The organism is Streptomyces sp. NPDC054834 (assembly GCF_053611185.1).
On sequence record NZ_JBSGZV010000003.1, the window covers coordinates 1 to 56,526 of the forward strand.

Annotated in this window: 47 protein-coding genes, 3 pseudogenes and 1 riboswitch (1 of these 51 only partly in view); of the genes and pseudogenes, 19 read left to right on the forward strand and 31 right to left on the reverse strand. The window is 69.7% G+C overall.

Annotated elements, in window-relative coordinates; translation table 11 throughout:
- Positions 1–69 precede the first annotated feature (69 nt).
- The 6 genes from ACWGJM_RS04975 to betA all read right to left on the reverse strand — a co-directional run bounded on the left by ACWGJM_RS04975 (position 70) and on the right by betA (position 8,227).
- Positions 70–1,035, reverse strand: coding sequence for an ABC transporter substrate-binding protein (locus ACWGJM_RS04975; RefSeq protein ID WP_453410265.1), 966 nt, complete (start codon positions 1,033–1,035; stop codon positions 70–72).
- A gap of 14 nt (positions 1,036–1,049) precedes the next feature.
- On the reverse strand, positions 1,050–3,026 hold the full coding sequence (locus ACWGJM_RS04980) for an ABC transporter permease (RefSeq protein ID WP_453410266.1): 1,977 nt from the start codon (positions 3,024–3,026) through the stop codon (positions 1,050–1,052).
- Entirely contained in the window at positions 3,026–4,117 is a 1,092-nt protein-coding gene (locus ACWGJM_RS04985) for a quaternary amine ABC transporter ATP-binding protein (protein WP_453410267.1), read from the reverse strand. Before ACWGJM_RS04985 ends, ACWGJM_RS04980 begins: the two co-directional genes overlap by 1 nt.
- 19 nt (positions 4,118–4,136) lie before the next feature.
- Positions 4,137–5,606, reverse strand: coding sequence for an aldehyde dehydrogenase family protein (locus tag ACWGJM_RS04990; protein ID WP_453410268.1), 1,470 nt, complete (start codon positions 5,604–5,606; stop codon positions 4,137–4,139).
- Positions 5,607–5,716: 110 nt separating this feature from the next.
- Positions 5,717–6,553, reverse strand: a complete 837-nt coding sequence (locus ACWGJM_RS04995; protein WP_453410269.1) for a 5,10-methylenetetrahydrofolate reductase — start codon at positions 6,551–6,553, stop codon at positions 5,717–5,719.
- A 3-nt stretch (positions 6,554–6,556) separates the two neighbouring features.
- The gene (gene betA, locus ACWGJM_RS05000; protein WP_453410270.1) at positions 6,557–8,227 is read right to left on the reverse strand and encodes a choline dehydrogenase; all 1,671 of its coding nucleotides are present in this window, start codon (positions 8,225–8,227) and stop codon (positions 6,557–6,559) included.
- Positions 8,228–8,377: 150 nt separating this feature from the next.
- Between betA and ACWGJM_RS05005 the strand changes: the two genes are divergently transcribed.
- Positions 8,378–9,175, forward strand: coding sequence for an IclR family transcriptional regulator (locus tag ACWGJM_RS05005; RefSeq protein WP_453410271.1), 798 nt, complete (start codon positions 8,378–8,380; stop codon positions 9,173–9,175).
- Positions 9,176–9,251: 76 nt separating this feature from the next.
- Here ACWGJM_RS05005 and ACWGJM_RS05010 read toward each other — a convergent pair whose 3' ends face one another.
- From ACWGJM_RS05010 to ACWGJM_RS05030, 5 genes are all read right to left on the reverse strand, one after another.
- The gene (locus ACWGJM_RS05010) at positions 9,252–10,385 is read right to left on the reverse strand and encodes an aromatic ring-hydroxylating oxygenase subunit alpha (RefSeq protein ID WP_453410272.1); all 1,134 of its coding nucleotides are present in this window, start codon (positions 10,383–10,385) and stop codon (positions 9,252–9,254) included.
- Positions 10,386–10,456: 71 nt separating this feature from the next.
- On the reverse strand, positions 10,457–11,626 hold the full coding sequence (locus ACWGJM_RS05015; RefSeq protein WP_453410273.1) for an NAD(P)/FAD-dependent oxidoreductase: 1,170 nt from the start codon (positions 11,624–11,626) through the stop codon (positions 10,457–10,459).
- Positions 11,623–11,985 carry a bifunctional 3-phenylpropionate/cinnamic acid dioxygenase ferredoxin subunit gene (locus ACWGJM_RS05020; RefSeq protein ID WP_041820391.1) on the reverse strand — a complete coding sequence of 121 codons (363 nt, stop codon included), beginning with the start codon at positions 11,983–11,985 and terminating at the stop codon, positions 11,623–11,625. Before ACWGJM_RS05020 ends, ACWGJM_RS05015 begins: the two co-directional genes overlap by 4 nt.
- A gap of 257 nt (positions 11,986–12,242) precedes the next feature.
- Complete coding sequence (locus ACWGJM_RS05025; RefSeq protein WP_453410274.1) at positions 12,243–12,875, reverse strand: MBL fold metallo-hydrolase; 633 nt, start codon at positions 12,873–12,875, stop codon at positions 12,243–12,245.
- Positions 12,872–13,960 (reverse strand): S-(hydroxymethyl)mycothiol dehydrogenase, encoded by a 1,089-nt coding sequence (locus ACWGJM_RS05030; RefSeq protein ID WP_453410275.1) that lies wholly within the window; start codon positions 13,958–13,960, stop codon positions 12,872–12,874. The genes ACWGJM_RS05025 and ACWGJM_RS05030 overlap by 4 nt, the downstream gene beginning before the upstream one ends.
- 277 nt (positions 13,961–14,237) lie before the next feature.
- Between ACWGJM_RS05030 and ACWGJM_RS05035 the strand changes: the two genes are divergently transcribed.
- Positions 14,238–15,542 carry a serine hydrolase domain-containing protein gene (locus ACWGJM_RS05035; RefSeq protein WP_453410276.1) on the forward strand — a complete coding sequence of 435 codons (1,305 nt, stop codon included), beginning with the start codon at positions 14,238–14,240 and terminating at the stop codon, positions 15,540–15,542.
- Here the strand turns inward: ACWGJM_RS05035 and ACWGJM_RS05040 are convergent.
- Positions 15,519–16,559: a methyltransferase gene (locus tag ACWGJM_RS05040; RefSeq protein WP_453410277.1), complete on the reverse strand. Its 1,041-nt coding sequence runs from the start codon at positions 16,557–16,559 to the stop codon at positions 15,519–15,521. The two genes, ACWGJM_RS05035 and ACWGJM_RS05040, sit on opposite strands and share 24 nt — an antisense overlap.
- Positions 16,560–16,745: 186 nt before the next feature.
- Positions 16,746–17,123: a VOC family protein gene (locus tag ACWGJM_RS05045; protein WP_453410278.1), complete on the reverse strand. Its 378-nt coding sequence runs from the start codon at positions 17,121–17,123 to the stop codon at positions 16,746–16,748.
- Between the two features lie 121 nt (positions 17,124–17,244).
- Between ACWGJM_RS05045 and ACWGJM_RS05050 the strand changes: the two genes are divergently transcribed.
- The 3 genes from ACWGJM_RS05050 to ACWGJM_RS05060 are packed head-to-tail and all read left to right on the forward strand — an operon-like array spanning position 17,245 to position 18,924.
- Positions 17,245–17,727 carry a polyketide cyclase gene (locus ACWGJM_RS05050; RefSeq protein WP_453410279.1) on the forward strand — a complete coding sequence of 161 codons (483 nt, stop codon included), beginning with the start codon at positions 17,245–17,247 and terminating at the stop codon, positions 17,725–17,727.
- Between the two features lie 54 nt (positions 17,728–17,781).
- A complete protein-coding gene (locus ACWGJM_RS05055; protein ID WP_453410280.1) occupies positions 17,782–18,426 on the forward strand; it encodes a dihydrofolate reductase family protein in 645 nt (214 codons plus the stop codon).
- Between the two features lie 6 nt (positions 18,427–18,432).
- Complete coding sequence (locus ACWGJM_RS05060) at positions 18,433–18,924, forward strand: DinB family protein (RefSeq protein ID WP_453410281.1); 492 nt, start codon at positions 18,433–18,435, stop codon at positions 18,922–18,924.
- On the opposite strand, the gene ACWGJM_RS05065 is transcribed toward ACWGJM_RS05060, so the two are convergent.
- Positions 18,921–19,502, reverse strand: a complete 582-nt coding sequence (locus ACWGJM_RS05065) for a dihydrofolate reductase family protein (protein WP_453410282.1) — start codon at positions 19,500–19,502, stop codon at positions 18,921–18,923. The genes ACWGJM_RS05060 and ACWGJM_RS05065 overlap by 4 nt on opposite strands.
- 56 nt (positions 19,503–19,558) lie before the next feature.
- A complete protein-coding gene (locus tag ACWGJM_RS05070) occupies positions 19,559–20,506 on the reverse strand; it encodes a sigma-70 family RNA polymerase sigma factor (protein WP_453410652.1) in 948 nt (315 codons plus the stop codon).
- Positions 20,507–20,712: 206 nt separating this feature from the next.
- Between ACWGJM_RS05070 and ACWGJM_RS05075 the strand changes: the two genes are divergently transcribed.
- The 3 genes and pseudogenes from ACWGJM_RS05075 to ACWGJM_RS05085 all read left to right on the forward strand — a co-directional run.
- Entirely contained in the window at positions 20,713–21,798 is a 1,086-nt protein-coding gene (locus tag ACWGJM_RS05075; protein ID WP_453410283.1) for a LacI family DNA-binding transcriptional regulator, read from the forward strand.
- 341 nt (positions 21,799–22,139) lie between these two features.
- Positions 22,140–24,296, forward strand: coding sequence for a beta-galactosidase (locus tag ACWGJM_RS05080; protein WP_453410284.1), 2,157 nt, complete (start codon positions 22,140–22,142; stop codon positions 24,294–24,296).
- A 98-nt stretch (positions 24,297–24,394) separates the two neighbouring features.
- A pseudogene (locus ACWGJM_RS05085) lies at positions 24,395–24,662 on the forward strand (RICIN domain-containing protein); the annotation flags it as partial.
- A 10-nt stretch (positions 24,663–24,672) separates the two neighbouring features.
- Here ACWGJM_RS05085 and ACWGJM_RS05090 read toward each other — a convergent pair.
- Positions 24,673–25,959, reverse strand: coding sequence for an MFS transporter (locus tag ACWGJM_RS05090; protein ID WP_453410285.1), 1,287 nt, complete (start codon positions 25,957–25,959; stop codon positions 24,673–24,675).
- Positions 25,960–26,157: 198 nt separating this feature from the next.
- Between ACWGJM_RS05090 and ACWGJM_RS05095 the strand changes: the two genes are divergently transcribed.
- The gene (locus tag ACWGJM_RS05095; protein WP_453410286.1) at positions 26,158–27,576 is read left to right on the forward strand and encodes an SMI1/KNR4 family protein; all 1,419 of its coding nucleotides are present in this window, start codon (positions 26,158–26,160) and stop codon (positions 27,574–27,576) included.
- Here ACWGJM_RS05095 and ACWGJM_RS05100 read toward each other — a convergent pair.
- Entirely contained in the window at positions 27,566–28,483 is a 918-nt protein-coding gene (locus tag ACWGJM_RS05100; RefSeq protein WP_453410287.1) for an AraC family transcriptional regulator, read from the reverse strand. The two genes, ACWGJM_RS05095 and ACWGJM_RS05100, sit on opposite strands and share 11 nt — an antisense overlap.
- A gap of 73 nt (positions 28,484–28,556) precedes the next feature.
- Between ACWGJM_RS05100 and ACWGJM_RS05105 the strand changes: the two genes are divergently transcribed.
- Positions 28,557–29,561 carry an oxidoreductase gene (locus ACWGJM_RS05105; RefSeq protein WP_453410288.1) on the forward strand — a complete coding sequence of 335 codons (1,005 nt, stop codon included), beginning with the start codon at positions 28,557–28,559 and terminating at the stop codon, positions 29,559–29,561.
- A 43-nt stretch (positions 29,562–29,604) separates the two neighbouring features.
- On the opposite strand, the gene htpG is transcribed toward ACWGJM_RS05105, so the two are convergent.
- Complete coding sequence (htpG, locus tag ACWGJM_RS05110) at positions 29,605–31,515, reverse strand: molecular chaperone HtpG (RefSeq protein WP_453410289.1); 1,911 nt, start codon at positions 31,513–31,515, stop codon at positions 29,605–29,607.
- Between the two features lie 192 nt (positions 31,516–31,707).
- Between htpG and polX the strand changes: the two genes are divergently transcribed.
- Entirely contained in the window at positions 31,708–33,435 is a 1,728-nt protein-coding gene (polX, locus tag ACWGJM_RS05115; protein ID WP_453410290.1) for a DNA polymerase/3'-5' exonuclease PolX, read from the forward strand.
- 19 nt (positions 33,436–33,454) lie between these two features.
- Here the strand turns inward: polX and ACWGJM_RS05120 are convergent, their stop codons facing one another.
- Complete coding sequence (locus tag ACWGJM_RS05120) at positions 33,455–35,533, reverse strand: SpoIIE family protein phosphatase (protein WP_453410291.1); 2,079 nt, start codon at positions 35,531–35,533, stop codon at positions 33,455–33,457.
- Between the two features lie 156 nt (positions 35,534–35,689).
- On the opposite strand from ACWGJM_RS05120, the gene ACWGJM_RS05125 reads away from it, so the two are divergent.
- From ACWGJM_RS05125 to ACWGJM_RS05140, 4 genes are all read left to right on the forward strand, one after another.
- Complete coding sequence (locus ACWGJM_RS05125; protein WP_453410292.1) at positions 35,690–36,784, forward strand: carboxylate-amine ligase; 1,095 nt, start codon at positions 35,690–35,692, stop codon at positions 36,782–36,784.
- Positions 36,785–36,816: 32 nt separating this feature from the next.
- Positions 36,817–37,389, forward strand: coding sequence for a hypothetical protein (locus tag ACWGJM_RS05130; protein WP_453410653.1), 573 nt, complete (start codon positions 36,817–36,819; stop codon positions 37,387–37,389).
- A gap of 166 nt (positions 37,390–37,555) precedes the next feature.
- On the forward strand, positions 37,556–39,277 hold the full coding sequence (gene ctaD / locus ACWGJM_RS05135) for an aa3-type cytochrome oxidase subunit I (RefSeq protein ID WP_453410293.1): 1,722 nt from the start codon (positions 37,556–37,558) through the stop codon (positions 39,275–39,277).
- Positions 39,274–39,624: a cytochrome C oxidase subunit I gene (locus ACWGJM_RS05140; RefSeq protein WP_453410654.1), complete on the forward strand. Its 351-nt coding sequence runs from the start codon at positions 39,274–39,276 to the stop codon at positions 39,622–39,624. Before ctaD ends, ACWGJM_RS05140 begins: the two co-directional genes overlap by 4 nt.
- 120 nt (positions 39,625–39,744) lie before the next feature.
- On the opposite strand, the pseudogene ACWGJM_RS05145 reads toward ACWGJM_RS05140, so the two are convergent.
- Positions 39,745–40,083: pseudogene (locus tag ACWGJM_RS05145) on the reverse strand (histidine kinase); the annotation flags it as partial.
- A pseudogene (locus tag ACWGJM_RS05150) lies at positions 40,060–40,575 on the reverse strand (alpha/beta fold hydrolase); the annotation flags it as partial. The pseudogenes ACWGJM_RS05145 and ACWGJM_RS05150, both read right to left, overlap by 24 nt.
- Before the next feature lie 121 nt (positions 40,576–40,696).
- Between ACWGJM_RS05150 and ACWGJM_RS05155 the strand changes: the two are divergent.
- Positions 40,697–40,981 carry a hypothetical protein gene (locus ACWGJM_RS05155; RefSeq protein ID WP_453410294.1) on the forward strand — a complete coding sequence of 95 codons (285 nt, stop codon included), beginning with the start codon at positions 40,697–40,699 and terminating at the stop codon, positions 40,979–40,981.
- Here ACWGJM_RS05155 and ACWGJM_RS05160 read toward each other — a convergent pair.
- Positions 40,950–41,573 carry a muconolactone Delta-isomerase family protein gene (locus tag ACWGJM_RS05160; RefSeq protein WP_453410295.1) on the reverse strand — a complete coding sequence of 208 codons (624 nt, stop codon included), beginning with the start codon at positions 41,571–41,573 and terminating at the stop codon, positions 40,950–40,952. The genes ACWGJM_RS05155 and ACWGJM_RS05160 overlap by 32 nt on opposite strands.
- 488 nt (positions 41,574–42,061) lie before the next feature.
- On the opposite strand from ACWGJM_RS05160, the gene ACWGJM_RS05165 reads away from it, so the two are divergent.
- Positions 42,062–42,652: a histidine phosphatase family protein gene (locus tag ACWGJM_RS05165; protein ID WP_453410296.1), complete on the forward strand. Its 591-nt coding sequence runs from the start codon at positions 42,062–42,064 to the stop codon at positions 42,650–42,652.
- A 34-nt stretch (positions 42,653–42,686) separates the two neighbouring features.
- On the opposite strand, the gene ACWGJM_RS05170 is transcribed toward ACWGJM_RS05165, so the two are convergent.
- From ACWGJM_RS05170 to ACWGJM_RS05180, 3 genes are all read right to left on the reverse strand, one after another.
- Positions 42,687–43,439 (reverse strand): CbtA family protein, encoded by a 753-nt coding sequence (locus ACWGJM_RS05170; protein ID WP_453410297.1) that lies wholly within the window; start codon positions 43,437–43,439, stop codon positions 42,687–42,689.
- A gap of 21 nt (positions 43,440–43,460) precedes the next feature.
- A complete protein-coding gene (locus ACWGJM_RS05175; RefSeq protein WP_453410298.1) occupies positions 43,461–43,682 on the reverse strand; it encodes a CbtB domain-containing protein in 222 nt (73 codons plus the stop codon).
- A 35-nt stretch (positions 43,683–43,717) separates the two neighbouring features.
- Positions 43,718–43,863: riboswitch (cobalamin riboswitch) on the reverse strand.
- Positions 43,864–43,936: 73 nt separating this feature from the next.
- A complete protein-coding gene (locus ACWGJM_RS05180) occupies positions 43,937–45,085 on the reverse strand; it encodes an acyltransferase family protein (protein ID WP_453410299.1) in 1,149 nt (382 codons plus the stop codon).
- A 272-nt stretch (positions 45,086–45,357) separates the two neighbouring features.
- Here ACWGJM_RS05180 and ACWGJM_RS05185 point away from each other — a divergent pair, with 272 nt between their 5' ends.
- Positions 45,358–46,335: a quinone oxidoreductase family protein gene (locus ACWGJM_RS05185; RefSeq protein ID WP_453410300.1), complete on the forward strand. Its 978-nt coding sequence runs from the start codon at positions 45,358–45,360 to the stop codon at positions 46,333–46,335.
- 34 nt (positions 46,336–46,369) lie between these two features.
- On the opposite strand, the gene ACWGJM_RS05190 is transcribed toward ACWGJM_RS05185, so the two are convergent.
- The 5 genes from ACWGJM_RS05190 to ACWGJM_RS05210 all read right to left on the reverse strand — a co-directional run bounded on the left by ACWGJM_RS05190 (position 46,370) and on the right by ACWGJM_RS05210 (position 52,380).
- Entirely contained in the window at positions 46,370–48,100 is a 1,731-nt protein-coding gene (locus tag ACWGJM_RS05190) for an amylo-alpha-1,6-glucosidase (RefSeq protein WP_453410301.1), read from the reverse strand.
- Between the two features lie 50 nt (positions 48,101–48,150).
- Positions 48,151–48,999 carry a carbohydrate ABC transporter permease gene (locus ACWGJM_RS05195; protein WP_453410302.1) on the reverse strand — a complete coding sequence of 283 codons (849 nt, stop codon included), beginning with the start codon at positions 48,997–48,999 and terminating at the stop codon, positions 48,151–48,153.
- The gene (locus tag ACWGJM_RS05200; protein ID WP_453410303.1) at positions 48,996–49,967 is read right to left on the reverse strand and encodes a carbohydrate ABC transporter permease; all 972 of its coding nucleotides are present in this window, start codon (positions 49,965–49,967) and stop codon (positions 48,996–48,998) included. Before ACWGJM_RS05200 ends, ACWGJM_RS05195 begins: the two co-directional genes overlap by 4 nt.
- Positions 49,968–49,978: 11 nt before the next feature.
- Entirely contained in the window at positions 49,979–51,220 is a 1,242-nt protein-coding gene (locus ACWGJM_RS05205; protein WP_453410304.1) for a sugar ABC transporter substrate-binding protein, read from the reverse strand.
- Between the two features lie 119 nt (positions 51,221–51,339).
- Entirely contained in the window at positions 51,340–52,380 is a 1,041-nt protein-coding gene (locus tag ACWGJM_RS05210; RefSeq protein WP_453410305.1) for a LacI family DNA-binding transcriptional regulator, read from the reverse strand.
- Positions 52,381–52,616: 236 nt separating this feature from the next.
- Here ACWGJM_RS05210 and ACWGJM_RS05215 point away from each other — a divergent pair, with 236 nt between their 5' ends.
- Entirely contained in the window at positions 52,617–54,500 is a 1,884-nt protein-coding gene (locus ACWGJM_RS05215; protein WP_453410306.1) for an RICIN domain-containing protein, read from the forward strand.
- A gap of 61 nt (positions 54,501–54,561) precedes the next feature.
- Here ACWGJM_RS05215 and ACWGJM_RS05220 read toward each other — a convergent pair whose 3' ends face one another.
- A protein-coding gene (locus tag ACWGJM_RS05220; RefSeq protein WP_453410307.1) for an alkaline phosphatase family protein crosses the window boundary here: on the reverse strand, positions 54,562–56,526 show its 3' portion. Its footprint extends 789 nt past the window's final position; 1,965 of the gene's 2,754 nt are visible here — the last part of the coding sequence; the start codon falls outside the window, past its right edge — the gene reads right to left on this strand; its stop codon occupies positions 54,562–54,564.

The window sequence follows — 56,526 nt, forward strand, 5'->3', positions numbered from 1 at the left end:
GTGCGCACAGGTGCGCACCGCCCGCCGGGCATGTTCGGCCGGCCTTCTCCGGGGCCTCGCGGCACCCCGCTACTTGAGCCAGGCGTCGACCTTGGCGCGGTTGGCGTCCACCCACTTCTTGGCCGCCGCCTCGTCCGACATCTTGTCCACCGCGATGTACTTGGCCACGGTGTTCTGGTCGTCGTTGGTCCAGTTGAACTGCTTCACCAGGTCGTAGGCCGGGCTGCCGGACTTGGCGAACTTCGCGCTGACGATCTTGTCCAGGTTGTAGACGGGATAGTCGCAGGCGACCTTCGCGGCGTCGGCGTCGCAACCCGTCGTGTACTTGGGCAGGTTGACCTTCACCAGCGGCACCTCCGACAGGAACCACTGCGGCTCGTAGAAGTAGCCGATGGCCCACTGCTTCTTCTTCTCGGCCGTGCGGAAGGACTGGATGAGCGCGGTCTCGCTGCCCGCGTACACCACCTTGAAGTTCAGCTTCAGGTTCTTCACCAGCGCCGCGTCGTTCGTGACGTACGACGGGTCGCCGTCCAGCAGCTGGCCCTTGCCGCCCGACTCGGAGGTCTTGAACCGGTCGGCGTACTTGTCGAGGTTCTTCCAGTCGGTGATGTCCGGGTGCGCCTTCGCCAGCCACGGCGGCACGAACCAGCCGATGATCCCCTTGTTGCCGGTCTGGCCGGCCTCCACGGCGGTCTTCTGCTGGGTGATGTACTTCTTCTTCAGGTCGTCGTGGCCCCAGTTCTCCAGGACGGCGTCGATCTCGCCGGTGCCGAAGCCCTGCCAGGCGATCTCTTCCTTCAGGTCCTTCTTGTTGACCGTACAGTGAAGGTCGTGCTCCGCGACGTACGCGACGACCGCAGCGTCCGCCTCGTAGCCCACCCAGGGGTTGACGGCCAGGTTGAACGTGCCGCATTTGCCCGAACTGCCCGAGCCGCCCGCGGAGGAGGTGTCGCCGACCTTCGCCCCGCCGCAGGCGGTGAGGGTGAGGCCGAGGACGGCCAGGCCGGCCGCGCCGATCCGCCAGTGTCTTGCCATCGTGTCGTGCTCCTTTATGCCCTGGTGCGTCGAGCCGCAGCCTGAGTGATCCGGTCGAACATGACTCCGAGCAGTACGATGGCGAGTCCTGCCGCCAGCCCCTTGCCGTACAGCTCTCCCTGAGAGAAGCCGGCCACGACGTCGTAGCCGAGGGCGCCGGCACCCACCAGGCCGCCCACAACAACCATCGACAGCACGTAGATCAGACCCTGGTTGGTCGCGAGCGTCAGGGCGCTGCGTGCCATCGGCAGTTGAACCTTGGTGATGATCTGCCAGGTGTTGCACCCGGCGGACGTGGCCGCCTCCACGGTGGTCTCGGGCACGTTCCGCACACCGTCCGCGATGATCTTGGTGGCGACGGGCGCCCCGTACACCACGGCCGCCACGATGGCGGTGAAGCGGGTGGCGCCGAAGAGCGCGAGGAACGGCACGAGGTAGACGAACGGCGGCATGACCTGCGCGGCGTCCAGGGTGGGCCGGATCAGCCGGTCCACCAGCGCGCTGCGGCCCATCCACACGCCGAAGACGACTCCGAGCAGCATCACCAGTGCCGTCGCCACGACGGTGGAGGCCAGGGTCGTCATGGCGTCCGACCACACCCCCGTACCGACGAGCAGCCCGACGCACACGCCGGCGATCACCGCGGCACGCCAGCCGCCGAGCGCCGCGCCGAGCCCGGCCAGGACCGCGCCGACCAGCCACCACGGGGAGTCGGTGAGCAGTGTCTGGAACGGGTTGAGCAGACCGTAGCTGATCGCGTTCCGGAAGGCGTTGGTCAGGCCGGACAGATGGTCCTGCAACCAGGTGGTCGTGGTGTCGGCGGCGCTCGCGATGTGGCTGCCCACCGTGCCCTGGCCGGGGAACTCGGCCGCCCAGACGTAGGTGTGCGACAGGTACACCAGGACCGCCGCGGCGACTCCGCCCGCGATCAGCAGCGGTCGCCGCCAGGCGGTGAAGCGGTGGCCCGCACGCCGGGCCGCTTCCTCCCGCACGCTCGCGGCCGTGGTGACCCGGTCCAGCACGATGGCCATGACGACGATCGCGAGACCGGCGTTGAAGGCCGTGCCGACGTCGAGCGACTGAAGCGCCTGCACGACGGTCTTGCCGAGGCCGGGCGCGTCGATCAGGGCGGCGATGGTCACCATGGCCAGGGCGGCCATGATGGTCTGGTTGACGCCCATGACCACGGTCCGCTTCGACATCGGCAGCAGCACCTTCAGCAGCTGCTGCGACCTTGTCGTGCCCATCGAGTCAGCCGCCTCGACGGTGGTCGCAGGCACGGAACGGATGGCGTGCGCGGTGATACGGATCGCCGGCGGCGCCGCGTAGATCACTGTGGTGATGACCGCGGAGGCCCCCCCGATGAGGAAGATCAGCGTCAGCGGGGCGAGGTAGACGAAGGTCGGCATCGTCTGCATGAAGTCGAGGAACGGCGTCATGATCCGGTTGAACCGGTCGGAGAGGCCGGCCCACACGCCGAGAGGGATGCCGATGAGCAGGGCCACGATGACCGCCGACAGGGTCAGCGCCAGCGTGTCCATGCTCTCCTGCCACAGACCCTGCAACCCGAAGAAGGTGAAGCCCGCCACGGCCAGCAGAGCCACCCGCCAGTTGCCCACGGCCCACGACACATAGCCGGTGAGCCCGACGACGCCGAGCCAGCCGATCTGCGGGACCGGGCGGCCGTCGGAGGGCTGCGAGACCAAGGACTGGACGAAGGTCACCAGGTTGTCGATGACCAGACGGATCTCGTTGAAGCCGTACACGAAGAGCGGGTTGGAGTTGCGGCTGGCGCCGATGGAGTCGTTGACGTCGTTCAGCCGGCGGTGCAGACCGGTCAGGTCGGCGGCCGCGAGGGTCAGGGTCTGCCGGCCACGCAGCACGGCGAACAGCACCAGCCAGCCGACCAGGATCGCCGCGACCAGCACGGGACGGCTGATCCTCCTGCGCAGGGGCGCGACCACCGTGGTCGCGTCGGCCACGGCCGCCATCAGGCACCGCCGTCCTGACCGGCGACGACGGAGAGGATCTCCTCGTCACCGACGATGCCCAGCAGCTTGCCGTTCTCGACCACCTTGACCGGCTTCTCCGCGACGAGCACCGCCCGGGTGGCCTCGCGCACCACGACGTCCGGGCCGAACTCGGGTCCGTCGAGGGCGTCGTCGGGCTGCGCGGGGCGCATGATCCACCGCAGGGTGAGTACGTCACCGCGGGGCACGTCCTTGACGAAGTCCCGTACGTAGTCGTCTGCGGGGGCGCCGACCAGTTCGTCGCCGGTGCCGCACTGGACCGTCTTGCCGTCGCGCATGATCAGGATGCGGTCGCCCAGCTTCAGCGCCTCGGAGAGATCGTGGGTGATGAACACCATGGTCTTGCCGACCTCGTGGTGCAGGCGGATGACCTCGCTCTGCATGTCACGGCGGATCAGCGGGTCGAGCGCGGAGAACGGCTCGTCGAAGAAGAGGATGTCGGGATCGCCGGCGAGGGCGCGGGCGAGACCGACGCGCTGCTGCATGCCGCCGGAGAGCTGGTCGGGGTAGGAGTTCTCGTAGCCGGCCAGGCCCACCAGCTCGACGACCTCCTGCGCGCGCTTGGTGCGCTCGGCCTTGCCCATGCCCCGGATCTCCAGGCCGAACGCCACGTTGTCGACGACCCTGCGGTGCGGGAGCAGACCGAAGTGCTGGAAGACCATGGAGAACTTGCTGCGCCGCATCTCACGCAGTCGTCCGGGGTCGGCGCCGCGGATGTCCTCGCCCTCGAAGACGATCTCACCGGAGGTGGGTTCGATCAGCCGGGTCAGACATCGCACCAGGGTGGACTTGCCGGAGCCGGACAGGCCCATGACGACGAAGACCTCGCCCGGAGACACCTCGAAGTTCACGTCCCGTACGGCAGCGGTGCATCCGGTGCGGTCCATGAGCTCGCGGCGGGTGAGCCCGCACAGCTCCTCGGAGCCCGGCACCTCGCCGGCCTTCGGCCCGAACACCTTCCACAGCCGGCGCACGGAGATGACCGGGGTGCGGTCCTGGGGGTCCTGGGACGTGTCGCGCCGCTGCGACACCTCGGTCTGTGCTGGGGTCATCGTGACCTCTCTTCGGCGTTCAGCCGCGGAACCAGTGCTGCGGCCGGGGTTGGATGTTCTGCCAGACATGCTTGGGCTCCCGGTACTCGTCAAGGCCGGTCGGCCCCAGCTCGCGGCCCACGCCCGAGCGCCCGAAACCACCCCATTCCGCTTGCGGCACATAGGGGTGGTAGTCGTTGATCCACACGGTGCCGTGGCGCAGCCCGCGCGCCACCCGCTGGGCCTTGCCCGCGTCCTGCGTCCAGACGGCTCCGGCGAGTCCGTACTCCGTGTCGTTGGCGATCCGGACGGCATCGTCCTCGTCATGGAAGCGCTCGACCGTGAGCACGGGGCCGAAGGACTCCTCGTGCACCACGCGCATGTCCTGCCGGCACTCGTCGAGGACGGTGGGCAGGTAGTAGAAGCCGCGTCCCAGCGCGGGGTCGTCGGGGCGCGCACCGCCGCAGCGCAGTACGGCACCCTCCGCGAGGCCGGCATCGACGTACGCCTCGACCTTGTCCCGGTGCTGTGCGGAGACCAGCGCACCGGTCTCGGCCTCGGGGTCGAAGGGACCGCCGAGACGGATCAGCCGGGCGCGGCGCACGATCTCGTCGACGAAGGCGTCGTGGAGGGAGTCCTCGACGACCAGCCGGGCGCCGGCCGAGCAGACCTGCCCGGAGTGCAGGAAGACGGCGGTGAGCGCGAAGTCGACGGCGGTCTCGAAGTCGGCGTCGGCGAAGACGACGTTCGGGTTCTTGCCGCCGAGTTCCAGCGCGACCTTCTTCACCGTCGCGGCGGCGGTGGCCATGATGCGCCGCCCGGTCTCCAGGCCTCCGGTGAACGACACCATGTCGACGGCCGGGTGCTCGGCCAGCGGCGCGCCCGCCTCGGCTCCGGCGCCCAGCACGAGATTGGCGGCGCCGGCCGGGAGCCCCGCCTCCTCCAGGGCCTTCATCAGCAGGATCGAGGTGGAGGGCGTGAGCTCGCTGGGCTTGAGGACGATGGTGTTGCCCGCGAGCAGTGCCGGGGCGACCTTCCACGAGGCCTGCAACAGCGGGTAGTTCCAGGGGGTGATCAGTCCGCAGACCCCCACGGGCTCGTAGCTGACCCGGCTGAGTGCGTCGTCGCGGCCGGTGTCGATCACCCGGCCGGCACTGGTGCCGGCGATGCCGCCGTAGTAGCGGAAGCAGGAGACGACATCGGCGATGTCGTACTCGCTCTCCACCAGGCGCTTGCCGGTGTCGAGGGACTCGGCGCGGGCGAACTCCTTGGCGTCACGTTCCAGGATGTCGGCGGTGCGCAGCAGCAGTGCGCCGCGCTCGCGCTCGGGGGTGCGCGGCCAGGGGCCGTCGTCGAAGGCGCGCCGGGCCGCGGCGATGGCCGCCTCGGTGTCGGGGCGGGTCGCCTCCGAGACCGTCGCCACGAGCGTGCCGTCCGCCGGACAGCGGATCTCCCGGTGGCCTCCGGCCACCGCGGGGCGCCATTGTCCGTCCATGTACAGATCTGCCACGGCCGCGCCCTTCGAAGCGAACTCGTTGCGCATTATGCACTGCATTGCTTGTGGTGGAACACCCTTGCGGAATGGGCCGACGCACGTCAAGGGGTCGGCGGATTGCGATTTCAGCCGCCCAGCCGGTCCAGCAGGGCGCGGCGCCAGCGCTCCGTCTCGGCGACCTGGTTGAAGGTGAAGAGGTGCAGGCCGGCCACGCCCGCCGAGGGCCCGGTGAGCACGTCCGCGCCGCGCGCGAGCAGTCGCTCCGGGTCGTATCCACCGGGTGCCGCGAACCGCAGGAACCAGGAGGCGTGCCTGGTGAGGAAGCGCGTCGACTCCCCCACCCCGATCTTCGTCGCCATGGACAGCAGCTTCGCCCGTTGCACGGGCCCGGCGACACCCACGTACACGGGCAGTGTCACGTCACGGCGCCGGATCCGGGCGATCCAGTCGCCGAGCACGCGCGGATCGAAGCACAGGTTGCTCACGATGTACGTGGCGTGCGCGTGCTTGTCCCGCATCGCCTGGATGGTGATGTCGTCGTGGATGAACGGATGGCTCTCCGGATAGCCGGTGATCCCCGTGTCCGCGAAGGGCCTGCCCAGCTCGCTCAGCCTTTGCAGGACCGGCAGCGCCGCGTCGTACGGCCCGGCCGGCGGATCGGCGTCGCCCGCCGGCACGAAGAGGTCGTCCACTCCTGCCGCACGCAGCCGCTCGGCGACTTCCTTGAGGTGCGTGTCGTCCCGCAGCAGCCGTGCGGGCACATGCGGGACGACGCGGTAACCGTGCGCCGTGAGCCGCTCGGTGAGACCGAGCGTCGGCTCCAGACCCTTGACGGGCGAAGCCGTGACCGTGACCACGACGTCCCGGGGCACATGGGCGAGGACCTTCTCCTCGGTCGCCCTCGCCGGCAGCACCTCGTAGCGGACCCGGGCGAGCAGCGCCCGCAGGGCCTCGGTTCCCATGGTCTACCCGGCCTGTTTCTGGGCGTCACGGTGACGGTAGTACGCGGCCTCGGAGGGCGGCAGCGGCTCCTTGCCGAGAATCAGGTCCGCCGCCTTCTCGGCGATCATCATCACCGGCGCGTAGATGTTGCCGTTGGTGACGTACGGCATCACCGACGCGTCCACCACGCGCAGCCCTTCCAGCCCGTGCACCCGCATGCTCAGCGGGTCGACGACGGACATCTCGTCGGTGCCCATCTTGCAGGTGCAGGACGGGTGCAGGGCGGTCTCGCCGTCCTTGGCGACCCAGGCGAGGATCTCCTCGTCCGTCTCCACGGACGGGCCGGGCGAGATCTCCCCGTCGTTGTAGGCGGCGAGCGCGGGCTGGCTGAGGAGCCCACGGGCCACCCGGATCGCCTCGACCCACTCGCGGCGGTCCTGTTCGGTGGAGAGGTAGTTGAAGCGCAGCGCCGGGTGTTCGCCCGGGTCCTTGCTCTTGATCTTCACCGAGCCGATGGCGTCGGAGTACATGGGCCCGACGTGGACCTGGTAACCGTGGCCGCCGGCGGGTACGGAGCCGTCGTAGCGGACCGCGATGGGCAGGAAGTGGAACATCAGGTTGGGGTAGTCCACGTCCTCGTTGCTGCGGCAGAAGCCGCCGGCCTCGAAGTGGTTGGTGGCGGCCGGTCCCCTGCGGAAGAGCCATTGCAGGCCGATGAAGGGGGCCCGCCACTTCGCCAGGTACGGCTGCATGGAAACGGGCTGCTTGCAGGCGTACTGGATGTACACCTCCAGGTGGTCCTGCATGTTCTCGCCGACGCCCGGCAGGTCGTGGACGACGTCGACGCCGAGGGCGTGCAGCTCCTTGGCGTTGCCGACGCCGGAGAGTTGCAGCAGCTGCGGGGAGTTGATCGCGCCGCCGCACAGGATGACCTCCTTGGCCCGGACCTGCTGGAGGGCGCCCTTGCCGCGCCGGAACTCGACGCCGACGGCCTTCTTGCCCTCGAAGAGGACGCGGGTGACGAGGGCGCGGGTCCTCACGGTGAGGTTGGGCCGCTTCCTGGCGGGCTTGAGGTACGCCTTCGACGCCGACAGGCGCCGACCGCGGTGGACATTGCGGTCGAACTTGGCGAAACCTTCCTGCCGGTAGCCGTTCACGTCATCCGTGGGCGCGTGGCCCGCTTGCCGGGTGGCCTCGAGGAAGGCGGTGAAGAGCGGGTTGGTGGCCGGTCCGCGCTCCAGGACGAGGGGGCCGTCGTGGCCGCGGAACTCGTCGTCCGGGTCGGCCGCCAGGCAGTTCTCCATCCGGCGGAAGTACGGCAGGCAGTGGGCGTAGTCCCAGGTCTCCATGCCGGGGTCGGCGGCCCAGCGCTCGTAGTCCATGGGGTTGCCGCGCTGGAAGATCATGCCGTTGATGCTGCTGGAGCCGCCGAGTACCTTGCCGCGGGCGTGGTAGATGCGCCGGCCACCCATGTGGGGCTCCGGCTCGGACTCGTACTTCCAGTCGTAGAAGCGACTGCCTATGGGGTAGGTCAGCGCGGCGGGCATGTGGATGAACACGTCCCAGGGATAGTCGGGACGGCCCGCCTCGAGTACGAGCACCCGGTTCGCGGGGTCGGCGGAGAGCCGGTTCGCCAGTGCGCTGCCGGCTGATCCACCGCCGACGATGACGAAGTCGTAGTGCAGGAGAGCCATGGTGCCTCGTCTCGCTCGCGCCATCGATACGCGGGCATGCTAGTACGGGTATCGCTATACGCACTAGGTTGCGAACAACGCAACTTGTTAGGCATTGATTACCGTCGCGTTACTTGCAAGAGTGTTGTTTACTGCGCGTATAGTTCCGCTATGAGCAACTACAGTCCGGAGACCGAAAGCAACGGGTCGCAGACCGGCGGAGTGCAGTCCGTCGACCGGGCCATCAGCGTCCTCGAGATCCTGGCGCAGCGCGGCGAAGCGGGCGTGAGCGAGGTGGCCGCCGAGATCGAGGTGCACAAGTCGACCGCGTTCCGTCTGCTCGGCGCCCTGGAAGCGCGCGGTCTCGTCGAGCAGTCGGGCGAGCGGGGCAAGTACCGGCTCGGCTTCGGCATCGTACGCCTGGCGGGCGCCGTCACGGGACGCATCGACCTCACCCAGCAGGGTCGTCCGGTGTGCGAGCGCCTGGCCCAGGAGCTCGGCGAAACGGTCAACATCGCCGTGATGCAGGAGCACTATGCGATCAACCTCTACCAGGTGCGCGGCACCGCCGCCGTCACCGCGCACAACTGGGTGGGCCAGTTGACCCCCCTGCACGCCACCTCCAGCGGCAAGATCATCCTCGCTCATCTGCCCGCGAAGGAACGCGCCTCGCTGCTGACGGACGCCGGCCTGAAGAAGCTGACCCCCCACACGATCTCCTCGAAGGCGAAGCTGGAGAAGAACCTCGCCGAGGCCCGCGAGCGCGGTTACGCCTGGACGCTGGAGGAGCTGGAGATCGGGCTGCACGCCATGGCCGCGCCGATCCGCGACCGGGAGGGGCAGGTCATCGCGTCGATCAGCGCCTCCGGGCCCTCCTACCGGTTCACCGAGGACCGCATGCACGAGCTGGCTCCGGTGCTGGTCAAGGGCGCGGAGGAGATCAGCCACCGCATGGGTTACCTGGGCTGAGCGCACACAGCACGACCGCCGTGCGGCCCGCGTACAGCCTCCGCGCGGGCGACGGGCACGCACACCCGCCCCGGCGTCACGCCGGCCGACGCGTACCGAGGCGCTCGAGCACCCAGTCGTGGAAGGCGCGGATGTGGTGCTCACTGGGGACGAGCACGCCGCCCTTGGCGTACAGCCGTGAGTTCATCCCCGGCTGGGTGCGCTCGCAGGCGTCGAAGTCCTGGCGGTTGACCCGGTCGAAAAGCTCCACGGACCGGCTGACGTCCTTGCCGCTGCCCACGACGTGCGGGAGGTAGAGCCAGTCGCACTCGACGATCGTGCGGTCGACGGCGACCGGGTACATCCGGTGGAAGATCACGTGGTCGGGCACCAGGTTGATGAACACCTGCGGCTTGACGGTGATCGCGTAGTACCGGCGGTCCTGCTCCTCGGACACCCCAGGGATACGGTCCAGTCCCTCGGAGCCGTCGACCGTGAAGCCCTGGATCTCCGTACCGAACTCGGCACCGTGGCCCACGTAGTACTGGGCGGCGTACCCGTCTGCGAACTCGGGCAGGACCTCGGTGAGTTCGGGATGGATCGTGGCGCAGTGGTAGCACTCCATGAAGTTCTCGATGATGAGCTTCCAGTTCGCGTGGACGTCGTAGACGATCCGCCTGCCCACCGCGAGGCTGTCGATGTCGTAGCGCTCGATCGACTCCACGTCACCGAGGCGGGCGACCACCTCACCGACGACGTCCTCCTCGAAGGAGGGCGGGTCCTCCGCCAGGCACACCCAGACATAGCCGAGCCATTCGCGCACGGCCACGCGCACCAGGCCGTACTCGGTGCGGCCGACGTCGGGCATCTTGGTGAGGTTGGGTGCCGCGACCAGTTTGCCCTCGAGGTCGTAGGTCCAGGCGTGGTACGGACACTGGAAGGCACGCTTGACCTCGCCCGTCCCGTCGGTGCGGAGCTTGGCTCCGCGGTGCCGGCAGACGTTGAAGTAGGCGCGGACCGAGTTGTCCCGGGCCCGGGTGACGAGGATGCTCTCGCGGCCCACGTCGACGGTGCGGAAGGCGCCGGGCTTCGGCAGGTCCGAGGCGCGTGCGACGCAGAACCACATCGTCTCGAAGATGCGCTCCTGCTCCTGGGCGAAGATTCCTGGGTCCGTGTAGGCGGAGCCGGGAAGGGTGGCGATCAGGCTGTCCGGCAGGCTGGTCGAGGTCAACGCGGCACTCCTGTTCGAAGCGACGCTGCGTGTCGTGCGCAACGCAGCAGGGGATGTGGCAAGCGCCGGTGTCAGGACGCGGCGGGGGTGGTGGCGAACTGCTTGCGCCAGCGGGTGAACAGTCGAGGCTGGTTCATCCCGAGCGCGGCGACCGGCCGGCCCGCCCGCCGGTAGACGGCCAGAAAACTGCGGTCGTCGGTCGAGCCTTCCTCGACCGTCACGCTGTCGGCCCCGGCGGCGTGCCCGACGAACTGGATCTTCACGCCGTACTGGTCGGACCAGAAGTACGGCGGCCGGGGGACTCCCGGTTCCGTCGCACCGTACGCGAGCAGCGCGGCGACGGCGGCGTCCGGCCGTTCCAGCGCGCCGGTCCAGTGCTCGATCCTGCGGTGGATTTCGGTGTGCGGGTCGTACCAGTTGGCGCAGTCGCCCACGGCGACCACCCCGGCCACACTGGTACGGCCGTCGGCACCGCACTTCACGCCGTTGTCGAGCGCCACGCCGGACCCCTGGAGCCACTCGACGCAGGGACGCGCCCCGACCCCGACGACGACGGTGTCGGCGGGAACACTGCGGCCGTCCTCCAGCAGTACGGCATCCACCCGGCGCTCCCCGCTGAGCCCCTTGACCCCCACCCCGCACAGCAGCCGTACGCCGTGGTCGGAGTGGAGGGCGGAGACGACCCCGCCCATGGCCTCACCGAGCGGTCCGGCCAGCGGTGTCGGCGCCGCCTCGATCACGGTCACGTCGAGGCCGAGGGCGTACGCCGTGGAGGCGACCTCGGCGCCGATGAACCCGCCGCCGATCACCACCAGCCGTCCGCCCCGGGCCAGTTCGTCCCGCAGGGCGCGGGCGTCGTCGAGGGTGCGCAGCGCGTGGACCCCGGCGAGACCTTCGGTGCCGGGCAGGGTTCGGGCGGCCGCTCCGGTGGCGATGACCACGCCGTCGGCGCGTATCTCCCGGCCGTCGGCGAGCCGGACGACCCGCCCGGCACGGTCGAGTCCGGTGGCACGGACGCCGAGTGCCCACTCCGCCTGGAGTTCCTCGCCGTCCCGCTCCAGCGCCAGGTCCGCTTCGCCGATGGCACCGGCCAGGAATTCCTTGGACAACGGGGGCCTGTCGTACGGGCGGTGGGGCTCGTCGCCGATGACGACCAGCCGGCCGTCGTACCCCCGCTGCCGCAGCGAGCGCGCGGCCGACAGACCGGCCAGCGAGGCGCCCACCACGGCCACGGTCCTCACGCGGGGCCTCCGGCCAGGCGGGCGGCGACGCACGGCGGCAGGTTGGGCGCGTCGGTGGACAGCCGGACGTAGACCGTCCCGTCCTCGACGACGACCTCGTGGGTGCGGACCGGCAGCTTGGCCGGCGGCGCGTCCACGGCTCCGGTCCTCAGGTCGAACTTGGAGGCGTGCAAAGGGCATTCCACCTCGCAGCCCTCCAGCCAGCCGTCGGCGAGCGAGGCGTCCTGGTGGGTGCAGGTGTCGTCGATGGCGAAGAGCTCGCCGTCGTCGGTGTGGAACACCGACACAGGCGGGTCGATGTCGAGCCGGTGGGCCTCGCCTCGCGGCAGATCCGCGAGACGGCACGCGGGAATCATCATGACACCTCGGTGCGTATAGCGAAACGGATTGCGGTTAGCGCAACGTCAGTCTGCGGGCCGCTCTGAAGCGTTGTCAAGGCATTCGGAGGCCGGGTTGCACGGCACCCGGAGACCGCTTTCCGGGCATGCCGAAGCGGCCTCGAAAGCGCAGGTCAAGGGGTGGGACAGGCGTGTCGCCGGGTGCGAGAAGCGGCCCTGCCGCCGATGCGGTCCACGGGGTCCGTCACCGGGGCAGGGCCGCTTCTCGGCCGGGGCGGTCAGAAACCGCGGTCGATCCACTCCTCAAGGTGCGGCGCCTCGGCACCGATGGTGGTGGTCTCCCCGTGGCCGGGGTGCACGACGGTGCCGTCCGGAAGGCCGAGGAGGCGCTCCCTGATCGAGTCGATGATGGTGGGGAAGTCGCTGTACGACCTTCCCGTCGCCCCCGGCCCGCCGGCGAACAGCGTGTCGCCGCTGAAGAGGGCGGAGAGGCGCGGGGCGTGCAGGCAGACGGCTCCGGGGGCATGGCCGGGAGTGTGCAGCACGGTCAGTTCGGTGCCGGCGACCGGGACGGTCTGCCCGTCGGTCAGTTCGCCGTCGGGCATCCGGCCGGGATGGGTCTGCTTCCACAGCGGCAGATCGCCGGCGTGCAGCAGGATCGGGGCGCCGGTCCGGGCCGCGAGTTCGGGCGCGGCGTCGATGTGGTCGTTGTGCGCGTGGGTGCACACGATCGCGCGCAGACTGCGTCCGCCGAGGGCTCGTTCGATCGCATCGGCGTCATGGGCGGCGTCGATGACGACCGCCTCCTCGTCGTCCCCCACGATCCACACGTTGTTGTCGACGTCCCACGTGCCACCGTCCAGCGAGAAGGTCCCCGAGGTGACGAGGCGGTCGATGCGGGCGCCGGTCACGGGAAGACCACCACCGAGCGCAGGACGTCGCCGTGGTGCATGCGCTCGAAGGCCTTCTCGACCTCGGCCGGGGCGATGGTCTCGGTGACGAAGGCGTCCAGATCGAGGCGGCCCTGGAGATGGAGGTCGATGAGCATCGGGAAGTCACGGGAGGGCAGGCAGTCCCCGTACCAGGAGGACTTCAGCGCTCCGCCCCGGCCGAAGACGTCCAGCAGCGGCAGCTCCAGCTTCATCTCCGGGGTCGGCACGCCGACCAGTACCACCGTCCCGGCGAGATCGCGGGCGTAGAAGGCCTGCCGGTACGTCTCCGGACGGCCCACCGCGTCGATCACGACATCGGCGCCGAACCCTCCGGTCAGCTCGCGCACCGCGTCGACGGCGTCGGTCTCCTTGGAGTTGACCGTGTGGGTCGCGCCGAGCCTGCTCGCCGTGGCCAGCTTGCGGTCGTCGATGTCCACCGCGATGATCTTCGCCGCACCCGCCAGGCTCGACCCGACGATCGCCGCGTTCCCCACGCCACCGCAGCCGATCACGGCGACGGTGTCACCGCGCCCCACGTTGCCGGTGTTGATGGCCGCGCCGATGCCCGCCATCACCCCGCAGCCCAGCAGTCCGGCGGCGGCCGCCGACGCCGCCCGGTCCACCTTGGTGCACTGACCGGCCGCCACCAGTGTCTTCTCGGCGAAGGCGCCGATCCCCAGAGCCGGCGACAGTTCCGTGCCGTCGGTCAGCCTCATCCTCTGCTTCGCGTTGTGCGTGTTGAAGCAGTACCAGGGCCGCCCACGCAGACACGCCCGGCACTGGCCGCACACGGCGCGCCAGTTCAGGATCACGAAGTCGCCGGGTGCCACGTCCATGACGCCCTCACCCACCGACTCGACCACCCCCGCCGCCTCGTGCCCCAGCAGGAAGGGGAAGTCCTCGCTGATGCCACCCTCGCGATAGTGCAGATCGGTGTGGCAGACACCGCAGGCCTCGATCTTGACCAGCGCCTCACCCGGGCCGGGGTCGGGCACGACGATCGTCTCCAGACCGACGGGGGCGCCCTTGCTTCGCGCGACGACAGCACGGACCTGCTGAGCCATGGCCACTCCTTGACCGACAGAGGATCGAGATGCTGCCAATGTTGCTTATTACGGCACTCATCTCGTGCTTCGCAACACAGCATCGCGGAGGCCGGAGCAGCGGTCAAGCACTGCGGATCGCGCACCCGGCCCTCCCGGTCCGTGACCGAATTCCGCTCGTCCGCCGGTAGTACCCCCGCTCCTCCGCGTGCACGATGCCCTCTCGGCACAGCCCCGACGAAGATCGCCATGAGGAACTTCCCGCTTTCCCGCACGCAGAAAGGCTGTGCAGACAACCATGCACTTAGCACGCCGGCTTGCCCTGACCTGTGCCGCCGCCCTTGTCACCTCGGCTGTCGCGCTTCCCGCGGCGCAAGCGGCCACCGACTCGAACGTCACCCCCGCCGCCGCGCACCGGCCGGCCACGGACCGGGCGCGCCTGGCCGATGCGCTGAAGGCCATTCACACCGCCGGTATGTACGGCGCCTACGCGGCCGTGCGGGACGGTGGCACCCTGTGGCGTGGTGCCGCCGGTGTCGCCGACCGGGACACCGGCCGTCCCGTGGCACCGGACATGGAGCAGCGGATCGGCAGCATCACCAAGTCGATGACCGCAGTCGCCCTGCTCCAGCAGGTCGCCGCGGGACGCCTCGACCTGGACGCGCCCCTGTCCCGCTACCTTCCCGGCCTGGTGCCCGGTCAGCGTGGTGACCGGATCACCGTGCGGATGGTGCTGAACCACACCAGCGGTATCGGGGACTACGTCCCGTACGCCTTCCCCTCGTTGCAGACGCTGTCCACGAGCAGCCTGGACGAGAACCGCTTCCGGCACGTCGGCCCCCGGCAGCTGGTCCGGATGGGGGTGCAGGCCCCGTCGACCGGCGCGCCCGGTGAGAAGTGGTCGTACTCCAACACGAACTACATCATCGCGGGGCTGCTGCTGGGCAAGCTCACCGGCGAGAAACCCGAGCGGTACATCACGCGCAACGTCATCCGCCGGGCCGGTCTGCGGCACACCTACTTCCCCACCCGCTCGCGCATCAACGGTCCGCACCCCAAGTTGTACGAGTCCTTCTACGGACTGATCGACCCACCGCGTGACTACAGCGTCTACGACATGTCCTGGGCGGGAACCGCCGGCGCGGTCGTCTCCACCATGGCGGATCTCGACCGCTTCTACCGGCAGCTGTTCACGGGCAGGCTGATCCCCGCCGCCGAGCTCGCCGAGATGGAGAAGACGGTCCCGATGACCGATGCCGAGGGCAATGTGGTGGGGCACTACGGCCTGGCTCTCATACGGTTCGACTGGTCCTGCGGTACGTTCTGGGGCCATGACGGCGCGGTGTTCGGTGCCGAGACATGGGCGATCTCCAGCCCGGACGGCCGACGGCAGATGGCCCTCGGCTACAACCTGTCGAAGTACGACAGGCTCGGACCCGACGGCAAGGTGACCGCGGGTCCCATCGACAAGGCCATCAACGTGTTCGCGGCCACCTCGCTGTGCGGTCCGGCCGCCGGTTCCCCGGCCCTGCGGTCGGCCGGCGTGGACCCCGCCCCGGCGCCTGCTTCCGGGTGGGGATCACTGCCGGTCGCCCGGCGCTGACGGACGCGTCCGGGACCCGGCGGCGAGTTCGATGACGGCCAGGCGGCCCGCGCGGTGTACCGCCACGGTGCGGAGCCCGGCCTGGGCAGCGAGGTCGGTGAGTTCGCCGACGCCGCGCTCCCGGCCGCCGAAGTAGGCGAGCATCCGCAGGTCCATCCCGGTGTCGGGTGACTCGCCGTCGGCGCCTGTCTTCTCGATGGCGAAGACGTGGCCGCGCGTCCCTGCCGCCTCCGCGCAGCGCCGCAGGATGGCGCGGGCCGCGTCGTCGTCCCAGTCGTGAAGGATGGCGCACAGCAGATAGCCTCCGGCGCCCGGCGGCACGGCCTGGAAGAAGTCACCGGGCACGGCATCGCCCCGGTCGGTCAGGCCCGCCGCCGCCAGGGTCTCGCGGGCGGCCGCCGCGGTGTCCGGCTGGTCGACGACGGTGCCCCGCAGAGTCGGGTACGCGCGCAGCAGGGCGGTCAGCAGGGTGCCGTTGCCGCCGCCGACGTCGACCACCTCGCCGAGCGAGCCCCAGTCGTAGGCGGGAACGACATCCCTGGCCCAGGAAGCCGCGTCGGTGCCCATCTGGGCGTCGTAGGAGGCGGTACGCACGGGGTCCGCCGCCAGGTCGTCCCAGAAGGGCTTCCCGAACTGCTCCGGGAAGGCGGCCTCGCCGGTGCGCACGCTGTGCAGCAGCCGGACGAACGCCAGATCGGCGCGGCCGATCGCGCCATCGAGGTCCAGCACGCAAGCGAGGCCGGACGGGTGGTCGCTGCGCAGTTCCTGGCCTCGCGCTGTCAGGGCGTAGCCGCCGGAGACGTCATGGCTGAGCACGCCCTCCGAAGCGAGGTGCCGCATCAGTCTGTCGAGGGCGTCGGCGTCGCTGTCCGTGGCCTCAGCCAGTTCCGGGACCGTCCGCAGTCCCGCCGCGATGTGGTCGGCGAGCCGCAAGGTCGCCGCCACACGTAACGCCATCGGCGTCACCAGGTCCGCCATCGCCCACAATTCCGCCCGGGCCGAACCGTCCTCCGCCATCAGGCTCCCCCTTTTTTACCAGCACACGAAGGCACCAGCCTCCCACGTGGGGAATGTTCTGGCGAAGCTGAACGCCAACAACCGCACGCATGCGGTGGTCGTCGCGTACGAGACAGGCGTCCTGACACCCGCGGGCGGAGCCGATTCGGCGCCGCGGTGACGCGCTTGTCTCCCGCAGCTTCTTCCTCAGTGGCGGACCAGGCAGAACGGATGACCTGCGGGGTCGGCGTATATCCGCCAACTCCGCCCGTCCGCCCCGTCGTCCAGCACCCTGGCGCCCTGGGTCAGTACCTGTTCTTGAGCGCGGTCCAGGTCGGCGACACCGAAATCCAGGTGGAACTGCTGTGGCCGGCTCGGGTCCGGCCACAGCGGCGGCCGGTACTCCGCTACCCGCTGGAACGCCAGGACGAGGCCGGACGCCGTGTGCAAAGTGGCCCAGCCCTCGCTGAGCGCCCATCGCCGATCCGGCTGGTTGACGGTGCCGCCGAGGAGCGAGTGGTAGAACTCGGCGAGTTCACCGGGATCGGAGCAGTCCAGCACCACGCACTGCAGATCAGCGATCATGGGAGTCGATCCTAGTTCACGACCGATGAGTTCCGCCTCGCCGCGTCGTCTGCATGTGGGAAGCGTCCCGGTTCCGCGACTGCGGGAGGCCCGAGATGAGACGACAAGGAGCGTGCACACCGTGGACCAGGAGAACGTGAGCGCCACCCTCACTGTCGCCGCGCCCGCCGTGAGGGTGTTCACGGTGCTGGCGGACCCGACGACCCATTCCGCGATCGATGGCACCGGCTGGGTTCAGGAACCTGCCGACCCGGGGCCGCTGACCGAGGTGGGGCAGATTTTCCGGATGGACATGTATCACGCCAACCATCCAGACGGTGACTACCAGGTGGTCAACAAGGTCCAGGTGCTCGATCCACCACACGCCATCGGCTGGCTTACGGGGCAGGAGAAGGAAGACGGTCACCTGGAGTTCGGCGGCTGGATCTGGCGTTACGACCTGGCGCCGCTCGGTTCGTCCGAGACCGAGGTCACGCTCACCTACGACTGGTCGGCGGTGCCGCGGTTCATCCGGGCGCGGGGCATCCGCTTCCCGCCGTTCGGCCCTGAACATCTCACCAACTCGCTGTACCACCTGGCCGAGCTCGCCGCACCGCGGCGATGAGTTTTTCCGGCCCGGACAGTCTCACCACCGTTGTCGACAACGCAGGAGGAACACGTGACTCAGTTGCTGAGAGTGCAGAACTTCAACGTCTCGAGTGACGGAATCGGTGCCGGTGAGGACCAGAGCCTCGAGAGGCCGTTCGGCCACGACGATCCCGGGAGGCTGTTCGCCTGGGCCGGCGCCACGGCGAGCTGGCCCATGCGCACCGATCCCGGGGGGAGCCGGGGCCTCGACGACTACCTCACGCGAGACTACGCGCGCAACATCGGCGCCGAGATCATGGGCCGCAACAAGTTCGGGCCCCAGCGCGGGCCCTGGCACGACCATGAGTGGCGCGGCTGGTGGGGTGACGAACCCCCGTTCCGCACCCCGGTGTTCGTCATGACCCACCACAGGCGTCCTTCGTTCACGCTCTCCGACACCACGTTCCACTTCGTCGACGGCGACCCGGCCACGGTTCTCGAGCAGGCACGGGAGGCCGCGCGGGGCAAGGACGTCCGACTCGGCGGCGGGGTGACCACCATCCGGCAGTTCCTCGACGCCGACCTCGTCGACACCATGCACGTGGCGGTCTCATCGGTGAAGCTCGGGTCCGGGCTACGGCTCTGGGACTCCCCAGACGAACTCCTCGACCGGTTCCACCTGGACGTCGTGCCCAGCCCGAGCGGCGTGACGCACCACCTGTTCTGGCGAAAGTGAATGGTCATGTGTGAGGTCAGTGCGCTTCTCAGGGTCCTGGACGGACAGCGGCGCCACGTGCTCGGCATCCTCGACGGGCTTGACGCGGAAACTCTGCGACGGCCCGTGCTGCCTTCCGGTTGGCACTGCCTGGGACTGGTCCAGCACCTCGCGCTGGACGTCGAGCGGTTCTGGTTCCAGGCGGTCGTCGCCGGGGACGAGGAGATCATCCACAGCCTGACGAGCGGCGACGAAGCCTGGAACGTGCCACCGGAAACACCGGCCGTCGACGTGCTCGACCGGTATCGGCAGGAGGCAGAACTCGCCGACACCATCATTGCCGGCACGCCCGCTGACGCCGCCCTGGCCTGGTGGCCCCACGACCTGTTCGGCGAACCGCACCTGCACACCCTGCGCGACGTCCTGCTGCACGTCATCACCGAGACCGCGTGTCACGCCGGCCACCTCGACGCGGCCCGCGAGCTCATCGACGGCCGGCGCTGGCTGGTCCTGACCTAGCGAACCGTCGTCGTGCCGCCCTCCTGTGCCGCCCTCCCGTACCGCATCAGGACGGCGGCGCCGGCCCGCTCCGCCGACAGGCACTCGAGGTCGGCGGGCGGGCCGTCGTCGGGGAAGAGCCGTCGGCCGGTGCCGAGGACCGTGGGGAATACCAACAGCCGGTATTCATCGATCAGTTCCTCGGCCATCAGCGCGTGCACCACGCTCAGACTCCCGGTGACGATCACATCGCGCTCCTCGCGCTTGACGGCGTCGATGAGGCTGCCGTCGACGATCCGAGAGTTCGCCCACGCCGAGGTGTCGGTCACCGTACGGGAGACGACCAGCTTCGGCACGGCGTTCATCCGCGCGGCGAACAGGTCGTCCCGCCCGGGCCAGATACGCGAGAACAACTGCCACGTCGTGCGCCCCAGCAGCATCACCCCGTCGTCGAGTGTGCTGCCGAGCCGGAACTTGTCCCCGGCGACCGTCTCGGGGCCGTGCCGGAACGCCCAGCCGCCGGCCGGCGTTCCACCGGAGCCGTCCGGGTCGGACACGATCCCGTCCAGGGTGATGAACTCAATGACGATGACGCTCACGATGGGTGTCCCTTCGATCGATGCTCACCGGTACGTACCGGTGGCACCGGCTCGACTCATCGCGCCCGGCGAAACTCGCCGGAAGAAAACCGCCGGGGCAGGCCGAACGCCTCGAAGACGTCCGGATCGGCGAACACCACGTTGTGCGCGACCCGGCCGCCGGTGACCGTGAGGACCTGCAGTGTGTGCAGCCGATGCCCGCCACCGGGCTCCGGTGCGTACGCCGCGAGCGCGGGCTGCCCGTTGGCGGTCAGGCGCCTCATGCCCCAGCCCGTCCCACGCATCGCGAACACCCGCTCCATGAACAGGCCGTAGTCGCGGCTGCCCCGGTACCACAGTGGCACCGGCGGCATCTCCAGCACCGCCTCGTCCGTGAGCAGCCGCACGATCGCGGGGACGTCGGCCGCCTCGAACGCCCGCATGTACCGCTGAATCACCGCGCGTGCCTCGGGATCGTCCGGCTCCATGACCTCCTCCGCACGACCCACGTCCGCGAGGGCGGCACGGGCGCGTTGGAGCGCGCTGTTGACGGCCGCGGCCGTGGTTCCCAGCTGCTCGGCGACCTCGGCGGCGGTGAACTCCAGTACCTCGCGAAGCACCAGCACGGCCCGCTGCCGCGGTGGCAGGACCTGCGTCGCCGCCACCAGCGCGAGCCGCATGTCGGCCCGTACATCCGCGTCGAACCGCGCGTCGGGGAACGGCTGAAGCCAGGGGATGTCGAAGGCCGGAGTGAGCGGTGCCCCGGGATCCTCGCTCGGCGCGCCCAGACCGGACGGCAACGGCCGCCGCGCCCGGCCTTCCAGCGCCGTCAGACATGCGTTGGTCGCGATCCGGTACAGCCAGGTCCGCACGGACGCGCGCGTGCTGTCGTACCGGTCGCGGGCCTTCCAGGCCCGCAGCATCGTCTCCTGCACCAGGTCCTCGGCCTCGTGGAACGAGCCCAGCATCCGGTAGCAGTACGCCACCAGCTCACCTCGGTACGGCTCGAAGTCCACGCGCCCCATCATGGCGCACCCGGGCGGCTCGCGTTCTGCGGATGCGTTCCGAACCCTTGACGCAGCCCCTATGACTGCGTAGACATGACTACGCAGACATGACAGCGCAGTCAGTAGGTCGGCGAGTGGCATCGTCGAGTCCACTTCAGTGGTCACCCGGAGGCACCTTGACGCCAGGGACAGGGCGGGACGCAAGCTCCGCCGCGCCGCGGAGTGTGGATGTGGCCCGGTTGGCGGGCGTCTCGCAGAAGACGGTCTCCCGGGTCTTCAACGACGAGCCGTACGTCTCCGCCGACGTACGCCGACGCGTTCTGGAAGCCGCCGAACAGCTCGGTTACCGGCGCAACAACGCCGCCCGGGCGCTTGCCTCCGGGCGGACCCGCTCGATCGGGGTGGTGACGCTCGGCACGGCCTTGTACGGGCCCGCCTCGCTGCTCATGGGTGTCGAGCGGGTCGTCCGGGACACGGGCTACGCCCTCCGCGTGGTCAACACGATGGAAGGTGACCCGGCGGGCATCTCCGGCGCCGTCGACTCGCTCCTCGACCAGGGCGTGGACGGCATCGTCATCTCGGAACCGATCGACGAGCAGGTGGACGACGAAGACGTCTCCCTGCGCTTTCTCCGCGCCGCCGTTCCGGTCCTCGTCATCGGCGCTCCGCCGCCCGTCACCGCGCCCACCGTGCTGACCGCGGGAGACGGCGCCGATCTGATGGCCCGGACCGCCACCGAACACCTGCTGGCCCTCGGCCATACGACGGTCCATCACCTCGCCGGCCCGCAGCGGTGGTACGCCGCCCGGGACCGCCTCGAGGGATGGCGGGCGGCCCTGACCGCGCAGCGCAGGAACGTGCCTCCGGTCGTCGAGGGCGACTGGTCGGCCGCGTCCGGGTACGCGGCGGGACGCGAGTTCGCCGAGGACGCTGGTGTCACCGCTGCCTTCGCCGCCAACGACGACATGGCGATCGGCCTGATCCGCGCGCTGACGGAGGCCGGCCGCCGCGTGCCGGAGGACGTCAGCGTCGTCGGCTTCGACGACATCCCGGTCGCCGCCTATGTGACTCCCCCTCTCACCACGGTGCGGCAACCGTTCGACGCCGTGGCACAGGAGGGGCTCAAGCGTCTGGTGCATGCCATCGAGAACCCGAAGGCAGACCCCATGGCGTCCAGCAGTCCGCCGGTCGACCTCGTCGTCCGCGCCTCGACCGCGCCACCGCCGAGCGGGAAGACACCGGCTCGCGGGCGGCGCGGCACGTCATCCGGTCCGGCACCGGCGAAGGGAGGTTCCCCCACCAACGACTGACGCCTCGTCAGCCCAACCATGACGGCTGATCACCACCACGTGATCCCCGAACGAGCCGCCGTACGGATGTCGTACTGATACGGCCCTGATCGCGCCCCCTCCCCTGCGAGCACTGGTGAACTCCCGCCGGTGGCGAAGATGGCGGCACGCCCGGCGAGGGCGTGCGGTGCTGAAAATGAGAGGGGAAGGGCGAATGCAGCCGCACAGGATGCCCAGATTCATCTCCGCGTCCAGCACTTCCCCCATGAGCCTTCCTGATGCTCCAGCGGTTCTGGCAGAGCGGCCTGGCCGCAGGCGGCGTCAAGCAGTAACCGCCTCACATTCCCTCGGAGGTCTCCTTCATGGTGGCTCTGCCTGCCCGCGTCCTCTTCGGCGCCGCGTACTACCACGAGTACCGGCCCCCCTACAGCGCCGAACGCCCCGCCGAACGCCTCAAGACCGATCTCGACCTCATGGCCGACGCCCACGTCACCGTCATCCGGGTCGGCGAGTCGGTCTGGTCGACCTGGGAGCCGGACAACGGCCGCTTCCAACTCGACTGGCTCCAGCCGGTGCTGGACGGCGCCCACGAGCGCGGTATCTCCGTCGTCCTCGGGACTCCGACGTACGCCGTCCCGCCGTGGCTGGCCCGTCAGTACCCGGAGATCACCGGCGAGCGGCGCACCGGTGAGCGCATCGGCTGGGGCGCCCGGCAGGAGGTGGACTTCACCCACCCGGCCTTCCGGTTCCACGCCGAACGGGTCATCCGGCGCATCGTCGGCCGGTACGCCGGCCACCCGGCGGTGATCGGCTTCCAGGTCGACAACGAGCCCGGACTCGAACTCTTCCACAATCACGGCGTCTTCCAGCGCTTCGCCGACCACCTGCGGGAGAAGTACGGCGACGTGGAGACCCTCAACCGCGAGTGGGGGCTGGTCTACTGGTCGCACCGCCTGTCCACCTGGGCGGACCTGTGGACCCCGGACGGCAACGCCCAGCCCCAGTACGACGTCGCCTGGCGGGAGTTCCAGGCCCGCCAGGTCACCGAGTTCATCGGCTGGCAGGCGGACATCGTCCGCGAGTACGCCCGCCCCGAGCAGTTCGTCACGACCTGCATCTCCTACACCCGCCCCGCGGTCGAGGACGACGAGCTCACCGACCGCCTCGACATCGCCGCCGGCAACCCGTACTACGACATGCAGGACGGCCTCCTGCTGCCCGACCCCACCCCCGACGGCCACGAGCAGACATGGAAGACCACCGGCGTGTGGGCGCTCTACCAGACCGCCGACTGGATGTTCTCCTCCCGCCAGGCGCCGTTCCTGGTCACCGAGACCAACGCCGGCTCCATCGGCTTCCCGTGGGACAACCGGCCGGCCTACGACGGCCAGTGGCGCCAGGCCGCCTGGGCGCTCGTCGCGCGCGGCGCCCGCATGATCGAGTACTGGCACTGGCACACGCTGCACTTCGGCGCGGAGACCTACTGGGGCGGCATCCTGCCCCACACCGGACGGCCCGGCCGCGCCTATGCCGGACTCGCGCGCCTCGGAGGGGAGTTCGAGACCGCCGGTGCGCTCGTCGCCGGTCTCGAACCGGACGCGGACATCACGATGGTGTACTCGACGCCGAGCAAGTGGCTGATGCAGAAGTACCCGCCGCTGTCCAAGCCCGACGGCGAACCCGACCCGGCCGCCTACCACCGTATCTTCGACCCCTTCTACCGGGGCGCCTTCGACGCCGGCCGCCAGGTCCGGATCGTCCACGCCCGCCAACTGCACGACCCGAGCGGGGAGCGGGAGGGCCTGACGCCGCAGGAGGCCGCGCGCCGCCATCCGGTCCTCGTCGTACCGGCGCTGTACCTGGCCGCCGACGCGACCCTCGACTGGCTCGCCGCCTACGCCCACGCCGGCGGCCATCTGGTCCTCGGCCCGCGCACCGGCTACGCCGACCACGAGGCCCGCGCCCGCACCGAACCGGCCCCCGGCCGTCTCACGGGCGCCGCGGGCGTCTCGTACGACGAATTCAGCAACCTGCTACGGGACGTGCCCGTGCGGTCCGCGCCGGGCGGCCCGCTCGACCTGCCCGAAGGCGCCACGGCGACCCGCTGGGCGGACGGCCTGGCCGTCGCCGACGCCGAGGTCCTCGTCGAGTACGACCACCCGTACTTCGGCCGCTGGCCCGCGGTCACCACGCGTCCCCACGGTGCGGGGCGGGTCACGTACGTCGGCACGGTGCCCGGCCGGGACCTCGCCCGGACGCTGGCCGAGTGGCTGACCCCGTCCGCCCGCCACACGTGGCGCGACCTGCCGGCCTCGGTCACCGCGTCGACCGGCACCGCACCCGACGGGCGCCGCGTGCACATCGTCCACAACTGGAGCTGGGAGCCCGCGAGCGTCTCCGCCCCGGGGCACCTCTCCGACGTCCTCGACGGCGCGTCCGTCGCCGCGGGCGCGGCGCTGGACCTCGGCCCGTGGGACGTACGCGTCCTCGTCTCCACCGGCATCGACGGGACGCGTTGATGACCACCCCTGGAAGGGGCCATGCACAGAAGAAGACTCGCGAGAGCACTGGGGGCCTCCTTCGGCGCGGCGTCCACGCTGCTCGTGATCCCCATGGCCACCTCGGCAACGGCGACGTCCCCGACGTCCGCCTGGAGGCTCCCAGCTCGGTGGCCGACACGGACACCGAGTACTGGCACGTGGTGACCGAGCCGAACGGCGGCGTGACGCTGCTCAACAAGTCGGGCGGCCGCGCGGCGGCGATCTGGACGGGCAACGCGACGGCCGGCCAGAAGATCGGCCAGTGGGTCGACAACAGCGCCACCGGCAGCTGGAATTCAGAACGCGGCGACGGACGGCTCCCAGGACTGGAAACTCATCGAATGAGTCCCCGCCTTCAGGCCGTTCCGCTGTGCCCGGCTCCGCCTCCCGTCATCGCTGACTTCGGCAGACGCTGAGCCAGGGCGAGCATGCCTGGAACCGTCAGAAGTGCGAGCGTCGCCAGGACGATCCATGGAGCGGCGCTCGACAGCTCGAACAAGACGGAGAACAGCAGCGGGGCGACGACCGTCGCGATCGCGAAGGAGTACTGGAAGACGGCGATGTACCGCCCCCGTACGTCGGAAGGCGCGGCATCCGCGGACAACGCGTTGGACACGGGAGAATGCACGAGCTGAGCCGCTGAATAGCACAGTACGGCCACGACGAGACACGGGATCCACAGACGACGCGGCATCCAGAGCGGGCCGGCCGTCAGGCATGCCCAGGAAGCCCACAGAACACCGGCCAGGCACAGCGACACGTGCCGCGGCAGTGGCCGGATCAGGCGGACGACCGAGGTCTGGAGCACGGCCTGGACCACCGTGTTCATCGCCAGCAGCGGACCGACCGCCCAGGTCATGGACGGGATCCGGCGGTCGACGAACGGTGGGAAGGCGATGCTCAGCATGACGTTGCACAGCGCGAACGCCGTGTTCAGCCCCACGAGCGCCAGGTATGGACGGTCGGCCCACAGCACCCGGTAACCGCGCCTGCCTCGCTCCGTCCTCCCCCGTTCCTCGGGGCCGGGCCGGGCAGGCAGAGCCGCGCTGCGCGGCACCGCCCGTTCGAGGAGCACGGCGGCCGCCAGCAGCAGACAGGCGCAGGCGCCGATCGCCCCCCGGTACACCGGGCCCGACTTCTCCGACATGGCCACGCCCGCGACGACGGCGCCGACGCCGTAGCCCGCCGCACGCAACGAGCCGATGATGCCGAACCACCGCTCGCGGGAGTGCCCGCCCGGATCACGGTCGGACAGATTGCTGACGAGGGTGAAGGCGGAGGACCAGAAGGCCCGTTGCCCCAGCGACGCGACGGTCGCGGCCACGAGAAGCACACCGCCGTTGCGGACCATGAGGTATCCCAGGAAGCCGGCCGCCTGGAGCAGTTGTGCCACCAGCACGATCGGCTTGGGTCCCAGCCGGTCGACCAGACCACCGATCCACAGCGGCAAGGGCAGGGACAGCACGCCGGCCAGGCTCAGCAGGGTCCCCACCCGCACCAGCGACGCGCCCGAGCTCGCCGACAGGTAGACCAAGGACAACGGGATGAAAAGCCCGGTCACCACGGAGTCGACCATCAGCACGAGGAAGACCGCGACCCCGGTCGTGCCCCGCCCGGCCGCCACCGGCTGAGTGCCCGACAAACCCGCTTCCCGTGCCGGCCGCCGCGATGCCCCGCTCCCCGATCGCGTCAAGAATCCCCCCGGCTGTCGGCCCTCGTGCGTGGCTGCACGTGTTTCCGTGGACAGGGACGGGCAATCACCTGCCGCGCGGACTTTAGCAAGCCCTTACTGCCGCAGGCCTCGGGCTTCGGTGTCAGTGGCTCCCCGTATGGTCTGCGCATGGTTGATCGAAATCCCCCGCCGCCCTCGATACACGACTTCGCGACCTGGGCGCCCGTGCTGCGGCTCCTCCGGGCAGGCGGCGCCGAGGGACAGGCCGCCCCCTCTGCCCGCGTGGCGGGACGCATCGGCCGGCACAGCTGGAGCCTGCCCGTGCGACGGCGGCCGCCGGAGCCCGGTCGTGCTGCCCAGGCCGAGGACATGCAGGACGAGATCGAGGCGGTGGAACGGGTACAGAACGGGCTCGCGGACGCCGGTGTCGACGACATCTCGTTCACGGCGAAGATCTCATCGACCGGGAGGACCTCGCTCCGCCTGCTCGCGCCGAGTCCCGCCGTGGAGCCCGGCATCGGCACCCCGCACCCGGGCGCGCTCATACTGGTCGACGGCGCCCTTCCCCAGCCCTGGCGCTGTCTTCCCCATCCGGTGCCCGATGCGGTGCCGGCTCCTTCGGCGGATCTGGGACTGCTGGAGCGGACGCTCCGTGAGCGGTTGCCCAAGGCCGTCGGCGCGACGGAGACGGAGATCGCCGCCGCGGAAGCGCGCCTGGGCGTCACGCTGCCCGAGGAGCTCAAGGTGCTCTACAGGGTGACACGGTCGCGGTGGGAGGACTGGGGCGACGACCACGAGGCAGCGCAGCGGGAATGCACGGCGGTCGGCTGCGAGCTCTTCTCGCTGGACGACCTGTACATCGCCGACGCGTCGTCCCGGCACTGCCGTTGGGAGTTCGCGGCGATGGAAGCGGTCGTCACCCCACCCGACGCCGCGGTGCAGGGCCTGGTCGGCTCACCCGGCTGGATCGCCTTCGGGGACAACGGCGGTGGCGACCGGCTGGCGGTCGATCTGACACCCGGCCCGCGTGGACACAAGGGGCAGATCATCATGCTCAGCCACGAGGAGAACGTCGGCGCCGAACTGATCGCCGACTCACTGACCGACCTGGTGATGAACCGGCACAGCGAGCGACGCGGCGGATCGGGCGCGGACCGGCCGCCGGCGGTGGCGCACGTCAACATCCGAAGCCTGCCGAGCATCGAGGCGGCCGCGCACCCTGGCCTGGAGGTCCTGTCCATCGGCGTGTGGGACGCCGAGCCGCTCAGCCTCGCCCCCGTCACCGAACTGCCCCGTCTGCGGACCCTCACCGCGTACCCGGGCACGCTCGCCGATCCTCTCCAGATCGCAGAACTCACCGAGCTGGAGTTCCTGGAGCTCGGTCCCGAGGAATGGCGTGTCCTCCTCGACGCGGGAGCCGTCCCGCGAAGCCTGTCGGCCGCCGCCATCACGGTGCACGGCGACCAGGAGCCCCTGCCGATCGTGGCCATCGCCAACGAGCTCCTGGCCCTCTGGGACCGCCCGCAGATCATCCAAACCGTCCTCGAGGGCGACCTCGGCCCCCTGCCTCAGCGGCTCAGTTCCTGACCGTCTCCCGGTAGCGGCGGGGCGCGAGGCCGACCGTGCGTTTGAAGGCGTTGCTGAAGGCGCTCTCGGAGGTGTAGCCGACCGAGCGGGCCAGTGCGGCGACCGGCGTGGAGTCCTCTCTGAGAGCGCGGGCGGCCAGGCTCATGCGCCAGTTCTGGAGGTAGGTGAGGGGCGGTACCCCGGCGGCCTCCCTGAAGCGCACCGCGAAGGTGGTCCGGGACATCGCCGCGGCCCGGGCCAGTTCCGCCAGCTGCCAGGGGTGTGCCGGGTCGGCGTGCATCAGGCGCAGCGCCGGAGCCAGCCGCTCGTCCGCCAGCGCCCGCAGCCAGCCGGGCGGCAGTTCCGCGGCCTCGCTGAGGCAGGCCCGAAGCACCTGGACGAACATCAGCTGGGCCAGGTGCTCGGAGCTGAAGGCGGAACCGGCCCGGCCGCCGGTCGTCTCCGCGATGAGCCGGCCGGTGAGCCAGCGCAGCACCGGCGCCTCGGCCGTGCCCGACCGCACGTGGATCAGCTCGGGCAGAGCCCGGCGCAGCAGGTCGCCGCCGTCCCGGCTGACGTCGATGTGCCCGGAGACGCACACCACCTCCGCTCCCCCGCCGAGCGTGCCCATTCCGGTGTGCCGGTCGACGGCGACCTCCGCCGGGTCCACGGGCACCAGTCCGGGTTCGCTGCACAGAACGTACGAACGCCGCCCGTCGGAGACCACGACGTCTCCCTCGGACAGGACGATCGGTTCGGCTCCGCCCTCGGCGATGAACAGGCAACTGCCCCGTGCGAGGACGTTGACCTTCAGCTTGTCGCGCCCGCGCAGCCGGATCGCCCACCGGCCGCCCGCGGTGAAGCCGCCCGAGAGCACCGAGCGCGCGTCCGCGACGGCGAGGGCGTCGGAGAGGGGATCGGTGGACATGGTTGAACTGTCGCGCAAGTAAGGCGCACGTTCAAGCATTCATCGTACGGAACGCCGGATCTACGGTGGGTTCATGGCGTACGACGAGGAGACACCCACCATGACCACCCCACAGCGGCCTCTGCACTCCGGCTTCGGTGCCGCGTCCACCGCCGAGGAGGTGATCGAGGGCATCGACCTGACCGGCAAGGTGGCGATCATCACCGGCGGCTACTCGGGCATCGGCCTGGAGACGAGCCGTGTCCTGCGGGCGGCGGGCGCCGAGGTCGTCGTACCGGCCAGGGATCCGGAGCGGGCCCGCACCGCGCTGAAGGGGCTGGATGGCGTCGAGGTCGCGCCGATGGACCTGATCGACCGGGCGTCCGTCGACGCCTTCGCCGAGACGTTCCTGGCATCCGGGCGCCCGCTGCACATCCTGGTCGCCAACGCCGGGATCATGGCCACTCCGCTGACGCGGGACGCGCGTGGCTACGAGGCGCAGTTCGCGACGAACCATCTCGGGCACTTCCGGCTGACGGCCCGGCTGTGGGCCGCCCTGGTGGCGGCCGGCGGGGCGCGGGTGGTGGCGCTCTCCTCGCGGGGCCACCGCTTCTCCCCCGTCGTCTTCGAGGACCTGCACTTCGAACACCGGCCCTACGACCCGTTCCTGGCCTACGGGCAGTCGAAGACGGCCAATGTGCTCTTCGCCGCCGAGCTGGACCGGCGGGGGATGTCTCAGGGGGTGCGCGCCTTCTCGTTGCATCCCGGCCGCATCGTCGACACCGGCCTCGCGAAGCACCTCGCCGAGGACGCCCTGCTGGCTGCGGGCGCCGTCGACGCGGAGGGCCGCCCGGTGCGGGATCCCACCCGCCAGATGAAGACGATCGAGCAGGGTGCGGCCACGAGTGTCTGGTGCGCCACCAGTGAGCTGCTCTCCGGGCGGGGCGGGGTCTACTGCGAGAACGTCGACATCAGCCCGTTGGTCGAGGACGAGGCGGTCTGGCGGGCCGACGAGGCGGCTCCCGGCGTGCTGCCGTACGCGGTCGCCCGCGAGGCGGCGGCGCGGTTGTGGGAGGTGAGCGAACGGCTCACCGACTGACCGCGGCCACCGCCCGGCGTCCTCGATGCCTGGCGGAGCCGCCTTACAGCGCGCGTTCCAGGCGGTCCGCCATCAGCTTGACGAAACGAGCCGGTTCCTTGGGCTGACCGCCCTCGGCGAGCACCGCCAGGCCGTGCAGGAGCTCGGCGGTCTCGGCGAGTTCCGTGTGGTCCTCGCGCTCCTTGTACGCCTGGTTGAGGCCCTTGACCAGCCGGTGGTCCGGGTTGAGCTCCAGGATCCGCTTGGCGCGGGGCACCTCCTGTCCCATCGCGCGGTACATGTTCTCCAGGGCCGGGGTCAGGTCGTGCGCGTCGGAGACGACGCAGGCCGGGGAGACGGTGAGGCGGGAGGACAGGCGCACCTCCTTGATGTCCTCGTCCAGTTGCTCCTTCATCCAGCCGAGCAGCCCGGCGTACTCCTCGGTCCGCTTCTCCCGCTCGCCGTCGGTGGTGTCCTCGTCCTCGGCGTCGAGGTCGATCTGCCCCTTGGCGACGGACCGCAGCTTCTTGCCCTCGTACTCGCCGACGGCGTCGGCCCACACCTCGTCGACGGGGTCTGTGAGCAGCAGCACCTCGATGCCCCGGTCCCGGAACGCCTCCATGTGGGGGGAGTTCTCGATGCTCTGCCGGGACTCGCCGGTCAGGTAGTAGATGTCGTCCTGCCCGTCCTTCATCCGCTCCACGTAACTCTTGAGCGTGGTCGGCTCGGTGTCGTGGTGCGTGCTCGCGAACGACGCGACGGCGAGGATGGCGTCGCGGTTCTCCGAGTCGGTGACCAGTCCTTCCTTCAGGACCGCGCCGAACTCCCGCCAGAACGTGGCGTAGCGGTCCTGGTCCTTGGTCGTCATCTCCTTGACCGTGGACAGGACCTTCTTCGTCAGCCGTCGCCGCATCATCTCGATGTGGCGGTCCTGCTGGAGGATCTCGCGGGACACGTTGAGCGAGAGGTCCGCCGCGTCGACGACGCCCTTGACGAAGCGGAGGTACGGCGGCAGCAGCGCCTCGCAGTCGTCCATGATGAACACGCGCTTGACGTACAGCTGCACGCCGCGCTTGGAGTCCCGCGTGAACAGGTCATGGGGAGCGTGCGCGGGGAGGAACAGCAGGGCCTGGTACTCGAAGGTGCCCTCCGCCTGGAGCCGGATCGTCTCCAGCGGGTCACGCCAGTCGTGGCCGATGTGCTTGTACAGCTCGTGGTACTCGTCGTCGGACACCTCGTCGCGTGGCCGTGCCCACAGCGCCTTCATGGAGTTGAGCGTCTCGGCCTGTGGTGCCTCGTCGCTCTCGTCGGCCGCGGCGGAGTCCTCGGGCACCATCCGGATGGGCCAGGTGATGAAGTCCGAGTACCGCTTGATGATCTCCCTGATCTTCCACGGGGAGGTGTAGTCGTGGAGCTGGTTCTCCGGGTCGGCCGGCTTGAGGTGGAGCGTGACCGAGGTGCCCTGCGGCGCGTCGTCGGCCGTCTCCAGCGTGTACGTGCCCTCGCCGCGCGAGGTCCAGCGGGTGCCCTGGCTCTCACCGGCTCGGCGGGTCAGCAGGGTGACCTCGTCCGCCACCATGAAGCCGGAGTAGAACCCGACGCCGAACTGGCCGATGAGCCCCTCCTCCCCGGCCGCGTCCTTGGCCTCCCGCAGCTCCTGGAGGAACTCCGCGGTGCCCGAGTTGGCGATCGTGCCGATGAGCCGCCCGACCTCGTCGTACGACATCCCGACACCGTTGTCCCGCACGGTCAGGGTGCGGGCGTCCTTGTCGACGTCGATCTCGATGTGCAGATCGGACACATCGGCGTCGAGCGAGTCATCCCACAGCTTCTCGAGGCGCAGCTTGTCCAGTGCGTCGGAGGCGTTGGAGACGAGCTCCCGCAAGAAGACGTCCTTGTTCGAGTAGACCGAGTGGATCATCAGCTGCAACAGCTGACGGGCCTCCACCTGAAACTCAAACGTTTCGGTCGGCATGTTCGCGCATACCTCTCAGGTTCATCGCCGGAACTGGTGGAAGCCACTGTAAAACACCACGTCAGAGCAGTGGCCGGATACGGGATCCGGTGGCTGGATCCGTTTGGTAGGCGTGGGCTCGGTGATGCCGGCCGTACGAACGCCCCGCCCCGGCCCCGCGTCGTCTCTCGCCGAGCTCCTAGACTGTGAGACGTGGTCCGACCCAACGAGGAGGTCGAGGCACTCCTTCAGGAGTACGCGGACCTCATCGCCATCACCGGAGGCGACGCGTTCAAGGCGCGCGCCTACGAAAAGGCCGCCCGTGCGATCGCCGGCCACCCCGCCGATGTCTCCCGCCTCGACGTCGCGGGTCTGAAAGAGATCCCGGGCGTGGGAAAGTCCATCGCCGAGAAAGTCGTCGAGTACTTCCGGACCGGCCATGTCACGGTGGTCGAGGAGACGCGGGCCCAGATTCCGGCAGGGGTGCGGCAGCTGATCACCATCCCCACACTCGGCCCCAAGAAGGCGATGGCACTCTACGAGGACCTGCACATCTCCTCGGTGAGCGAACTGGCCGACGCCATCAGGGCGGAGAAGCTGCGCGACCTGAAGGGCTTCGGAGAGAAGACCGAGGAGAACATCCTGCACGGCCTCGCCCTGATGCAGCAGGCAGGAGGGCGAATCCCGCTGAGCACCGCCATGGAGTCCGCCGAGGACATCGTCGCGGAACTCTCCCGGCTCACCGGATGTGAGCACTGCGCATACGCCGGATCGCTGCGCCGTATGAGGGAGACCATCGGCGACATCGACATCCTCGTCGCCGCCGACCGGTCGGCCCCCTTCATGGACGCCCTGACCGAACTGCCCTCCACCGCCGAGGTCATCGCACACGGCCAGAAGAAGACCTCGATCCGTACCGTCAAAGGCGTCCAGGTCGACCTGCGCGTGGTGCGGCCGGACGCTTGGGGCGCCGGAATGCAGTACTTCACCGGCTCGAAGGCGCACAACATCCGTACCCGCACCATCGCCGTCCATCTGGGGCTGAAGCTCTCCGAGTACGGGCTGTTCGAAGCCGAGGGCGGAAAGCGGGTCGCCTCCCGGTCCGAGGACGAGGTGTACGCCAGACTCGGCCTGCCATGGATCCCGCCCACGCTGCGCGAGGACCGGGGAGAGATCGAGGCCGGCCTGCGTGGCGAGCTGCCCCCGGTCGTGACCGAGGGCGACATCAAGGGTGACCTGCATACCCACACCGACCTCACCGACGGCCTCGCCCCGCTGGAGGAGCTGGTGGCGGCGGCCGCCGAGCGGGGCTACGCGTACTACGCGGTCACCGACCACGCACCGAACCTGTACATGCAGCGCATGACCGACGAGAAGATCCTCGCCCAGCGCGAGCACGTGCGGTCACTGGACGGCCATCACCGCGGGATGCGGCTGTTGCACGGCACCGAGCTCAACATCGGTCCCGGAGGGGAGGTGGACTGGCCCGACGAGTTCCTCGATGGCTTCGACATGTGCGTGGCCTCGGTGCACTCCCACTTCAACCTCGGCCGGAAGGCGATGACCCGTCGGATCGTACGCGCTTGCGAGAACCCCCACGTCAACATCATCGGACACCCGACCACCCGCCTGATCGGCAAACGGCCGGGCGTCGACGCCGACCTCGACGAGGTGTTCGCCGCCTGCGCCCGCACCGGCACGGCTCTGGAGATCAACGCCCAGCCCGACCGCCTCGACCTGGGTGACGAGGACATCCTCCGCGCCAGGAGTCGCGGGGCGAAGTTCGCCATCGACACCGACGCCCACTCGATCCCCCAGCTCGCGTACCTCCGCTACGGAATCGGCATGGCACAACGCGGATGGCTCACACCGGAGGATGTGATCAACACGTGGCCGCTGCGGCGGCTGCGCCGGTTCCTGCGCAAGGACGGGACGGCCTGACGCCGCGCCGCCGAGGGTCTCAGGACCCGAGCCCGGTCGTACAGGCGATGAGCAGCGCGACGTCGTCATGGCTGTCCGGGTGCCGGAGCTGCCGCAGGAGGCGGTCGCAGATCTCCTCCGCCGAGGAGTACGGCGGTGACAGCAGTCGCAGGAGGTCGTTCAGGCGTTCGTCGATGGGGTCGTTGCGGGTTTCGACCAGCCCGTCGGTGTACAGGACCAGTTGATCACCGGGATTCAGGTCCAGCACGGTGGTCTCGAACGGGACGCCGCCGACTCCCAGCGGGGTGCCGGTGGGCAGGTCGAGGAGTTCTGGTGGCCGGCCTGCCCGCATGAGGACCGGCGGCAGATGGCCGGCGGAGGCCACGTGCAAGCGGCAGTCGTGCGGGTCGTACACCGCGTAGACGCAGGTGGCGAAGTAGGGATCCAGGCCGAGAGTGATCTTGTCTAGGTGGGTGAGGATCCGGGAGGGGTCGAGGTCGAGGTCGGCGAGGGTGGAGGTGGCGGTGCGCAGCCGGCCCATGGTGGTGGCGGCAGGGATACCGCTGCCCATGACGTCGCCCACCGTGAGGGCGGTGCGGTCGCCGTCCAGGGGGATGACGTCGTACCAGTCGCCTCCGACCTCGCTGAAGGCCTGCGCGGGCCGGTACCGGGCGGCGACCTCGAGACCGGGGTGGCAGGGCGAGAGCCGGGGAAGCAGGCTGCGCTGGAGGGTCTCCGCGGCGCTGCGGATGTGCTGGTGCAAGACGGCGTTGTCGATGCTCAGCGCGGCGGACGAGGCCAGTTCGCAGGCGAGGGCGAGGTCGTACTCGTCGAACGGCTGGGGGTTGCGGGCTCGGGCCAGATCCATGACACCGATGACCCGATCCCGGGCGATGAGGGGGACTGCCATGTCGGTGTGGACACCGGCCTCGGCGAGCAGCCGGGCGGCGTCGGGGTCGGCGGCGACACGGATGAGGTCGTCGCGGTCCAGGTGGGTGAGCAGGATGGGACGGCGGGTGCGGATGCAATGGGCCGCCGGATGGTCGGCATGGTACGTGGCGAGGCGGCCGGGCGAGACGATCGCTTGAGCGGCGTCGGTGGGATAGGCGGTCTTCAGCGCCAGGGCGCGGAACAGGGCAGGCTCTGCGCCCAGGTCCGGGCGGCCCGTCTGCAGGACGGAGTCCAGGAGGTCCACCGCGACCATGTCGGCCAGGTCGGGCACGACGACGTCAGCCAGTTCCTGTGCTGTCCGCTCCACCTCCAGGGTGGTGCCGATACGGGCCGAGCCGTTCGCCACCAGGCGCAGGCGCTGCTGGGCCCGGTCGGCTCTCCTGGCTTCCTGATACCGGTCGGTGACGTCGACCACCACGTTGGCGATGCCGAGCACGTGCCCGCGGTGGTCCTCCAGCCGGTAGAGCGACACCGCCCAAGCGTGGTCCTCGTCGGGCCCGGCGGCTGTGCGGCCCACCATCTGCTGGTCCACCACGGGAACGCCGCCGGCCAGAACCTGCCGCATCGCGGTTTCCGCACTCGCAAAAGGCTCAGCGGGCAGGACCTCCCGGAACCTCCGGCCGACGTGGTCGGTCTCGGGAAGTCCGTGCATGGCCGCCAGGGCGGGGTTGACGGCCAGATACCGCAGGTCGGTGTCCAGGACGGCCAGTCCGATCGGTGCCTGGGTGACCAGCCGGGTGGACAGGGCCACCTTGCGTTCCAGCTGCCGCAGCGTGGACCGGTCGGTGGCCAGCCCCAGGGCGTAGTGCTCGCCGGTGTTGTCCGTCAGCCGCATGTTGCGGAACTCGATCATCCGGGTGCTGCCGTCCTTGTGCCGGACGGGGAACGCCCCCTCCCAGCCCCGGCCGGTCTCCATCACCTGGGCGAACAGCCTGATCGCCGCCTCCTGGTGTTCGGGGTGCAGGAGCAGCGGCGCCGCGTACTGCCCGACCGCCTCGTCGCCGCGATAGCCGAACAGTTCCTCGGCCTGCGGGCTCCACATGTCGATCCGGCCGTCGGCCTCCAGCAGCACCGCGGCGACACCCAGCAGATCCAGCAACCCACTCGGGCCCGACGCCCCGTCCTCCGGGTGATCGGCCCACTCCGGGCGCTGCTCCGCTCGGCTCATCGCCCTCACTCCTTCCGCCGACCGGCCCAAGGGTGTCTTTCTCCACCATTACCGGCATCCGACTTTTAGGCAGGTTTTGCCATGAAACGGACGCGGCACTCGGATCGTCCAACGGGCGTGCACCCCTTCCCCGAGGTGCGGAACAGAGGGTGACCGATGACGACGATCGGTGTGGAAGAGGAGTACCTGCTGCTCGACCAGGTCACGGGCCTGCCCGTGTCCCGGGCGGACAAGGTGCGCGTCGATGCCGGCCTGGCGTCTGTCACGGCCGACCGGGAGGTGCAGTGCGAGCTGCTCCAGGCGCAGGTCGAGGCGGCCACGCCGGTGTGCGTCACCTTGGAGGAGGTCGGCGGGCATCTGCTGCGCCTGCGGCACGCCGTCGGGGCGGCCGCCGAGGCACACGGGTGCCGCATCGCGGCCTGTGGGACACCGCCGCTGCGCCATGGCCGTCCGGTGGCCGTCACCGACCGGGCCCGGTACCGGGCCATGGCCGTGCAGGCGCCGCAGCTGGTGGTGGAGCAGCTGGTCAACGGCATGCACGTGCACGTCGCCGTGCCCAGCCGTGAGGCCGGCGTGAAGGTCCTCAACCGGATCCGGGTCTGGCTGCCGACGCTGACGGCGATGTCGGCGAACTCGCCACTGTGGGACGGCCATGACACCGGCTTCGCCAGCTGGCGCACCGTGATCTTCAACCGCTGGCCGGTGAGCGGCGTGCCTCCGCTGTTCCGCGACGCCGCGGACTACGACCGACGGGTGCTTCAGCTCCTGGAGAGCGGCCTGATCTCCGACACCGGTCAGCTGTACTGGCAGGCTCGCCTGTCGGATCGGTACCCCACTCTCGAAGTGCGGTGCCTGGACGTTCAGCTGCGCGCGGATCAGGCGGTCATGTTCGCCGGGATCGTACGGGCCCTTGTGGAGATCGCCCTCGCGGACGCGGCCGTGGGGGCTCCCGTTCCGGACTGCGCCCCGGAGCTGCTCCAGGCCGCGATGTGGCACGCGGCCCGCCACGGTCTGAGCAACACCTTGATCGATCCTGGCGGCGGCCGGCGCCGTGCCGGCGACGTGCTGTACGAGCTTCAGCGGCACATCACTCCCGCACTCGACACAGCCGGCGACACCCGGCAGGTCACGGCCCTGATGCACCGGCTCTTGCAGCTCGGAACCGGGGCCGACCAGCAGCGCGCCGCCCTCCGCGAAGGAGGACTGCGGGCAGTCGCCGACCTGATCGGCGGCGAAAGCAGCACGCCGTGACCCGGCTGCGCTTCGACGGCTGGATCGCGGGTATGGGCACGACCTCCGGAACCCGTATCGTCCTCGGCAGCTGGCTGCGTTCGCCGTTCGGGCCGTTCAGCGACGTGATGCTCGAACGGGCCGACGGAACCCGGCTGCTGCTCGCCCCCACGCGGAAGACGGCGGACTTCATCAGCGGCACCTACGCCTTCGACACCGTACGTGTCGTCCCGGTCGACGTGCGCGTCGTGGACGGCGGGTGGATCGTCACCGCGGGAACGCTCGGCCTGCGCTTCACCACCGGCCGTCGAGGGCTCCTCGGGCTGCTGTTGCGTGCCGTCCCCACCGCGCTCGCCCGCCTTCCGGCATGGTGCGCGCTGACGGACCGGCCCGCGCGCATACTGCTGTCCGGCGTGCGCACGCGCGGAAGCGCCGGTGACGGGCGCCGCGAGTCGTACGGCGCGCGGGACCTGCGCCCGATCCGCGCCGTGTCCGCGGTGTTCGAGGGCCAAGACCTCGGTGCGGCCGCGCCCGTCGAACCGCCCGTGCGCTTCGGATTCGGCTCGGTGCCGCGGAAACCCACCATGACCCGGGTCACGACGACGGTGACGCTCGGCCCGGCGTGAGGGCCCCGGGCGGGCTCCCGCACGCAGCTCCATTTGGGGGTATCCGTCATTCGATCGGCCGCACGTCGGCCGATCTGGGTACTGCGCCCGGCCCCCGTACGGCCAGGATGGCGGGTGACTGACGCCAAGCGCCGCCGGGCGGCGAGTATCGGGAGACGGACGAGTTGTGAGCATCCTCAACGAACCCCAGGGTGTCCCGACGGCTGAGGACTCGTACCAGAACGAGCTGCCGGTGAGGCGCAAACGACCCGGCGATGTCGTGGTGAAGTGGCTGACGACCACCGACCACAAGACGATCGGCACGCTGTATCTGACGACGTCGTTCGCGTTCTTCCTCATCGGCGGTGTCATGGCGCTGCTCATGCGCGCCGAGCTGGCCCAGCCGGGCCTTCAGATCCTCTCGAACGAGCAGTTCAACCAGGCGTTCACGATGCACGGCACGATCATGCTGCTGATGTTCGCGACGCCGCTGTTCGCCGGTTTCACGAACTGGATCATGCCGCTCCAGATCGGCGCGCCCGACGTGGCGTTCCCACGGCTGAACATGTTCGCCTACTGGCTGTACCTCTTCGGCTCGTCCATCGCCGTCGGCGGTTTCCTCACTCCGCAGGGTGCGGCCGACTTCGGCTGGTTCGCCTACACCCCGCTGTCGGACGCGATCCGCACCCCCGGCGTCGGCGCCGACATGTGGATCATGGGCCTCGCCTTCTCCGGCTTCGGCACCATCCTCGGCGCCGTCAACTTCATCACCACGATCATCTGCATGCGCGCCCCGGGCATGACCATGTTCCGCATGCCGATCTTCACCTGGAACGTGCTGCTGACCGGCGTCCTGGTCCTGCTGGCCTTCCCGGTCCTGGCCGCCGCCCTGTTCGCCCTGGAGGCGGACCGCAAGTTCGGCGCCCACGTGTACGACGCCGCCAACGGCGGCCCGATCCTGTGGCAACACCTCTTCTGGTTCTTCGGCCATCCGGAGGTGTACATCATCGCCCTGCCGTTCTTCGGCATCGTCACGGAGATCATCCCGGTCTTCGCCCGCAAGCCGATCTTCGGCTTCATGGGACTCGTCGCCGCGACGATCTCGATCGCCGGTCTGTCCGTCACCGTGTGGGCGCACCACATGTTCGTCACCGGCGCGGTGCTGCTGCCGTTCTTCTCCTTCATGACCTTCCTGATCGCCGTACCCACCGGTGTGAAGTTCTTCAACTGGATCGGCACGATGTGGAAGGGCAGTCTTTCCTTCGAGACGCCGATGCTGTGGGCGACCGGCTTCCTCGTCACCTTCCTCTTCGGTGGTCTGACCGGCGTCATCCTGGCATCACCGCCGATGGACTTCGAGGTGTCCGACTCCTACTTCGTGGTGGCCCACTTCCACTACGTCGTCTTCGGTACGGTCGTGTTCGCGATGTTCGCCGGATTCCACTTCTGGTGGCCGAAGTTCACCGGCAAGATGCTGGACGAGCGCCTCGGCAAGATCACCTTCTGGACGCTGTTCGTCGGCTTCCACACCACCTTCCTGATCCAGCACTGGCTGGGCGCCGAGGGCATGCCGCGCCGGTACGCGGACTACCTGGCGGCCGACGGCTTCACCGCCCTGAACACGGTCTCGACGATCGGCTCGTTCGTGCTCGGACTGTCGATGCTGCCGTTCCTCTACAACGTGTGGAAGACGGCCAGGTACGGCAAGCCGGTCGGCGTCGACGACCCGTGGGGCTACGGCCGTTCGCTCGAGTGGGCGACCTCCTGCCCGCCGCCGCGCCACAACTTCGTCACCCTGCCGCGGATCCGGAGCGAGTCCCCGGCGTTCGACCTGCACCACCCCGACATCGCGATGACGGAACAGGAGGCCGGCGGAGCCCGGACCACGATCGACCGAGGGCACGGGTGAGCGGTCCGCCGCGGCCGCAGCCCGGAGCCGGCGGGGATCTCGGCAACGAGGTGGAGGGATACCTGCTGTGGCAGGCCAGGATCTCGGAGGCGGAGCAGCGGGCGCGGGAGTTCACCCGTCCCCTGGAATGGCTGACGACGGCGCAACGTGAGGACGTCGAGCGGCGGTACGTCGCCGACAGCCTGCACCGCGCCCGTGCGGACCTCGAACGGGTCGCGGCCCGGTGCGTGTCGCTGCGCGCCGAGTACGAGCGCCGCTACCAGGTGCTGCGGCGGCGGTGCGTAGGCATGGTGCTCGCCGTGTGCGCCGGCTTCACCACCGTGGCCACGCTGCTGCTCATCCTCTGACCCGGCCATCGCCTCACCGGCACCGCCGGTCAGACGGCCGATGATGGTGAGTACGCGCAGGAGGGCGGGAGGAACGGCGGCCAGAACGATGTCGGCGTCGTCGGCCTCGGCCTGGCGACGGGCCTGCTCCGCCTCCGCGCGTGCCCGTTCGGCCTCGGCGCGGGCGCGTCCGGCGTCCTGGCGGTGGCGTAGCAGCTCCTCCTCGTAGGCGCGTCGGTCGGAGGCGTCGAAGACGGTGGTGCGGAGCAGCAGGGGCTCGCCTTCGGTGCCGCGCTTGACCACCGAGGAGACCAGCGCGGGCAGCCGGTCACCGAGAGCTGCCTTCATCTCCAGGGCCGTGGTTCCATGCCGAGCCAGTTCAACAGTGTGCTGTTGATCTTGGCGGTGGTGCCGTCCATGAGTGTGGACAGGTAGGCCGCAGGGTGCCGACTGGCGGGAGGAAGGGATCGCGGCGTGCACGTAGGCGCCGGCCTCGCGGGGCGCGATGACGTCCTGAGCGCATTCCAGCACCAGCGTCGGCACAGCTTCTGCGCCACCGACCCCGACATCGCCCGTGTCTTCGCCCGCACCAGTTGGCCAGCTCCTCCCCCGGCTCCGGCCGCTCCGCATTGCCCATGATCACCGGGCCCGAAGAGGCCGGCAGTTCGTCGATGTCCTTCGCGCTGAAGCCACCGCGGTAGCCGTCGTCGTCGATGTAGCACGGCGACGGCGCCACCATCACACTTCGGCCACGTCCTGGGCCTAGCCGTCGAGCGAGGAGTACCGCTCCTGACTCCAGGCCGACAGGTCCGAACGGCCGGAGCCCACGTAGTCGGACAGCACCACCCGGTACCGATCGGTCAGTGCCGGCGCGACCAACCGCCACATGTTCTGGCCGCAGCCGAACCCATGCGCCAGTACGACCACCGGCGCGCCGGCCGGCCCGGCCCGGCCATCGGCGCAGGCCGCCATTCGGAGCACCGAATGGTCAGCTCTTCCGGTGCTTGCCGGACGACTCGCAGGTGAGCACACCTCATCGGGGGTACGGCGTCTGCGCAGCAGATGCCCAGGACGACTCGCGAGGAGAACAGCCGTGTACGCAGCCATCAGAAGGTACTCGGGGGTGACCGACCCGGCCGAGGCAGGACGTCGGGTGAACGAGGGGTTCGTGCCGCTCATGCGTCAGATCCCCGGTCTCCTGGCCTACTACTGGGTCGACGCCGGCAACGGAGTCATGGTCTCGACCAGCGTCTTCGAAAACGAGGCGGGGGCCGACGAATCGATCAAGAAGGCAGCGGTCTTCGTACGGGACAACCTCGCGCCGCTGCTCCCCAACCCTCCCGAGGTCATGTCCGGCCAAGTCGTGGCTTCCGTATGACGCCCGGGTCGCTCGGATGCTCACTCAGGGGCGTTGTCTGGGTGGCAAGCCACGGTCTCAGAGGAAGCGAATCAAGGACGGTCTGCATCTCGGCGAAGTCCCGGGCGCGCCACAGGCCGAGCGCACGGCCCTCGCCGGGCATCCGCCACAGCCGTACCAGGTGCCCATCTCCGGCCAGCTCCTGCGCACGGACCGCCTCCGCCGCGGTGACGTCCGCCGGTGCCCGGGACGGGGCGCCCTCGGGTGCGGCGGGGGCGAAGGTGACCAGGAACTCCTTGGCGGTACCCGATGCTCCGGTGGAGGTCGGACCGGGGTCGTTCGGGTGCTGCGTCAGGGGTGTGACCTCGTCACTGCGCCAGACGCGCAGTGGCAAGGCGGCGAGCACATCCTCCAGGCGCGCCGCGTCCGCCGCTGTGAACAGCCCGAGCGTGCGCCACTCGCCTGGCCGCAGAGGCGGGCGCCACAGCCGCAGCAGCCGGCCCTCCTCGGCGAGTCTGCGGGAGTTGGAGGCCTCTCGGGCCCGGATGTCGTCGACTTCGTCCGGTGAGGTCCCCTCCGGAACATGAGTGGTCATGGTGACGAGGTATTCCATGACGGATCCTCCTCCGAGCCGGTGAACCGCGGGGAACCGCTGCCTGGATCCACCGTCCCGCGCGCGGCGGTCGATCGCATCCCCTGAAAGCCGCCGGTTGCCGCCCGGGCGACGTCGCACGGCGATCGCCGCACCCCGCCGACACCGCTCGCGGGCACCGGTGAGGTGAGACGGCTGGCATCGACTTCGTCGTCGGCGGAGTGCCAACGTTCCGTGCCGGGCGGGGCGTTGGCGTCCGTCAGTGGGCCGAAGCCGAGGCGGTGCACCACCGTTGTCCTGGCGGCGGAGCACCCGAAGCTTGTGGCAGAAGTGGCCGCTGTGGCAGAAGTGGCGGCTGTGGCGGCTGTGGCGGCGCAGTATCGACCTCACCAGCTGGGGCCAGGATCCTGCACACTGTCCCGCCGGCGCGCGACAGGGCGCCACCCTGTTATGTTCGCGACCGAGGCAGGCGATCCGCATCCCGTGCCGACCGCAGGAGGAGCAGCCACGTGACCAGCCGCGTCACCTTCGTCTCGGCCGCGACGAGCCCGTCGCTGCGTCAGGCCCGCTTCTACGACGGCGACTCGGTGGACGACGTCGGGGCGGCCCGCGCCCGCTCAGCGGCCGGGTCGTTGCCCTCGCCGGCCCGTGTCGCCACGTCCCCGAGTGTGCGCTGCCGGGAGACGGCGGTGACGCTCGGTCTGGACGTCGTGGAGACGCCGGAGTTGCGAGGTCTGGACGTGGGCCGCTGGCGAGGCCGCACCCTTGACGAGGTGGCGGCCGCCGAGCCGGAGGCAGTGGGCCATTGGCTCGCCGACCCCGGCTGGGCAGCACACGGCGGGGAGTCGGTACGGGACGTGTGCGAGCGGGTCGGGCACTGGCTGGACGCCGCGCAGGACACGGACGGCCGTACGGTCGCCGTGGTCGAGCCGGAAGTCGTACGGGCCGCGGCCGTTCATGTCCTGGGCCTGCCCGCATCCGCCTTCTGGCGGCTGGACGTACCGCCGCTGACGGCCACGGAACTCAGCGGCCGGGCCGGACGGTGGAATCTGCGGCTCGGGCAGCCGCTGGCCACGTCGGAAACCGTCTCGGCGCGCTGAGACCCTACGGACGCGTCCCGCCTGACACGAGCGTTCAGTTCGAGGCGGGAACCGTCCGCCCGGACCGGGCTGCCGCGGGCTTGGGATTCAGCTGCCGCTCGGCCAACTCACCGAAGAACAGGCCGAATCCGCCCCACAGCACGGTCTGGATGGCCAGGGCCGACAGACGGAACCGCCACAGCAGGGTGGCCGGGAAGTCCTTCGGCACCTCGTTGATGACCGGCAGGAACGCGTACGCCAGCCCGATCACGACGACGAACGCGGCCACCGCGACCACCGTCGCCCACCAGGTGCCCAGACCGGGCGCCAGGCGCTTGCCCACGATGGTGGCGGCGATCGCCAGGAGCACGCTGAGCAGCATCATCAGGAAGTACAGGGTGGTCCGCTTGCCGATGGTGTCGGGCTCACCGACGGACGGCGGGTTGGCCGGGTACTTCAGGAACGGCACGACATACATGGCGAGGAACGCGCAACCGGACAGCAGCAGCGCCGTCGCCCGCGGGCTGAAGCGGCCGATCCGGCCCAGCGCGAAGCAGTACGCCAGCGCGGCGATGCCGCCGAAGGCGACCCCGTAGACCAGGACGCCGGTGGCGAGGCCGGCCGTGGACTGGAGGGAGCGGGAGACGACCTCCATCTCGTGCTCGTGGGAGTGGGCGTCCTCGAAGCTGATCGCCTTGTCGACATTCGGCTCACCGAGAAGGTAGGCGACGACCAGGGCGAGCACGCCGGCGGCCAGGCCGGCGAGCATGCCCCGCACGAGGAGATTTCTTACCGTTGCGGAATTCATGGGCGTGCGGCGTCCCTCGCGTCAGTGGCAGGGGAAGCCGAGCAGGTGGCGGGCGTCGTGCACCCACTCGTGGACGTCCGTGCCGTTGAGCACGGAGGTGGCGCCCTGCTCGGCGCCGACGAAGTACAGCAGGACGAGCATCAGGATGCCGAAGAAGACCGCCCAGGGGGCTATCGCCTTCAGCGGCAGCGTGGCGGGAACAACGGGAGTGGTGGCTGTCGGCTGGGCGACGGTCTGCGCCATGGCAGGACCTCCTCTGGGAGTTCGCGTCCCATCTCGGTGGTGCACAGGACGACGGCCACGGGTCTGACTTGCCGGACACCCCGAAGGGCGTCTGGCATACAGTGGCGCGACCGTGCCGGATTCCCACCGGCTTCCGTCTCGCCGTCGTCAATACGGACAGACCGTACCGCGTGACGCGGACACGGCCAAGACCGCACCACCTTGCGTGACCTTCCTCTCGAAGCGCGTGGCCAACCGCACGTGGGACAGGCGGGTCAGCGGTGCCGGCGTGAACGTCCCGCCGAGAGCATGGACTTCCAGGATCGGTTCCGCTTGAAGGGCATCTCGAAGAGCTCTGCGAACAGCCAAGCCGACAGGACCGAAGCGGGCAGCCCCAGAACCAACGTGAAACAGAACGTGGGCAGTCCGGCCGATACGTACTCCGGGGCGATTTTCCGGACGATGACCATGACGATCGGCAGATGAATGAGATAAAGGCTGTATGAGAAGTCGCCGAGGCTGCGCATGGGCCGTGTGGCCAGAAAGCGCATCACAAAGACGGGACGCCCGGTGGCGATCGCCGCCAGAAACATCGTCATGGCGGGCGCGATGGCGAGATCCACCCAGAAGTAATGATTTATGGTCCAGGTCGATCCCTGGACCGCGATGAGCAACATCACCGGCATGACAGCCAGAGCGGCGAGCCGATGCCAGGGCATGCGTCGGACCCTTTCTCGCGCAACAATGATTCCCGCGCCGACCAGACCGGCAACGAATACGGGCGCGAGATTCGGGGTCAGCCAGTTGTCACCTTCGACCGGCAACACGTTTTCCGCCGACAGCCCGCGTAGGGCCACCAGCAGCGTCACACCCCCGACCAGGAGCACCGCCCCCAGCCGTCGCCGGACAAAAAGCAGCAGCGGAAAGACGAGATAGAGCTCCGCCTCCACGGCGATCGACCAGAACGCACCATTCGGCGTGCGAGCCGTGAACATATCCTGGACTACCAGACCATACACGACAATTGTTCTGACGTTCGGCGGCCCATGGTGAGAGGCGGGCACGACAAAGTAACCGATGACCGTGCTCAACACAAGTGCGGCCCAATATGGCGGAAGGATTCGCCAGGCGCGGCGCCGCAGGAACCGTGCGATACCAGCCTGCCGCCAGCCGTGACGCGCCGGGGAAATAGCCAGTGAGAAACCGGACAGTACGAGAAAGAAGACGACGGCGAGGCGCCCGTACATCAGCCAGCCCAGCCAGGACGGGCCCGAGTTTTCGGGAAATCCTGGAAAGGCCAGCAACCAGCAGTGAAAAAGGACCACATATAACGCGGCGATACCGCGGAGCCCGTCAAGACCCGGCACATGGAGGCCGCCGTTGACTTCGCCCCTCCCGTCCACCTGCCGTACCAGGACGGCCATGTCGGACCCGCCACTGACGGGACGGCTCGATAATGATGAAATTTTTCGGCCCTTCCTCTCGGCGCCGCGCCGAAGCACGTAGCCACCGCTTGCGGTCCGGGTGACACAGCGCCACCCGTGGTGACTCATACGTCGCACACAGCAAGGAAGTTCAATGCCGCGGTCCGCACCGCGCCCGGACGCACGGGCCGCTTGCCCACTGTTCGATGGATCTCGTACAGTGCCGGTGTTCGGTCTCCGTTGAACACCATGTCGAAGGGTGCCTTCCGCTGATGCGCGCAATCGAGTTCCAGGAATACGGCGGCCCCGAGGTGTTGAAGGTCGTACAGGCCGGCACCCCCGAGCCGGGGCCGGGGCAGATCACGATCGACGCCGCCTACACGGGCGTGAACTTCGCGGACCTCAAGGCACGCGCCGAGGGGTACCGGGTCGGATCGCTGCCCTTCCGGCCCGGCCTGGAGGTTTCCGGACGCGTCCGGGCCGTCGGTGACGGCGTGGAAGGACTTCGCCCGGGGCAGGAAGTCGTCGCGCTCGTCAACAGCGGCGCCTACGCGGAGGTCGTGGTCGCCGAGACCGCCACGGTCTTCCCGCTCCCCGAGGGCCTGGACCTGCGGACCGCGGCCGCGTTGCCCACCGTACTGCCGACCGCGCACGCGCTGCTCCATGAGGTCGGGCGATTGCGCGCCGGAGAGAACGTGCTGATCCACGGCGCGGCGGGAGGCATCGGCACGGCGGCCGGGCAGCTGGCACGGGCGGCGGGCGCCGGCGCTGTGTACGGCGTGGTCTCCTCCCCCGCCAAGGCCGCGCACGCCCTCGAGCACGGCTACGACGAAGTGTTCACCGACGACTCCTTCCTCGGCGACGTCCGCCGCGCCACCGTCGGCAGGGGCGTCGACCTGGTACTCGACCCCGTGGGCGGCGACACCCTGCACCGCGGCCTCGACGCCCTGGCCGTCTTCGGACGCCTGGTGTCCTTCGGCAACGCGAGCGGGGCCGAGCCGTGGCACGTCGGGCAGCCCGAGCTCTACCCGCAGGGCCGTTCCGTCGCCGGCTTCTCCATCCTGGCCCTCGCCCAGACGGCGCCCGAAGCCCTGCGCTCGCTCGCCGAACGCGCCTTCCGTACGGTCGTCGACGGCACCGTGAACCTCCCGGTCACCGCCGAGTTCCCGCTGTCGGACGCGGCCGAGGCACACCGGCTGATGGGCGGACGTACCTCGACGGGCAAGCTGCTGCTGCGGACGGCCGACTGAGCACACAGCGTCCGGGGAACGGGAACTCCAGCGATCAGACGCGGCGTTCGGCGGCCTCGGCGAGGAGGAGGTAGCCGGCCGCGGTCCAGGTGTAGGCGCGGTCGCGCAGGCCCGTTCCCGTGATGGCGTCGAAGTTCTCCGCGAAGCCGTGGGTTTCGCAGAGCGCTCGGAAGCGGGCGCTGATCTCGTCCGCAAGTCGATGGTGACCGGCGCGGCGCAGGCCGTCCTCGACCAGGACCGTCGCGGGTGCCCAGACCGGGCCGCGCCAGTAGCCGTCGGCGCGGTAGTGCGGCGAGGCGGGCAGTTCGGTGGCCAGGCCGTACGGGGTCAGGTGGGCCTCGATCCCGGCGGCCAGTGCCTTGCCGACACCCTGCGGCAGGTGCTCGCCCAGGACGACCGGCAGCAGGTCCAGCAGGCTGGAGCTGCTCCACGTCCGCGAACTCTCCACACCGCGGGCCACGAACCTCTCCCCCGTCCACAGTTCGTCGAGCATCGCGGCCTGCGTCGCCTCCGCGGTACGGCGCCAGCGGCGGGCCTCGGCGGAAAGCCCCAACTCGCCGGCCAGACTCGCGAGCTCGCGCAGTTGAAGGATCAGGAACGCGGCGAGGTCGGCGGTGACGACCACACGTTCGGGGTCGAACGTCGTCGCGTTGTCCCAACCGCTGTCGTTGCCGTGCTGGTAGTGGGGCAGGGCGGCGCCCGGTGCTCGGCGTGCGGTGAGCCAGTAGTCCGTCCAGCGACTCAATCGGCCGTAGACCTCAGCGAGTTCCTCAGGGCTGAGGGGTTCGGGGAGGCGTCGGCGGAGGCGGGCGAGGGTCCAGCCGTGGATGGGTGGTTTGACGAAGTTGCGCAGGACCTCCGAGTGCGTGACGGAGTCGGGCAGGGCGCCGCTCTCGTCCTGGTGGTCGAACGGCAGTGAGAACTGGTCCCGGGCCAGCGCTGGTGCTCCGGGGGCCAGGGCGAGGGCGTTGAAGCAGTGGTCCCAGCTCCACACCTTGTCCATCCAGTGCTTGGACATGAGCACGGCGGGCCGGGTGACGAGGCCGGCCGGGTCGACGGTCGCCGACCACAGAACGTAGACCGCTAGTTCGGCGGCCGGGGTACGGGAGGACCGCCAGGGCGCCACCGCGTCGGCGAAGGCGGCGAAGGCGCCTTCCGCCGCGGCCACGACCTGGCCGAATGTCTTCGTGGGAGAGTGAGCGCGGCGTCCGCTGTCGAATTCCTCGACAGCCACCTCCCAGGTCCCGCCGGCGTCCCCGCAGATGGTGAGGCCGCGGTCGGCGGCGCCGAGGGCCTGGTTGCCGGACAACTCGCGGGCGACTCCGGACAGCCTGGTGATCCGGTACCGGCGGCCGGTCTCGTACGAGGTGAACACATAGGCCTCGTCCACCGGGTCGCGGTAGAAATAGGTGCCCGTGAAGGGGGTCAGGGCTTCAGCGGCCGCAGTGATGCGCAGGCCCAGCCCTTCGCCGCGGATCCGGACGGTGTCCGGCGCTTCGTAGGCGCAGTCGATGCTCCCGCGCTCGTGGACCCAGCGGAGCAGGCTCGGCGTCGTCATGACGTGGCTGTCGACCCGGGCGCCCGTCTCCGCGTCCAGCGGGACCAGCCGCAGCACGGCGTGCATGCCGTTCTGGTGCGACACGAGGTGGAGATCGTCGGCGCGCGTCCTCTCCGCCAGTACGGGCGAGATGCCGAACCAGGAGCCCTGCGTGCTGAACGGGATGTCATGGATGGAGAAGGCCGGGCCGGATCGGGCGGCGGTCATCAAACGGTACTCGATTCTTCAGCGGGGTCACCGGTGCTCAGCGGACCGGGTCAGTCCTTCACCGCTCCGGCGGTCACGCCGGTGGCGACGTAACGCTGGGCGAGGACGAGGATCACCGTCGCGGGCAGTGAGGCGACGACGGCGGTGGCCATGATGGCGTTCCACTGCTGGTTGTTGTTGCCGATGTAGTGGTAGATGCCGAGGGTGATCGGCTCGTGGGCGCCGCCGCCGGCGAGGGTGCTGGCGAAGACGAAGTCGGACCAGGACCACAGGAAGGCGAACAGGGACACCGTGACGACGGCGTTGCGGCTCATGGGCAGCACGATCGACCAGAAGGTGCGCAGGGGTCCCGCGCCGTCCGTCTTCGCGGCCTGGAGCAGTTCGGCGGGGATGCCGGACATGAACGCCGTGAAGATGAGAACCGCGAAGGGGACGGCCAGCGTGGAGTCCGCGACGATCAGGCCGGGCACCGACTGGAGCAGGCCGAGGCCGAGGTAGACGGCGTAGAAGCCCATCGCCATGATGATGCCGGGGATCATCTGGGCGACCAGGAAGAGGAAGCTGAGGACGCCGCCGCCGCGCGGGCGCAGCTTGGCCAGCGAGTAGCCGGCGGGGGCCGCCAGAGCCACGGTGAGGACGACGGTGCCCAGGCCGATGACGAGGCTGGTGCCGAGGTAGGGCAACTGCTCGTCCAGGACGGCCCGGTAGCCCTCCAGCGTGCCGTGCACGGGGAACAGGCCGGGCGGGCTCTTGCGCATGTCCTGGTCGCGGGTGACGGACGCGTTGAGCATCCAGTAGACCGGGAAGAGCATGATCCCGGTGAGGACGAGCCCTGTGGCGGTCTTCCACCAGGTGGTCCGTCCCCGGCGGAGGCGGGAAGTCGTCGCGATGGTCGTCATGAGGCGTACTGCTTTCGCTGGAGCCTCAGGTACCCGAGGCCGAAGACCACGGCGGCCGCGACGAGCAGGTTCCCGACTGCCGCACCGGGGCCGAAGGCGGGCAGCAGATTGCCGAAGCCAAGCTGGTAGGACCAGGTGGCGAAGGTGGTGGAGGAGTCCGCCGGGCCGCCCTTGGTCATGATCCAGATGATGTCGAAGACCTTGAGCGTGTAGACCAGCCCCAGCAGCAGGGTGACGGCCGAGACCGGGCGCAGCAGTGGGAAGGTGATGTCTCTGAAGCGCCGCCAGGCGCCGGCGCCGTCGAGGGCGGCCGCCTCGTACAGGCTGCTGGGGATCGCCTGGAGACCGCTGTACAGCACGACCAGGTTGAACGGGACGCCGATCCAGACGTTGGCGATGATCACGGAGGTCAGTGACCACGACGGTGAGGTCAGCCAGTTCACCGGACCGATGCCGACGGCGTGCAGGGCGGCGTTGACGACGCCCGATTCACTGTTCAGCATCCACGACCAGGTGGACGCCGACACGATGAGCGGCAGCAGCCACGGTACGAGGAACAGGGCGCGCAGGGTCGCGGAGAGCCGGAAGTGCTGGTTGAAGAAGACCGCGAGGGCCAGTCCGATGGCGTACTGGAAGAGCAGGCAGACGACGGTGAACACCACGGTGTGGGTGAGCGCTGGGCCGAAGGTCGGATCGTCGAAGACGGTGCGGTAGTTGGCGAGGCCGGTGAAGGGGGCGTTGCCCTGGACGAAGGAACGGACGGTGTAGTGACGCAGGCTCAGATCGAGGTTGCGGTAGAGCGGATAGGCGTAGAAGAGGCCGAGGTAGAGGGTGACCGGCGTGAGGAAGGCCCAGGCGGCCCACTGCTGCGAGCGGGGGCGACGCCGGGTGGCGGTGCGGGCCGGGAGCGGAGCGAGGGCGACGGCCGCGCTCCCTTCGAGCGCCGGCGAGTGGGTGGTCTGCTTCATCGGCGCCGACGTCACTTGACCGCTGCTTGCGCCGAAGCGAGCGCGTCACCGGGGGACTTGGCTCCGCTGAGGGCGCTCTGGACCGCCTTCCACATCTGCTCCGAGATCTTGGGGTACTTGGTGCCGAGATCGTCGCTGGTGCGTCCCTTGGCCGCCTTCACCGCCGCGACCCAGGGCTTCAGCTTGGCGTTGGAAGCCACCTGCTTGTCCTGCACCGCGCTGGTGGGGGCCACGTAGGACAGCGTGGTGTCGGTGCTGTAGAGGTTGTCGTCGCTGGTCAGGCAGGAGACGAGCTTGCCCGTGGTGGTGTAGCGGCCGGTGTCGCCCTGGACGGGGACGGTGACGAACTCGCCGCCGGTCGGTGCCGCGGCCTTGCCACCGGACGCGCCGGGTATCGGGAGGACGCCGTAGTCCAATCCGGCTTCCTCCGCGCCCGCCAGCTGCCAGGTGCCGTTCTCGGCGAAGGCGTAGTCGCCGGTGGCGAACTCCTGCCAGCTGGTGGTCTGCGTGTTGTTGAGGACCGAGTTGGGGGCGTAGCCGTTCTTGAGCCAGTCCTTCCACAGGGACAGCGCCGACTGGCCTTGCCGGGAGTCGAGTCGGGTCAGTTTCCCGCCCGCGCCCCAGAACCACGGAAGGAACTGGAAGCTGCCCTCCTCCGTGCCGGTCGCGGAGAACGTGATGCCCTTCTTGCCCGCCTTCTTGGCCTTCGCCAGTGCGGCGGTCAGCGACGGCCAGTCCTTGACCGAGGCGATGTCGACGCCTGCCGTCTTCAGGACTTCCTTGTTGTAGTACAGGGCGAGGGTGTTGGCGCCGATGGGCGTTCCGTATGTCTTCCCACCCGACTGGCCGGCCGCGAGCAGGTTGGGGTCGACCTTCGAGGTGTCCACCTTGTCGTCGGACGTCGTCGTGAGTACGCCCGCCTCCGCCAGCGTCGACACCACGGGGTTGTCGACGATGAGCACGTCCGGGGAGTTGTCCTGCTGCGCCGCCAGCAGCGCCTTGTTCGCCAGGTCGCTGGTGTCGAACGCGGTGCGCTTGATCTTCACGCCGGCCTTGCTGCCGCAGCCGTCCAGCAGCTTCGCCCACGCCGAGTCCTTGGCGAACTGCGGGTAGGGGTCCCAGATGGTGTAGGTGCCGCCGTCGCCGCCCTTGGCGGACGAGCTGCCTCCGGACGAGCATGCGGTGATGGCCGTGGCCAGGGTAACGACGGTCAGGGCCGTGGCGGTGAGCCGCTGTCCTGTGGATCCGTTCATGGCGCGTTCCTTTGTGATTTCGGCGAGGGCCTGCCGAAGAAGCGGGTCGGGAAACAGCCGGCCGAGCAGAGCCGGTGAACGAGTGGTGACGTGGGCGCGCGGCGGGAAGCGCGTGGGCGTCAGACGGTCTCGCCGGGCCCGGAGTGCCGGTGGGTGTGGGCGGGGCCGGTGCTCGCGCGCAGGGAGATGGGCGGTGTGAGCAGGTGGTGGCGCGGTGCCGCGTCAGGGTGGTCGAGTCGCTCGACGAGCAGCTCCACGGCGAGGCGTCCCATCTGCTCCGCCGGCACGTCCGCCGCGGTGAGCCGCGGGGTCACCGTCTCCGCCCACCTGCTGGCCACGACTCCGGTGACGGAGAAGTCCCGCGGCACGTGGAGGCCCGCTCCGGCCAGGCCGCGGTACATACCGCCCAGCGCGGCCTCGTTCAGCGTGACCAGCGCCGTGGCAGCCGGGTCGTCGTGCAGGATCCGCTCCACGCAGGCCTCGCCGGAGGGAGCGTCGTCGCCGCAGCAGTACGTCCGTACGGTCAGCCCGCGCTCCGCCGCCGCCTTGGTGAACCCCTCGAGCCCCCGGTGCGCCGACTCGTAGCCCGCCCGCAGCAGGCGCTCGGGCCGGTTCACGAAGGCGATCCTGCGGTGGCCGAGGTCCGCCAGGTGGTGGACGCAGGCCGCCGCCAGTGCCGTGTGGTCCAGGCCGACCCACCAGTCGCCGTCCGGCTCCGCCGTGCGGCCGATGCAGACGGCGGGGAAGTCCGCCGCGGCCAGGTGGTCGAGGCGGTCGTCCTGGAGCCTGATCTCCATCAGGATCGCGCCGTCCACCCGCCGCTCCCCCAGCAGCCGTTGGAACGAGCGGTCGCTGTCCACTCCGCTCGGGGACAGGAGCACGTCGTAGTCGTAGGCCGCGGCGGCCTCCACCACGCTGCCGATGAAGTCCAGTTGCATGCCCGTGTAGTGGCTGCCGGCCGGCGGGAAGACCAGGCCGAGGGTGCTGGTCCGGCCGTTGGCCAGGGCACGTGCGCTCGCGTTGGGGCGGTAGTCCAGTTCGTCGATGACGCGTTGGATCTTCTGCCGGGTCTCGTCCGACACCGGACGCTTGCCGCTGAGCGCGTACGAGACGGTGCTCCGCGAGACACCGGCTCGCCGGGCAATCTCACCGATGTTCACGGGACTCCTTCGTCGATCCGGTTCGCCGTCGGACCGGCTGTCGAACCGGTTCGCGTGAAGGGAAGCTAGAAGGGGTGAAGGCGAGTGTCAATGCCTTGCGCGCGCTTTCCCATATCCGCCTTGGATAGCCGTCAGAGGTATTGCTGGCCGCTGTCCGGCGGTGCTAGCTTCCGGGCCTGCTCGGCGTCGAACCGGTTCGAGTCATCTGCCAACCCCGCCATCTGGGAGAGCCGCCCATGCACCTGTTCTCACCGCGCCCCCGATCCAGAACCGCCCCCGGTCACCACTCGAGGCCCACCGGCCGCCCCCGACGCCGCGGCCCGTCCGTCGTCGCCGTCCTGCTGGCTGCCATGGCGGCGAGCCTGCTGCCCGCCACCAGCTCGCACGCCGCCGACACCGCAGTCACCGTGGACTTCGCCACCGCCGGAGGAGCGCCCACCTACCACGCCTCGGGAACGATCTACGGGATGGCCCCCGACGGCTCGCTCCCCCAGGACCACTTCTTCAAGGACATCAAGTGGCACTTCATGCGGGCCGGCGGCGCCCAGCTCAACAGCGGCGGCTACGCCACGAGCCTCGCCGACTACCAGACCCGCTGGAAGTCCACCCTGGCCCAGTACAAACGAACCGTCGCCCTCGGCGGCACGTTCGTACTCCTCCCGCACGACCTGTGGGGCGCCGACGGCACCACCAGCCAGGGCTGGCCCGGCGACAACGGTGACTGGACGCAGTTCGACAACTTCGTCACCCAGCTCATCGGCGATGTACGGGCCAACAACATGACCGTCCAGTGGGACCTGTGGAACGAACCCGACGGCAGCAACTTCTGGGGTGCCTCGCAGAGTCAGTACCTCCAGATGTGGTCGCGCTTCTACGCCCGGGTGCGGGCCGCGTTCCCCGGCCAGCTGATCGTCGGACCCAGTACCGCGAGCCAGCCGAACGCCTCCAACAACTGGTGGACGGCCTTCCTCAGCCACGTCAAGGCCCACAACGTCGCCCCGGACATCTGGAGCTGGCACGACGAGCCGGGTGACCCGGTCACCGACGTCGGCCGCGCCAACGCCACCCTCGGCGCGGCGGGCCTGACCAACACCCGCCCGTACCAGATCAACGAGTACGCCACCCTGTCCATGCAGTCGCCGGGCGGCGGTGCCTGGTTCATGGGCCGTCTGGAGCGGGCCGGAGCCGACGGCCTGCGCGGCAACTGGGGCGGGGGCACGAACCTGCACGACTACGAGGCCAACCTGCTCACCAAGAACAGCGCCGGGCAGTACCTGCCGCTGGGCGAGTGGTTCATGTACCGCTACTACGGCTCCCAGACCGGCAACATCGTCAATCTGCTCCCCGGCACCGGCACCGACGGCCTGGCCACCAAGGACAACACCGCCCGGAACGCCAAGATCCTGCTCGGCAGCAGCGGCAACACCGGCACCGTCACCGTCAACCTCACCGGCCTGAACACCACGTCGCTGGTGGAGAGCGGCAAGGTCCGCGCGGTCGTCCAGCGCGTCCCGTACAACAACGGCGCGGCCGTCACCGGCCCGGAGACGATCGCCGACACCACCCTCACCGTCAGCGACAACGCCGCCTCGGTGAGCCTCCCCTGGAACAACACCAAGGACGGCTACACCGTCACCCTGCTGCCCCCGTCCAACACGACGATCTCGACCGTCGCGGTCAGCGAGAACAGCGGGCAGTGCCTGGACGACACCGACCTGAGCACCGCGAACAGCACCCAGTACCAGCAGTTCTACTGCGAGGGCGGCTACCAGCAGATGCTCGGCCTCAAGCCGGTCGCCGGGCGCGCGAACACCTACACCGTGGTCAACGAGCTGAGCGGCAAGTGCCTCGACGTGGCCGGCGCGTCCACCGCCGAGGGGGCCGCGGTCGGCCAGTACACCTGCAACGGCCAGACCAACCAGATGTTCACCCTCAACCCCGTGACCGCGCTGGGCAACAGCCACGACTACCAGCTTGTCGCCGTCCACAGCGGCAAGTGCGTAGACGTGTCCGACGTCTCCACCCAGCCGCGGGCCCTGATCCACCAGTGGACATGTGACCCCGCGAGCGCACTGGGCACCAAGAAGAACCAGGTCTGGCGGCTGCTGGGCCGAGCCTGAGCCTAGCGGAGCCCCTGGTCGGCGGTGACGCCGGCCAGGGGCCTCTCAGGGGCGGGCCAGGTCAGCCGTCGGACTCCGGTGACGGGATGTAGGCGCCCGGCACGTCGTTGGGCGCGTAGACCTTGCTGTCGCCGGGGTACGGCTTGGTCCAGTTGTGCGTCTGGTACCAGGTGTAGCGGTTCATCTGCGTGGGGTTCGCGTAGTCGGGCACGGCGCTCGGGCCGGTCAGCCGCTGGTGCGACGCCCAGGTCTTCCACTGCGCCGCGAGCTTCCGCTCGGCCGTCGGCACCGCCGCGGACGTCGGCGCGGCCGCCGCCTTGGTGTCCTGGGGCGCCGGGGTGTCCGAGCCGCAGGAGGGCTGGGGGTTGACGCCGAGGGTCAGCGAGGTCCGGTTGGGCACCGCCGTGAACGGCGCGTTGTCCGCCTTCCGGGTGAACGCCCCGTACATCGGCGTGGCCGCGCTGTCCTTCTGGTTCATCGGTTGGACCCCGAGGATCTGCTCGATGGTCCGCATCATCGTGATCTGCGAGTAGTAGTGGTCGTCGACGGTGCCGTGCTTGGCCCAGGGACTGATGATCTGGACCGGCGCACGGTGACCGTCGACGTGGTCGAGGCCGTTCTGGGAGTCGTCCTCGACGACGAAGATCGCCGAGTCCTTCCAGTACTTGCTGTGGGAGATCTCGTCGACCATCCTGCCGACCGCGAGGTCGTTGTCCGCGACCTCGGCGGACGCGTTCGCCGGACCACCGGTGTGGTCGTTGGAGAACCAGAACATGTTCAGGTTCGCCGGACCGTTCTTCTCGAAGTCCTGCTTCCAGATCTGGTACTTGTAGACATCCGGGACGTCGAGGTCGAACAGCGGGAAGCCGGGCACCGACACCTTGTTGAGCGACGGGATCGCCGAGCCCGTCTTGATGGGGTAGGCGGTCTGCTGCCCGGTCGCGTCCATGTTCTTGGCGTCGCAGTACAGGTTCTGCCAGGTCGCGCCGGCCGGCTTGCTCTCGATCGACTGGAACTCGCCGTAGTCCTTGACGGACTTGCCGGCCGCCCGCGCACCGGTCCAGATGAAGCCGGACTTCTGGTGGCCGAGAACGTCGTCCTCGGTGTCGTAACTGCGGGTGTACTCACCGGCCGAGGACTCGGTGTACTCCGGGTTGTCCGACTGCATCAGCCAGTTGTGGCCCTCGGCGGAGTTCGTGCCGACGTCGTAGAAGTTGTCGTACAGCCCGAACTGCTGGGCCAGCGCGTGCTGGTTCGGCGTCACGTTCTCGCCGAACTGCGTGAGCGACGAGTCGCCGTTGCCCTGCGGCAGGTCGCCGAAGACCTGGTCGTAGGTCCGGTTCTCCTTGACGAGCAGGAAGACGTGCTTGATCGTCGAGGGGTCGCCGAGCCGGGCCGGGACCGGCGCCGGCTTGGCGTGGCTCTTGCCGTCGGCCGGCGTGACCGAGCCGCGGGTCCAGCCGTTCTGTTTGAAGACCTTGGCCGTCTGGGCCCTGATGACGCTGTCGTCCGGGAGCGTGAACTGCGTCAGGCTCGATGTCGTGTCGTGGGTGCCGTGGCCGGCGCTGTCGGGGCGACGGGCGTCGATACCACGGGTGTTGGAGACGACCACCTTCTTGCCCACGGTGGCGATCTCCGCGGGGAAGTAGTCCGTCGGGAGCAGGCCGACGTAACCGGCCGGCTGCTGCGGGGAGGTGTAGCGGTAGACGGCGACCGCGTTGGCGCGGCCGAGCGTCACCAGCAGATGACCGTCGTCGCTGAGCGTCACCGCGTCGGGCTCGTAGCCGACCTTCGCCTCCGGCCACGGCTGGGTGGCGATGGTCTGCACGACCTTGTCGTTGGCGGTGTCGATGACCGACACGTTGTTGTCGGCGGTGTTGGTGACGAACACCGCGCCCTTCTTGGCATACACCGCGGTCGGGTGCAGACCGACGTCGATGCTCCCGACGGCGGCGGACGGGTCCGTCAGGTCGATGACGCTGACCGTGCCGGTGGTGGCGGCACCGGTGTCCGGGTTGGCCGGCAC

What these genes read in the sequence shown, in the direction of transcription:
- ACWGJM_RS04985 (WP_453410267.1), bottom strand. Translation starts at nt 4,117, where the DNA reads ATGACCCCAGCACAGACCGAGGTGTCGCAGCGGCGCGACACGTCCCAG.
- ACWGJM_RS05130 (WP_453410653.1), top strand. Translation starts at nt 36,817, where the DNA reads ATGGGCACGACCTCCGGAACCCGTATCGTCCTCGGCAGCTGGCTGCGT.
- ACWGJM_RS05175 (WP_453410298.1), bottom strand. Translation starts at nt 43,682, where the DNA reads ATGGCGCAGACCGTCGCCCAGCCGACAGCCACCACTCCCGTTGTTCCC.
- ACWGJM_RS05125 (WP_453410292.1), top strand. Translation starts at nt 35,690, where the DNA reads ATGACGACGATCGGTGTGGAAGAGGAGTACCTGCTGCTCGACCAGGTC.
- ACWGJM_RS05045 (WP_453410278.1), bottom strand. Translation starts at nt 17,123, where the DNA reads ATGATCGCTGATCTGCAGTGCGTGGTGCTGGACTGCTCCGATCCCGGT.
- ACWGJM_RS05100 (WP_453410287.1), bottom strand. Translation starts at nt 28,483, where the DNA reads ATGTCCACCGATCCCCTCTCCGACGCCCTCGCCGTCGCGGACGCGCGC.
- ACWGJM_RS05205 (WP_453410304.1), bottom strand. Translation starts at nt 51,220, where the DNA reads ATGAACGGATCCACAGGACAGCGGCTCACCGCCACGGCCCTGACCGTC.
- ACWGJM_RS05185 (WP_453410300.1), top strand. Translation starts at nt 45,358, where the DNA reads ATGCGCGCAATCGAGTTCCAGGAATACGGCGGCCCCGAGGTGTTGAAG.
- ACWGJM_RS05060 (WP_453410281.1), top strand. Translation starts at nt 18,433, where the DNA reads ATGTGTGAGGTCAGTGCGCTTCTCAGGGTCCTGGACGGACAGCGGCGC.
- ACWGJM_RS05070 (WP_453410652.1), bottom strand. Translation starts at nt 20,506, where the DNA reads ATGGGGCGCGTGGACTTCGAGCCGTACCGAGGTGAGCTGGTGGCGTAC.
- ACWGJM_RS05095 (WP_453410286.1), top strand. Translation starts at nt 26,158, where the DNA reads ATGGTTGATCGAAATCCCCCGCCGCCCTCGATACACGACTTCGCGACC.
- ACWGJM_RS05190 (WP_453410301.1), bottom strand. Translation starts at nt 48,100, where the DNA reads ATGACCGCCGCCCGATCCGGCCCGGCCTTCTCCATCCATGACATCCCG.
- ACWGJM_RS05195 (WP_453410302.1), bottom strand. Translation starts at nt 48,999, where the DNA reads ATGACGACCATCGCGACGACTTCCCGCCTCCGCCGGGGACGGACCACC.
- ACWGJM_RS05170 (WP_453410297.1), bottom strand. Translation starts at nt 43,439, where the DNA reads ATGAATTCCGCAACGGTAAGAAATCTCCTCGTGCGGGGCATGCTCGCC.
- ACWGJM_RS04975 (WP_453410265.1), bottom strand. Translation starts at nt 1,035, where the DNA reads ATGGCAAGACACTGGCGGATCGGCGCGGCCGGCCTGGCCGTCCTCGGC.
- ACWGJM_RS05040 (WP_453410277.1), bottom strand. Translation starts at nt 16,559, where the DNA reads ATGGCGGAGGACGGTTCGGCCCGGGCGGAATTGTGGGCGATGGCGGAC.
- ACWGJM_RS05200 (WP_453410303.1), bottom strand. Translation starts at nt 49,967, where the DNA reads ATGAAGCAGACCACCCACTCGCCGGCGCTCGAAGGGAGCGCGGCCGTC.
- htpG (WP_453410289.1), bottom strand. Translation starts at nt 31,515, where the DNA reads ATGCCGACCGAAACGTTTGAGTTTCAGGTGGAGGCCCGTCAGCTGTTG.
- ACWGJM_RS05020 (WP_041820391.1), bottom strand. Translation starts at nt 11,985, where the DNA reads ATGATGATTCCCGCGTGCCGTCTCGCGGATCTGCCGCGAGGCGAGGCC.
- ACWGJM_RS05005 (WP_453410271.1), top strand. Translation starts at nt 8,378, where the DNA reads ATGAGCAACTACAGTCCGGAGACCGAAAGCAACGGGTCGCAGACCGGC.
- ACWGJM_RS04980 (WP_453410266.1), bottom strand. Translation starts at nt 3,026, where the DNA reads ATGGCGGCCGTGGCCGACGCGACCACGGTGGTCGCGCCCCTGCGCAGG.
- ACWGJM_RS05215 (WP_453410306.1), top strand. Translation starts at nt 52,617, where the DNA reads ATGCACCTGTTCTCACCGCGCCCCCGATCCAGAACCGCCCCCGGTCAC.
- ACWGJM_RS05160 (WP_453410295.1), bottom strand. Translation starts at nt 41,573, where the DNA reads ATGGAATACCTCGTCACCATGACCACTCATGTTCCGGAGGGGACCTCA.
- ACWGJM_RS05120 (WP_453410291.1), bottom strand. Translation starts at nt 35,533, where the DNA reads ATGAGCCGAGCGGAGCAGCGCCCGGAGTGGGCCGATCACCCGGAGGAC.
- ACWGJM_RS05180 (WP_453410299.1), bottom strand. Translation starts at nt 45,085, where the DNA reads ATGGCCGTCCTGGTACGGCAGGTGGACGGGAGGGGCGAAGTCAACGGC.
- ACWGJM_RS04995 (WP_453410269.1), bottom strand. Translation starts at nt 6,553, where the DNA reads ATGGGAACCGAGGCCCTGCGGGCGCTGCTCGCCCGGGTCCGCTACGAG.
- ACWGJM_RS05030 (WP_453410275.1), bottom strand. Translation starts at nt 13,960, where the DNA reads ATGGCTCAGCAGGTCCGTGCTGTCGTCGCGCGAAGCAAGGGCGCCCCC.
- ACWGJM_RS05105 (WP_453410288.1), top strand. Translation starts at nt 28,557, where the DNA reads ATGGCGTACGACGAGGAGACACCCACCATGACCACCCCACAGCGGCCT.
- ACWGJM_RS05080 (WP_453410284.1), top strand. Translation starts at nt 22,140, where the DNA reads ATGGTGGCTCTGCCTGCCCGCGTCCTCTTCGGCGCCGCGTACTACCAC.
- ACWGJM_RS05035 (WP_453410276.1), top strand. Translation starts at nt 14,238, where the DNA reads ATGCACTTAGCACGCCGGCTTGCCCTGACCTGTGCCGCCGCCCTTGTC.
- betA (WP_453410270.1), bottom strand. Translation starts at nt 8,227, where the DNA reads ATGGCTCTCCTGCACTACGACTTCGTCATCGTCGGCGGTGGATCAGCC.